Raw genomic sequence first — 57,671 nt, 5'->3', positions numbered from 1 at the left:
CTGTCATCCCATGGTTTAAGATTGATCATTGCCATGCCATAAGAAGACCCGGAAGATTCTGTAATCAGGCTGTATCCGGATAAAGTTGAAACAGATTCTACCTGTTCAAGTTTCTGCGCTACTTTCTGAACTTCATCCAGAACAGCTTCTGTTCTTTCCACCGTAGCTCCCACGGGAGTTGTAACATTGACGTTTATCACACCCTGGTCTTCGGTAGGTATAAAACCGGTCGGTAGAATGGTGTTGATGCCATAGGTGCCGACGCAAAATGCAACCAGCAAACCAACGGTAATCACTTTCCTGTTTATGATGAAAGAAAGGAGCTTACGATACTTGCCGGAAACTGCGTCGTAGCCATTGTTGAAACTTCTGAAAAACTTATTTAAAAGATTTTCTTTCACAGGCTTGCCATGCGTATTTTTTAACATCAGCGCGCACAGTGCCGGTGTCAGTGTCAACGCATTTATACCTGATATCATAATTGAAATGGCGAGTGTGATCGAAAACTGGCGATAAAAAACACCTACCGGCCCCGACATAAAAGCTACCGGAACAAATACTGCAGACATGACCAGTGTGATGGCGATAATGGCACCACTCATTTCTTTCATCGATTCAATTGTAGCTTCTCTGGCATCAAGATGTTTTTCGGCCATTTTTGCATGAACTGCCTCGACGACGACTATCGCATTATCGACCACGATTCCTATGGCCAATACCAATGCAAACAGGGTCAAGAGATTGATTGAGAATCCAAACATCTGCATGAAAGCAAACGTACCGATCAAAGCCACAGGTACTGCAAGGGCGGGAATCAGAGTGGAACGGAAATCCTGTAAGAACAGGTAAACAATGATAATTACCAGGATAAACGCTTCGATCAAAGTGCGCACTACTTCATGAATTGAAGCGTCAAGAAATCTGGAAACGTCATAGGAAACCGAATAATCCATCCCGGGAGGAAAAGTAGTACCTTTTAGTTCTTCGACTTTTGCCTTGATATTTTCAATAACTTCCTGGGCGTTGGAACCAGGTCGCTGCTTGATCATAATGGAAGCGGAAGGTTTTCCATTGGATTTCGACGCCACATCATAATCGAGCGTACCAAATTCTACGTCGGCCACATCCTTCAATTTGAGCATCGAACCGTCCGCATTAGCACGAATTACAATGTTTTCATATTGAGCAGGTTCGAACAGTTTTCCGGTATATTTCAATACATATTGTAAAGCCTGGACCTTCTGCCCCGAGCTGATACCAGTTTTACCTGGCGCTGCAACCACATTCTGGTCACGTATTGCAGTTACCACTTCGTCCGCTGATACGCGGTAACTGTTCATCCGGTCTGGTTTAAGCCACACCCTCATCGAATAATCTTTACTTCCCATGATCTGGGCTCTTCCGACACCATCAATTCTTTTCAGTTCTTTAAGGATATTGATGTCAGCAAAGTTGTAAACGAAATCTTCTGCAACCGATGTGTCAGTACTCATAATGTCAAGATACATCAGCATGCTGTTTACCTCCTTTTCGGTTGTTACACCTGCCTTGATTACTTCTTCTGGAAGTTCATCGATGACCGTTTGAACACGGTTTTGGACGTTTACCGCAGCCAAATCAGGATCTACGCCGACATTGAATGAAATGGTGATCGTCGTTACACCGTCGTTGCCTGAGATCGTGCTCATATAAGTCATCCCGGGAACCCCATTGATGGCTCGTTCCAATGGTACAGCAACTGCATTTACGCAAACCTCTGAGTTGGCACCGGTATATGTCGCGGTAACTACAACAGAAGGGGGAACAATATCAGGGAACTGGGAAACCGGCAGGTTAAAAAACGCCAGGATTCCCATTAGGGTTATAAAGAGTGATATGACCAGTGAAAGCACGGGTCGCTCTATGAAAGTTTTGAACATGGTTTGGTCTTTCTAGTGAGGAATAGGATGTTGATTTTACCTGGCACTTAGCTGTGTTTTATTTGCTGCTGGCTTGCTATTATCCATTTTGACAAGTTTGGGCGAAATGGTAGCGCCGTCCTTTAAGCCCTGTATACCCTCATACACTATTTTGTCGCCAGCCTGTAATCCCGATTTAACCACATAGTAATTACCAAACCTTGAACCTGGAGTGAAACTTCTGCTGCTGATCTTGTTATTTTTATCAACTATATAAACAAAACTTTTATCCTGAATTTCAAACGCTGCTTTTTGCGGAATTAAAACAGCATTGTCCACTGTATTGGTAAGCCGGATTGTACCTGTAGATCCATGTTTTAATAGCTTTTCTGGATTGGGGAAACGTGCCCGGAATGCAATGGAGCCTGTGCCTTCATCAAATGCCCCTTCCATGGTTTCTACAATTCCTTTGTGTTTAAAGTAAGAGCCGTCGGCGAGTTCAAGTTCAACTACTACATTTTTTTGAGAAGTTTTTCCACGGGAACGTACATATTCAAGATACTCGTTTTCCGAAACGTTGAAGTAAGCAAATACTTTTTTGGTATCAGAAAGGGTAGTCAGCAACGTTCCTTCACCTATCAGACTGCCAGCCTTATATTGTATCCTGTCAATCATTCCATCAAATGGCGCTCTTATTTGTGTTCTTGCAAGGTGAATGGCTGCATTGGATCTTTCTGATTTTGCTTCATCGATTCGTGCATTTGCCGCGTTTAACTTTGCCTGTGCTACATCCACTTCCGTTTTAGAAATCACATTTTTATCAACAAGCAGATGAACGCGCTTTAATTCAAGTTCAGCTCCTTTTGAACCAGCGATTGCACTTTGTAAGTTTGCATTGGCTTTTGCCAGATTAGACGCGTACTCTTCACTATTAATTCGGAAAAGTATCTGACCTTTTTTTACTTCTTTCCCTTCGTCCACATACACTTGTTCAAGATACCCTTTTACCCGTGCGTATATTTCTACATTTTTTACGGCTCGTATATCACCCACATATTCGCGGTGCAGTGTTGTTTCCTGTGTCCTTAATTCCATCACAGGAATCACGCGAAGGCTGTCGCCGGCGTCTGAAATCTCGTTTCCGTTTGTAGCGCATCCGCTAATAATACTAACCATAGCCATTAAGACTGGCCAGATAAAATTTTTCATAATAATTAAGATAAAGCAGGAATGATTTGAAAATAGGTGCAGCCTCAGTCAAAGGATTTGACTGAATTATTTGATTATAAGCATGTTATACAAGAATTCGTGCAGTTTCCCAACCCAATAGCTTGCGGGTCAGAAAGCTAAGTAAGAATAAAGTCTAATTACCAATTACTAAATTGGGCAAAGGCGGTGAAGGAAATTATAGTAGGCGGGAAGAGTAAGTATTCGCCTGAAATTGAGAATTGTCTGACGTGCAGATTCAGTTGCTTTTACAACTGAAAGAAAATAGAAGTTTGTAGAAAGCTCACATTCAAACGATGGGAATGTGTAGGTGGTGTGACGATGTCGAAGAAGTCTGGAAAGATCTTCTTTCCATTTCGCTTTATCGGCCCTGATAATTGTTTTAACTCTTTTTTTGTCCTTTTTTACCAATAGGAAATCAATCTTGCTTTTGGTGCGATTGATGAAGGGATAGAATCTTGAAGTACGGGCTTTTGTATGTTTTGCGATCTTGTTTTCCTTTGCATAAGACTGCGAGCCTAGCAACTGAAATATCAAGATAAAATATATAAAAGCTCTTTTTGTCATGATGCTGAATTTATCAGTTCATTAAAAAATCATACTATTAATATGTAGTCAAGGATGATTTATGTATGGATTTGAGAATGCGAAGAATACAATTTTAATCATTTTAATCGGGAATTGCAAATTTTTGACCAGTTAATGAGTGTTAACATATACCAGTATATTAGAATTTTAAGTGAGAGGGATTCATGTTTTTATACAAGTCGATACCCTGATCGAGAAGTTTTAACGCTTGTTTTTTTACTACATTCTACTCTTTGATTTACAGATAATAAATAAAGTTTTTCTGGATTGGTGGCACGAAGTTTCTTTATAAAATTAAAAAAGGATTAAAAAGTGATTAAACCTTTATGGTATCACATAGTCCTACTAGTTCATCTTTTTGAAAATAGCCATTCTCAGCATCGCTTACGCTGGCTGGCTCTAAAATAATTCCCGATCGATATGAAACTCTTTTCATTCATTGCAATCATTGCTTTTTTTACATTTTCCCACGCCAAGTCTCAGGATGAGCAATACAAAGACCTGAACATCTCGGGTCGACTTCTGGACTCTGACAAACAGCCGGTTCTTTTTGCGAGTGTTGCACTGTATTCTTCCGGAGATTCGGCTCTTATTGGCGGTGTAACATCTGACGAAAATGGAAATTTTCACGTTCCTGTCGAAAAAGGGAATTATTTTCTCAAAATCACCTATTTGGCTCTCAGTGAGAAAATTATCCCCAACCTTGCGGTTAATGAATTTAATATAAATCTTGGAGTAATATCAATGAAGGCCGATGCAAAAGTATTGCAGGAAGTCACAGTGAAGGGCGAGAAAAGCCAGATGGAGCTACAACTTGATAAGCGTGTATTCAATGTTGGAAAAGATTTGAGCAATATCGGAAGTAATGCATCAGATATTCTGAATAATATGCCTTCGGTTACGGTCGATGTTGATGGGAATGTTGCGCTGAGAGGAAGCGGAAATGTCCGGATTTTAATAGATGGTAAGCAGTCGGGTATGGTGGGAATGAACCCTGCAGAAGCGTTGCGGCAGATACCGGGAGATCTGATTGAGAGTATTGAGATCATTACAAATCCGTCATCACGTTACGACGCTGAGGGTGAGGTGGGGATTCTAAATATTGTTATGAAAAAGAATGTCAGTTATGGTTTGAACGGATCTTTTACCGCAACAGCAGGTTATCCTTCAAACTTCGGTGCTTCATTCAATATTAATTACAGAAGAAAGAAAGTTAATTTAATCGCAAGTTATGGTAATGTTTACCGTGAAGGACCCGGAAGAGGTACTTCGCGACAGGAGTACAACAGCGCGGATACAAGTTTTGTATATGAACAATACAATAAACGCAACCGTGGTGGATATTCGAATAACTTCATGGTTGGAATGGATTATTTTTTAAATAACAGGAATACGATAACCGGGACTGTCTCGTTTCGTGACTCACGGAATACCAATAATACAACCCTTGAATACCGGGATTTTGATTTTAATAACAACTTAACTAAAACTGTAATCAGGACAGAGAATGAGAAAGAGCCAAGAACAAATTTTGAAGCTGCGCTGAACTATATCAAAACATTTGAAAGGAAAGGACAAAGTCTGGCATTTACGGCAAAGTATATTTTAAGTGATGAAACCGAGGCGGCCAGATTTAACGAAAACATAGAAGGAGAACAGACGGCCATCGTGCAACGCTCTTTCAATACTGAAGACGAAAAAAACTTACTATTCCAGCTTGATTATATCCATCCTTTTGGAAAGAACGGGAAGTTTGAAACCGGGTTGAAAAGTTCAATACGGTTGCTGGATAACGATTTTTCGGTTCATCAGCAAAATCAGGCATTGAACTGGATCATCATTCCGGAATTTGACAACAGGTTAGCCTATAATGAAAAGATCCATGCAGGATATTTGATGGCCAGTAATGAATTTGGAAAGTTTTTCTTGCAGGCTGGTTTGCGTGGAGAATATTCGGATATTCTGACGGAGCTTAAAAAAACCAACATTACAAATCATAGGAAATATTTCAACTTATTCCCAAGCCTTCATCTTTCCTATAAGCTGGAAGATATGCAGACAGTGCAGCTGAGTTACAGTTACCGGCTTAGCCGTCCCGGTTTCAGGGATCTGCTTCCATTTTCTAATTTTAGTGATTCGAGGGTTTTTCGTTCGGGAAATCCATTGTTGAGGCCTGAATACACCCATTCTTTTGAAGCCGGGCAGTTGCTGAATATGGAAAAGGGGTCATTACTGTCAAGTGTTTATTACAGGCATCGTCTGGGTGTGGTTGAAAATATTACGTCGGTTGATTCCACTGGTTTTACAAGAATAACACCTGTTAACTTGTCTACAGGTGATTCTTATGGATTTGAATTCAATCTAACTTATGATCCGTTTGCGTGGTGGAAATGGACGGCAAATGCAAATGTATTCAGATCAATTAATGAAGGAACTTACCAGGATAAGATATTAAAGAGCGACACCTATTCATGGACAAGTCGTTTGTCTTCGAAAGTCACTTTGTTTAGGAATATTGACCTGCAATCTTCATTCAATTATCGTGCACCAAGAAAAACTACTCAGGGCAAGGACCTTGCCCAGTACTGGATCGATTTGGGCCTTTCACGCGATATTTTAAAAGGCAGGGGCACGATTACAGCCAGTGTTCGTGATTTGTTTAATAGCAGAAAGCAACGCAGGATTGTCGAAAACGCGGGCTACTACTCGAAATCTGAATTTCAATGGAGAGCGAGGCAATTTTTGGTGACATTTTCTTATCGGTTAAACCGTTCAAAACAAAACGAAAAGGAGGAATCCAATGACGATGGTGGTGGAGAAAGCTAATAAATGGAATGATCTAAATTTGAAAAAACGCAGAAGATCATTTGCTTTGCAGCAATATTGGTGGTTAATTAAGCCATTGCAAATTATCTGAAATAAATGCCGGAATCTCCAATAGACCAAATCCTCAAACCTGTAAGTAAATTTATTCACCAGGAATTTACTGGTGGAATCATTCTCTTTGTTTGTGTCATTATAGCGATTGTGTGGGTCAACTCACCCTGGGCTGAGTCCTATCATCATGTCTGGGATACGAAATTGTCAGTTGGTTTCTCAGACTTTAGTTTCAACCAGCCACTGCACGTCTGGATCAACGATGGGCTGATGGCCATATTCTTTTTTGTGATCGGGCTGGAATTGAAACGCGAATTTATGGCCGGGGAATTGTCTACTTTTAAAAAGGCATCCCTTCCCATGATGGCAGCACTGGGCGGTATGCTGATGCCTGCGATGATTTATTTTGTAATAAATCAAGGACTTGACTCAGAACATGGCTGGGGCATTCCCATGGCAACCGATATAGCATTCGCACTGGCATTATTGTCAATGGCAGGCAGCCATATTCCTGGGTCTGTCAAGGTATTTTTATCTGCCCTTGCTGTTGCTGACGATCTGGGAGCGGTTCTTGTAATAGCATTCTTTTACACTGCTCATATCGCATACATTCCGTTACTAATTGCAGGATTACTGCTTGTTGTTCTTATGGCTGGCAACTTGCTTGGCGTGAGAGCCACACTTTTCTATCTCATCATTGGCATTGCTGTTTGGGCAGGTTTTCTTTTTTCCGGGGTACATGCTACGATTGCGGGCGTACTTGTTGCATTTACCATGCCGGCCAGAACCAAGATCGATGAAATAGAATACGTTGGGAAAATGAGACATCACGTAGCTGATTTTGAAAATGCAATTCCGCAAAACGGATCCTTAACTACTTCTGAACAGCACCAGACTATTGAAAAGATCAAAAAGCTTAGCACCGATGCTGAGACTCCACTCCAGAAAATAGAATATGCGCTTCATCCCTGGGTTGCCTTTGTGATTATGCCGCTTTTTGCCCTGGCCAATTCGGGAATGCACATAGGAAGCGACTTCTTTTCTTCTCTTATAAATCCTGTAAGTATTGGCGTTACGGTAGGCCTTTTGGCTGGTAAACTTGTAGGCGTATTTTCATTTACCTGGTTGATGGTCCGTTTTAAATTCGCGAATCTTCCGGATAGGGCAACATGGAATCATATTTTGGGTGTGGCAATGCTTGCAGGTGTCGGTTTTACGATGTCATTGTTTGTTACAGGTTTGGCTTTTAACAATCCTCAGTTTGTGGACCAGTCAAAATACGGCATATTGGTAGCTTCCATCATTGCAGGAACAAGTGGTATATTTTATTTAAGAAATATCAAATCCTAAGGTTTAATGGGCATCAGCAATATTTTAAAAAGATTTGACATTTCATCTGAACGTGAAGATTATTCAAAAATTCATGATATTGTTGAAGGTGGAATTGAGTTTAAAGGAACCAATCTGTGGATTCTTATATTTGCAATCTTCATCGCTTCCGTTGGCCTTAATGTAAATTCAACCGCAGTTATTATTGGAGCAATGCTTGTTTCTCCGTTAATGGGCCCAATTCTTGGTATGGGTTACAGCATTGCAACCTATGATTCTGGTCTGTTTAAAAAGGCATTCATTAACTATTTATTCGCTGTAATTGCCGGACTTCTGACATCAGCCGCCTACTTTTTCGTTACGCCCATTTACCAGGCACATTCCGAACTATTAGCGCGTACACAACCCAGTATTTATGATGTTATAATTGCTCTCGTGGGCGGACTGGCCGGAATTGTGGCTATTTCCAGTAGGAACAAAGGAAATGTTATTCCCGGAGTTGCGATCGCGACGGCCCTGATGCCGCCTTTATGTACTGCTGGCTACGGCCTGGCTACCGGAAACTGGGCTTTTCTTTTTGGTGCGCTGTATCTGTTGACGATTAATACGGTTTTTATTGGCAGCGCGACATTGATCACAGTCCGGTTGCTCAATTATCCAATTCGGGAATATGCCGACGCAGAACAAATGAAAATGGCAAACCGGTGGGTTACTTTCATAGTTTTGCTTACGATCGTTCCAAGCATCTATTATGGATATTTATTAGTCCAAAAGGAGAACTTTATTCAGAATGCCAATAATTTTATTATAAACGAAAGCTATATAGAAGGAGACTTTCTTTTGAAAAATGAACTGGAACCTGCCAAAAAACAAATCAAGCTGATTTATGGAGGGAAGACAATCGATGAAACTGAGAAAAAACGTTTGGCAAAGAGAAAAGCGATTTATGGATTGCAAAACGCCACGCTTATTATTCAGCAGGGTTTCTCGATAAGCGATGTGTCCAAGGACCTGACACAGAGTGAGCGGTACCAGGCAGAGATTAACAAATTAAAAACGGAACTTAGTCTCAATATTCAAAAACAAGATAGCATCTCGGCAATAAAGCGACTGGGAAATCCTTTGTTCAATGAGATGAAACCACTATTTCCGGAGGTTAGCTACTGTTCGGCAGACCGCCAGTCATTTTTTACAGAAGGAAATAGAGCAAAATATTTTACGGTCGTTATTTTGGGGAGCCAAAATCCTAAAAAGACAACGCGTGATATTTCCAGAATAAGTAATTGGTTAAAGGTTCGTCTGAAAAGCGATTCTCTGAAACTCTACATCGAAAAATCTACTTTTTAGCCTATTAACTTAATTCTGAACCTGCCAAAAGCCGGTTTTACATTTGCCTTTTAGGGCGATTTACAGTACATTGCGTAGCCAAACTTATGTTGGTAATGCGCCTTTAAGCGTACCCTTTTGTGTCCAATTAATACAAGTACAATTTCCGCCGGGTAATCTTGCCCCTTCATTAAGATCAGCGACAAAGCTGATAATTTCAAATCTGGATTTTGTTTTCGTCATTCCGCCAGGTGGTGGTCTAAACTATTCATGTCAGATGCACTTCGTATCTGCAAAAGTCAAACCATTATGAACAACATTCTAAATACGCTCTTCCTTGGTAATACACTAATTGAATGGCTGTTTGCTGCTTTACTGCTCACTGCATTATTTATCATAATTCGCTTTTTCAAGTCAATTGTACTTAGAAGGACAAAGGCTTGGTCACTAACGACTTCTACCAATTGGGATGATTATTTGGTTGCGCTGATTGAGAAATCAGTAGTCCCCTTACTTTACATTGGAAGTATTTATCTGGCGCTTTCAACTTTAACACTTCCTGATAAAATAAATAAAATAGCCAATGTCGTCTTTCTTGTCGCATTAACGTTTTTCACGCTTCGTATTTTAAGTTCTGCTTTCCGGAAATTTGTATTTTCATTCATTCAGTCACAGGAAAATAGTGAGGCTAAGGAAAAACAAGCCAGCGGATTAATTTTGATCGTCAACATTGTTATCTGGATTTTTGGGATCATATTTATGATTGACAATCTAGGTTACGACGTCACTTCGCTGATTGCCGGTCTGGGAATAGGAGGTATTGCAATCGCTTTGGCCGCCCAAACCATCCTCGGCGATTTGTTTAGTTACTTCGTAATCTTTTTTGACAGGCCATTTGAGATAGGTGATTTTATTGTGATTGAGGATAAATCGGGGGTAGTAGAGCATATCGGCATTAAAACAACGCGTATTCGGACATTGGGAGGTGAACAGCTGGTTTGTTCTAATACAGATCTGACAAACTCCCGATTACATAATTACAAGCGGTTGCAAAAAAGAAGAATTTTGTTTAATCTGGGTGTAACTTACCAAACTTCGCATCAGCAAATTTCAGAAATACCCGCAATGCTTAAAAGTATTATAGAGTCTAAACCATACGTGAAATTTGACCGTGCACATTTTTCCGGATATGGAGATTTCAGCCTCAACTTTGAAATAGTCTATTACATTCTGGATTCGGATTACACATTTTACATGGACAAACAGCAGGCCATTTATCTTGATATATTGAAAGCATTTGAAGAAAAAGGGATTGAATTTGCCTACCCAACACAGACAGTAATGATGCAACATGAAAATGCAGTTGTAAACTAATAACTCAATTTTATTTAAATTTTATTAAGTTATCTCGCCCTAACATGGAGTTATTTGTCCTCTTTTCGATTCTGATCACGCTTGCCGCCTTCTTCTCCTATGTCAACGTCCGGGTTTTAAGACTGCCTTCCGGTATAAGTCTCATGCTCATGGGGGCAGTTGCTGCTTTAGGAGTCATTGCGTTAGGACACATCTCGGCGGGATTTACCAAAATGGTGGAAGAAAAGTTAGAGCTGATCGATTTTTCGGAATTTCTTCTTGGAATTCTCCTTAGCTTTCTTCTCTTCGCAGGCTCGCTCCATGTCGCTTTGGATGATCTGAAAAAGTCAGCAAAAAGCATTACCAGTTTTGCAGTAATTGGCACTGTGCTTTCTACTTTCATTGTCGGATACGGATTCCATTTTCTGATGCAGTTTTTCGGACAGGATGTCCCGGTTTTATATTGCCTTTTACTCGGAGCACTCATTTCGCCAACCGATCCGATTGCAGTAATGAGTATTCTCAAAAAGGCCGATTTGTCAAAGGTTGTTGAAACCAATATTGTTGGCGAGTCGCTTTTTAACGATGGAATTGGCGTGGTAATCTTCGCCACTTTACTTTAGATCGCTTCAGTAGGCATTGAAAATTTCGGACCTGTTAAAATTGGTATGCTTTTCGTTCAGGAAGCGGCTGGAGGGCTGGTTGCCGGCGGGCTGATCGGATTTGTCGGGTATAGGCTAATGAAATCCATTGACCATTTCCAAACCGAGATTTTAATCTCACTGGCTATGGTAATGGGTGGATATTCATTATGTCATTACCTGCATATTTCAGGGCCTCTTGCAATGGTTGTTGCTGGTATTATGACAGGTAACCGTGGTAAGCAATTGGCAATGAGCGATGTGACAAGAGATTATCTTGGGAAATTCTGGGAGGTAACAGATGAGATTCTCAACGCAGTCCTTTTTATGCTGATCGGACTGGAAATTGTTACTGTTGACTTTGAGCCTGGCTATATTTTATATGGTATCATTACTGCTGTCATGATTGTGTTGGCCAGGTTTATTTCACTCTATTCTACTGCTTCCACAATTCGATTTATCAAAGAACTAGGTCCTGGTACACTTAAGATCATGACCTGGGGTGGACTGCGAGGAGGAATTTCAATTGCGCTTGCACTCTCATTACCGGCGAATCCCTATAAAAATATTATTGTCTCGGTCACTTTTGTTGTGGTTTTATTTTCTATTCTCATTCAGGGTTTTACCATCGGTCCGCTTATTAAAAAATTAAGTTCGAAATCTAATCCCTGATGTCGATCATAAGCGTCCGACATTTGCAAAGAGTTCGAAGAGACGATCTTTTTTTGTTCGGGAAACGGATATTTGCTGGCCGTCATCCATGACTATAAAACCTCCATCGTTTCGGATAAATTTGCGGATATATTGAGGATTGATCAGGTGAGAATGATGAACCCGGATGAAGCCATTTTCCTGAAGTACTTTTTCAACCTCCTTTAAAGTTCGGCAAATCAGATATTTGCTATTGTCCGAGCAATATATTCTTGTGTAGTTGCTTTCACTTTCACAGCGGGTAATACTTTGAATCTCGAGGAATTCCAGACCGTCGTTGGTAGGAAGTGCAACCCTGGTTTTTAATTTATTGGTATTGGCCAGCAGGTCACGCATCAGATGCAACTGGCTAATAGAAAGGGATTTATTTTTCTTCTCAAGCCACCTGTCAATGGTTTCTCTTATGTCATCCTCATCAACGGGCTTTAACAGATAACTGATTGCACTGTAAGTAAAAGCTTTTATGGCATATTGATCATATGCAGTTACAAAAACAACGTCAAACGAAAAATCTGATAGCTTGCTGAGCAGCTCAAACCCGTTCATTTCAGGCATTTCAATGTCCAGGAAAACGATGTCAACGGAATGACTCTGCAGGAATTTTACCGCTTTGACCGGGTCGTTGAGTTTGGCCACAACATTAATTTCTGGTACGCCTGCTGCCATAATGAGTGCAAGACTTTCCGTGCAGTGAATTTCGTCGTCGATCAACACAGCTGAATATTTCATTATTTACTGTCTTTATAGGTGAAAGTAATACGTGTTCCACAGGCGCCCTGTTGTTCGTAAAGATCTTCTACCAGGACGTCGATAAAAGGCTGATAGTTAATATTAAATAACTCAATGCGCTCACGGGCGATCTGCATTCCCAGGCTTTTTTTGTCGTATAACATCGTCTGAGAGCTGGCTGCTTTTCTGCCGATACCGTTATCTTCTACGATGATACAATAGCCGTCATCGAACGGGGAAATATCTATCAGTAACTCCTTAACCGCTTTTTTACTTGGAACAAGGCCATGTTTAACCGCATTTTCTACATAGGGTTGTAGAAACATGGGGGGGACCATGATTTCAGAGAGGTCGATTTTTTCGGAAATAGTCAGATTGAACTTAAATCCCTGACTGAATCTGAGACTTTCGAGCTGAACGTAGAGCATGTTCATTTCTATTTCTTCCGAAAGGCTTATTATATTTTCCCGTGAGTTTTGCAAGATAAACCTTAGTAGCTTCGAAAAACGGGTAAGGTAGGTTGCAGCATTGTCGTAATCTTTGCTTAGAATTTGGTACCTGATCGAATTAAGGCTGTTGAAAATGAAATGCGGGTTCATCTGACTTCTGAGCGCAGTCATTTCCATTTCTGATAATTGTTTGTCGAAAGTTGACTGAATCTGAACCTGCCTTTGCTGTTCAATCACCCGGTTTTTCTCGACGATCTCCTCAGTGCGTTCGTTTACCATTTTTTCCAATCTTATCTTTTCCGACGCAGCCATCTCCTTGTTCAGCTCAAGCTGGTCAATGTAGGCTTTTGAAGCCTTGTTCTTTTCTATTTGAGCGGTCCTGATTTTATATCCGAGAGCCATGGCAAAGCATAAGCTTTCAAGAAGAATACCGGTTTTAAAAAAAATGATCGGGTTTGCATTCAGCTCTCCAAAAAACAGGTGTCTACTCTTTGGATCCACCATAACAGCTAGTAGTCCCCCGGCGATAAAGAAGAAGCTTCCGCTTATAAAAAACCATTTGACAGGATTGTTTACAGAAATTGTAATCCATATGAGGAGTATAATTGCGATCGGCAAAATGACGATTCGGGACAAAATGAAAGCCTGTTTTTGTAACTGATAGTCAAAATGATAGAAGTTGTATGCAAGAAGAAGTAAGCCACTGCCGAGCAAAGCAATGATGAAATATCTGATAACTTTATTAAGAAGGCCGTAACCATGTTCAATGTCGAGGAGAGATTTTCCAAATGCCATATAAACAGCAAAAAAGATATACTGGACCGGTTCGCCGAGTTTATAGGTAAGTGGATAATTGAGGTAGGCTATTTTAGCCAGGAATGAATATGGCAGTGTCTTTACAATTACAGCATACATAGCAGCTCCCAAAAGATAAAGTCCATATAGCAAAAAGACCGGTTCACGAACTTTAATAAATATAAAAAGAAAGAACAGCATGGCAAATGTCACTGCACCAAGGAAAAAACCATTAAACTCAATTCTGCCGACAAAGTTGCGGAAGCTCTCCACGGAATCATCGAGGCTGCGTCTGCGGGTTTGTACGAATGCCTGCTTTACTGAGAGCGTCCTTCCCTTGTCACTCCACAGTCTTATATAAAGCGTAAACGATTGGCCCGGTTGGCAAAAAATTGGTACCAGGCCAGGTTTTTCAGGGTACAGCCAGGTTCGCACACTTGTGTAGGGGCCGGTAAAGACTACAAAACTGGTATCAGAATTTTTGGCAAAAACGAGAATACTGTCAGCTGCAAGAAAATTGAAATCAAAAAATGAAGGCTTAATCAGATCGTTGCAGACCGTGGTTTTCAGCCATACGCTTCCTTCGTGCGGTGACAGCGTAAGGCTGTCTAGACGCACCCAATATTTTATGGAATTGATATCTCTGAAATTTCCCGCTTTTGAATTTGAAAGAAATACGTTCCCCGTCTGCCATAGCGGTACGCTTTCCGTGATACTGCTCATTGTAATGGTGTCCTGTGCAGCTACCGGAGCGATCAGCGTGCTAAATAAAAGTAACAAGATCAGACAAAGGCGCATATTGAAAGTGTTATCATCACAAATCTAATCTCTTTAAAATCAAAAGCATGACGAATTTAGCGGGTTATGATTTTGAGTGAGTAATCCGCACAGATTGGCTGGAATATGATTTTGGAATAGCGAATGTTAGCTGGGGCTACGGGTTACTATGTGAAAATGGTTGTCTGCTAACTGTGTGTTTCAAATCCTTGCTTATAATCTCATATTTGGCAGTGAATCAATATCTTAAATTATCATGAGAAGATACAATCTTTTTCTTTTGTTATACTGTTTCTGTGGCTTAGCGCATGCGCAGATTATTGACCCTAAAAAAACCGCAGAACGCAAAGCAACAGATCGAACAAATGGTCGTATAGACCAATCTATTGATAAGGGATTCGATAAGGTGGAGGAGGGGATAGGTTCTCTTTTCAAGAAAAAAGATAAGAAGAAAAAAGTGGAGCAACTACAAAATGAAAATTCTTCCTTAAGTTCCTCACAAGAAGGAAAAATGAGCAATGAAAAGCCAGCTGGCGAAGTAAAGAACACGCAATCTCGTTCTGCTTCTTTTTCCTCATATTCTAAATTTGATTTTGTCCCCGGCGAAAAGGTCGTGGCATTTGAGGATTTTGCCCAGGATGCTATTGGAGACTTTCCAGGCAAGTGGAATACCAACGGTTCTGGCGAAGTAGTGACAATTGGTGGAAAAGAAGGGAAATGGTTGAAATTTACAAACGAAGGCTTTTTTTATCCGGAATTTGTTGATGTTTTGGATGAGAACTGTACCATAGAATTCGAAATGGGGACAAATGAAGCCCAAAAGGTTCTGGCTCGTATGTTCTTTGTTGACAGCAAAACCTATCCCAATCCGTTGCAATACGGATCCGTAAATCTTGTTGAGGTTTATTTTAATCCGGCCGGCAGTACTGAAATTGTTTGCAGGGATAAGGACTGGGAAGTGAAATCTAGTAACAGCAAGAACAACGTAGCTTGGCTTTTGCCTACCAGTCCATTTGTGAAAATATCCGTTTGGAGGCAAAAAAACCGATTACGTATTTATATGAATGAAACGAAGGTATGGGATATTCCGCGCGCCTTTGAACCCGGCATTCCTTACAGACTTTTGTTTGGTACGGATACCAATTTTCAGGATGACAGGGCACTTTTTATAAGTAATCTTCGTGTGGCTAAAGGGCAGCCAGACACACGTAGCAAACTGATCACAGAAGGTAAATTTGTTACGAACGGAATTTTGTTTGATGTGAATTCCGACAAGATAAAAGGTGAATCTTATGGCGTATTGCAGGAAATTGCTACGGTGATGAAGGAGAATTCAACCGTGAAAATTAGAATTTCCGGGCATACCGATAGTGATGGGGACGATAAAACAAATCTGGCACTCTCACAAAAAAGAGCATTGGCGATCAAAAATACACTGGATAAGGATTTCGGTATTGAAGCAAGCAGAATGGAGACAGATGGATTTGGCGAAAGTAAGCCGATTGATAGCAACGTCACCGCTCAGGGTAAGGCGAACAACAGGCGGGCCGAGTTCACCAAACTTTAAAACCTTTTTCAGATTTTAATCTACAACCCGAAAATTCAGAACTATGAAATCGACGCTTACCACAATTCAGGTTATTCTGAGTGCGTTATTTGTGTTTTCCTGCGGGGGAAGTGCAAGTGATAAACCGAAAGACGTAGCTGTTTCCGAGATTAAAGAATCGGAAAATATGGATTCAAAAGGCGGCAATACGTGTCTGCTTGGATACAGCGATAAGCTTGACCAATTACTAACTTTAGACGCAGCCGCCGGCTTCACAGCGTTGCCCGCAAACGCTGCAAAAGTGTCCTATTCCAAGGTCATGAAGAATACTGCGAGTCACAGCATCAAGTACAGCTGGATCGGTGATCGGAAAAGGAGTATGAAAGATGCGGGTATGGACATGGTGCTTCCTGTCAAGGAACAGATCGAGTTACACGGAATCAAGGAAAAGACACTTACCGAATTCAAGGCATCGCACCGCGCTCCCACTAACGAGGAAATCAGAAAACGTGATAAGGCCGTAAACGACGCACTGGATGGGAAATCGGGAAAAAAAGAAATTAACGAGAACCTTGAAAAACTCGACAAAATGAAAGTGGATAAGTCCACACAAAAGGGAGTAGCTCAAAATATGGGAAATGTTTTTGCAAAAGTGGCAATGGCCTATGAAGATGTAGCAGGATTGGGAGATGCAGCCAGCTGGAACTCTTTTGAAAGAAGACTTTACGTTCTTGATAACGGCGTCGAGATTTCTTTGTCGGTAGATCTTAGCGCAGATGAGTCAGTCAATAAGAAAAAGGCAGTTTTGATTTTGACCCAACTTTTGTCAAAGTGCGATTAATGGATCGGAATATTTTCCGCCTGTTATTTAAAATAAAACTATTTGAAGACAAAGTGGTTATTTTGATTGGTGTATAGTTGACTTTTAAGAATTTTCGTTTTCTTTAATCAAAGAAGTCCAAATTTTCTAAATCAAACTACCCGACAGTCTTCCGGTATGGAACAAATTATTAATGCAATTAACAATGTGATCTGGAGTAATGCCCTGATTATTCTTTGTCTGGTAACAGGTATTTATTTTTCTGTGGTAACCCGTTTTCTTCAGGTTCGTTATTTAAAAGATATGGTAGCCCTTCTTTTTGGAAACAAGGCTTCCGCAAAAGGAGTATCTTCTTTTCAGGCTTTTGCAATTGCTATCTCCGGCAGAGTGGGAACGGGAAACATTGCCGGTGTAGCAACGGCCATTGCTATGGGCGGGCCCGGTGCTGTTTTCTGGATGTGGGCTATTGCTTTTCTGGGTGCTGCGTCGGCCTTCGTGGAGGCAACATTAGGGCAGATTTACAAAGAAGTTAAGGATGGGCAGTACCGCGGAGGTCCTGCCTTTTATATTGAAAAAGGTCTTGGTGTGAAGTGGTATGCTGTAATTTTCGCAGTGGCAACTATTTTGAGCACGGCAGTGTTTTTGCCCGGCGTACAAAGTAATAGCATTGCGATCAGCGCGAAAAGTGCATTCGATATTCCTGTCGAGATTACAGGTGGTGCCGTAACAATTCTCCTTGGGCTAATCATTTTCGGGGGCGTAAAGCGGATCGGTAAAGTGGCTGAATTTGTAGTCCCGTTTATGGCTGGCGCATACATTCTGATGGCTCTTGTGATCATCGCAATGAATATTTCACAGGTGCCTTCTGTTTTTGGACTTATTTTTCGGTCAGCATTTGACATGGAACCTGCTTTCGCTGGCATATTCGGAATGGCGGTTGCATGGGGTGTAAAAAGAGGTATTTACTCAAATGAGGCGGGGCAGGGGACCGCTCCGCACGCAGCAGCAGCAGCAGAAGCCAGCCATCCTGCAAAGCAAGGTCTGGTGCAGGCGTTTTCCGTTTATGTGGATACTTTATTTGTATGTACCGCTACTGCTTTAATGATCCTTTTTACAGGGAAATTTAACGTGGTGAACCCTGATGGCGGATTTCTGGTCGAAAACGTAAAAGGCATGGCCATAGGGGCAGAGTTTACCCAGCAGGCGATAAGTGCACATTTCCCTGCTATTGGGAGCGAGTTTGTCTCTATCGCGCTGCTTTTCTTTGCATTTACAACGATCATGGCATACTACTACATTGCAGAGACCAATTTGAGTTATCTAAATAAAACAGGAGACAGCAAGGTTCTGTTGTGGAGTCTTCGTGGACTGATCATGGGCGCCACTTTTTACGGATCTGTAAAAACAGCAGAATTGGCCTGGACAGTGGGTGACATTGGTGTCGGATTAATGGCCTGGCTCAATATTATTGCCATTCTACTGCTCAGAAAGCCCGCTCTTGATGCGCTCAAAGATTATCAAAAACAAAAAAGTGAAGGTAAGGACCCGGTTTACAGTGCTGCTAAAATGGGTGTAAAAAATGCTGAACAGTGGAATTGAGTCCGGGATTCGAGTGAATTCGGAACCAAATGTTGTATCAGATTTGAACTATAATGTAAAAATCAAAGACTCACATCACAAAATCGCATAGCTAATTTTCGGACATCATTGGCGGTAATTAGGAGTAGTAATTGCCTTGAAAAGGTGTTACTTTGCAGTTAAAAGAGGTAAAGTGAGGAATAGCAGCATTAAAAAATATTACAGTTTCTTAAAGTTCAGGCGTAATTTTACGCGCTATAGTATCGATAAATTCAGGAGTTACGAAATCGTTATATTCTGGCTTAAAATCATTCTGACCAGAAGCCAGTTTTTGATTCTTTCAGGTATTTTAGTGGGGTGCACAGCTGGTTTTGCCGGCGTAATATTAAAGTCACTGGTCCACTATATACATTATGTAATTACTGCTAAGGTTCACTTCGAAGATCAGATTCTTTTCTACCTGATCTTTCCATTTCTTGGAATTGTGATCACAACGATCGTCGTAAAATATATTTTCGACGGTCAGGACAAAAAAGGGATTCCGGTGATCCTGCATGAAATTGCTCAGAATGCAAGCAAGGTTTCACCTGTGAAAATGTATTCGCAGGTTGTGCAAAGTGCAATTACGGTTGGCTTAGGCGGATCTGCGGGATTGGAAAGTCCTATTGCGGTTACCGGTGCTGCTATCGGATCTAATTTTGCGCAAACTTATAAACTGAATTATAAAGAACGTACACTTCTCCTGGCAGCCGGCGCAACTGCGGGTATTGCCGCTGCTTTTAATGCTCCGATTGCAGGTGTCATGTTCGCCATGGAAATTCTGTTGACCGGAGTTGTATTTTCGGATTTTATCCCATTGGTAGTTGCCGCAGTATGTGGGAGCCTGATATCAAGAATCTTATTGCAGGAAAAGGTATTGTTTTTGTTTCGGTCCCGAGGTGCATTCGACTATCACAATCTTCCCTATTATCTTGTTTTGGGTATTTTGTGTGGCCTTTATGCAAGGTATTTTCTGGTGATTACTAGATATGTTGAAGGTTTTTTTCATTCGCTGAAAATTTCCAGGATTCAGAAAGCAATGCTCGGAGGGGCGATTTTGTCTTTACTTTGCGTATTGTACCCACCGTTGTTTGGGGAAGGTTATGATACAATCAAATCATTTACCAATGGCGATATTCAGCAGGTGATCAACAACAGCTTTTACCGGTATGTGAGTTACAGGGAATGGGTTGTTATTCTTTTTGTTGGCGTAATTTGCCTGCTTAAAGCATTTGCAACATCGATCACAATTCAGGGAGGCGGTAATGGCGGTAATTTCGCACCATCCCTTTTTGCCGGAGGTTCTTTGGGATATGTGTTTGCGTTGCTCTGTCTGCAAGCCGGAATTTCCGAAGTTCCAATGACAAATCTGATCATCGTTGGTATGGCTGGTGTGATGAGTGGGGTACTTTATGCTCCTTTAACAGCGATTTTCCTCATTGCAGAATCCAGTTCTGGCTATGACTTATTTATTCCTCTGATGATAGTCTCGGTCATTTCCTTTTTGATGGCCAAGTGGTTCTCTCCAACTTCACCTGAAATGGAGAAATTGGCTGACCAGGGTCAAATATTTACAAGGGAGCATGATAAAAATCTGCTTTCTCTGCTGCATACGCTTGACTTACTGGATCCGATCACGCAGGTTATTAAAGAAAATGCTTCTTCCGATGAATTGATGGAGGTTTTGGAGAATGGTAAAAGAAACCTGATTGCGGTTCTGGATTTAAATCAGGCACTGATTGGAATAATAAGCCTGGAAGATATAAGACCCATTTTGTTTGGTAAAAATAATATCAAACTACTTGATGTAAAGACTTTGATGAAACCTGTCGGTGTCGTTATTAATGAGACGGATTCTGTAATTGCTTTGGCTAAAAAGTTTGATGAAACAGGTGTTTGGAATCTGCCTGTGATAAGAACGAATGGAAGGTTTGCAGGATTTATTTCTAAATCAAGTGTTCTGGATAGTTATAGAAAACTCCTACAAGAACATTCCGGCTAATTACAAGCTTGTTTGCATAATAACTATGCACGATTATGATTATGTCGAAGATATTCCAGAGTTTCGTTTAAATCCTCAAACCTGATGGTCAAACCAGTTTGGGTGGATATCATTCTCGCCTTTGGGAAAAAATTTCCGTTTTCCTCAACTAGAAGTGTATTTTCAAATAAACAGACTTCGATAACAGAGGGAAATCCCAGCTGACCATCTGTGGCAACTGGCTTTTCACTTCCTATAAAAGTTGTTGCTTCTTTTATAAGTTGATCAGCTTCTTGTTTTGTCATAGGGTTTTATTAAGGGTTGAGAATCTATTTCTCAGTGATATGGGAAGTGCAATATATTCCTCTTTTTATAACCTTTCAAGTGCTGATTTCATAAGCTCTATCTCTTGACGTTGGGATTTAATAATGCTGTCAGCCAGTGCTCTTATCTGAGGATCCTTGATGTCTGCCCGGCTGCTGGTCATAATTGCCGAAGAATGATGTGGAATCATTGCTTTCATATACTGTCTGTCGCTGACAAAGACCTGGTTTCTCAGTAAAGTAAATGCTAAAACAAAAACGGTAGCACTTGTAATATAGATCATCGTGTTTGCATTTTTATTTGTGTACATTTTTGGCATGAATAAAAGCATAACAATGGCCATAGGTGAAACCATCAGAAGTGTCATGTATAAGCGGGTAATGCTCAGGTAAATATGTTCTACATCATTTACGTTCAAAAACATGACCGCGTACATGATAACAAAGGACACGAGCAGCATCCCGAAAAATTTTAAATAGCTATTGTTTTCCATGTTCCAAACTTTTAGTTGAATTAGTATTTGCCGGTATATGATAGACGGAAACTGTTATTGCCCGGATGCAGGGCTGAATAATAACCGCTTCACGGATATTTCATTTAATATCTGATCGAAGACTGTGCCTGCAGTTAATGTTTTTAGCTGTGAACAAATCAGGTAAAACTCCTTACAGATTAACCTGTCATTTTTGCCATAATCCCAGATTGGATTGATGCTTTCAGCAGCGATTCTTTCAAAGCTGATTTCTGGTAAAATAATTAGAATAGAACCCTGGTCATTTAGTACGGTATTTTCAGGAAAATGACTCGCCCTATACATAATGAGAGAAGATAGGGCCCGCAAACTGATGATGGCAGTGCCGGGGTCATTAATTCCAGGACTGAGAGCCTTTAATGCAATTTCTCTCAATTGATTAAAACCATAAAAAAAATTTCCATTGATAGTTTCTGTCAGCGGAATTATAACCAGGTCAAGAAGCTTGGTTTGCAGCTCTTCAGGCAGGTTTTTATTTGTCGCAATTACGGGCGTACCTGTTAAAATAAATGTTCCCGGGGTAACGAGTAAGGCTGCCTGAAATGCATGTTCAATGCAAAGAGATTTTAATGCAGTTTTTTCAATTCCTTCAAATATACCAGACTTGGCAGCCTTAATTGTGTAGGGCGTGGAAAGCTTCAAAGATACGGAATATGGATTTTGATTCGGGCATGCTTTCTTAAGCGAGTCTAGCGTATCATCAAATATCCGCTGAATAACCACTTCATATTTCACTGATTGTGTGATGTAATGAAGAAAATAAATAAAAAGAAATATATCGAATATTGTCAAGAATATGAGGAGGTAGGTACTCAGAGCGGGAATGTAAATCCCTGAGTCGATGTCCCTTATGGTACTAAGAAGAAAAAAAGCATATATAATTGTACCGATATAGATTCCCAGGACAATCTGCTGAAACTTATTGCCGATCAACTGGCCTAAGACCCGGTTACTCATTTGTGATGCCGCCTGGTTAAGCACAATCATTACCATAGAAAAGCTGAAAACGGTAAGTGATATTATGCCGGATGCCACCGCCGAAATGATACTTCGTGCGGTAGAAGCGTCTTTAAGTCGGAGCCAATGAAGCTGGCTTTTGATGAGTTTTCCTTGCTCAGAGTAATCAACAGTGATCATTAACCCACACAGTGCAAGAAATCCGATTGCGATAATTGCAGGGTAAAAGGCTATGCTGTCTACTGTTTTTTGGTATTTTCTTTGTAGGAAATTGTTCACATTATATTGTTCTTGGTAGGATCGTATTAGAGATTAAAGCGAAATTTATAAATATAATTTATGAAACACTCTGACCGTAATAATCCAAAAAGCTGCCATCCTCTATCGGATTTACCGGTGCCTCCGGGTTATATGTCTCACTATTTTTAATATCTTCCATACAAAGGCTGATGCTTAAATTCGATGCGGACCAGTTAATCTCATTGACTGCACTTACAGGCAACAGGATTTTTTTTGAAGACAACCAACTCCCTGTTTCTATCACCAGACTGGTAACTTCCCAGGTATCAGTTTCAATTATTAAATCTGCCAAATGCCCGAACTGTCCATCTGTTGTCTGAATATCATAGCCTATCAGTTTATCAGAACTTCTTAAATGAGGATCGTTGGAATTGCTGCGATTTTGCGCATCCTCTGCTAAGGCTGCTTTGACAGATTCAGTCAATGGAATAAAACTGCCTTTTGAACCCACGCCCGGACCCCAGTATATTCGCCATGGAAAATGATTGTATAATTTCATTTCTTCCTGGCGGGATACAGGTTTGTCCGTATCAATATCAGGGCTGCTTCTGATCTGATCAAGTGTGAGATCCGTTTCCAATACACCATTTTCCCAATCGGGTTTTAATAAAGACTGTATGGCTATGAGAACCTTATTTTTCGGTAGCCAGTCCCCTGTATCAACCACCCAATAGCGAATGACCCATGACTCATCGTCCAGATAAAGTTCTTTTACTTTGCCAATTTCTCCATCTGTTGCTCCCAGAGAGAACAATGACATGCTTTTAAGACTTCTTATCATTGATAGAATGGTTTTGTAAAACTATTTTGTTGTCAATACAACCTGTCCCTCCGGATACTGAATACTTGCTTCCTTTTCTGCGGTTATGAAAAAATTTACCGGCTCGAAGGTACTTACGGTTTCTAAGCTACTTGTCAGGGCCTTTGAGAAAAGGCCGTGACCGCTTTTTAATTGTCCCATATTACGAACCCCGTTGTCCTTTGTGTTTGCCCATACTACGTATACATTCTTAGACTCTACAAGTCTGTCGGGAGGCGAAAGGTGGCGAACATTAAGTTTAACTGCATAGTTTTCATTTTTATCCTTTTTGATCTTTACGTATCCTTCTGCTGCGGGAACAATCGAAGAAGTAGAAAAGCTTAATTTTTTTGAACAGGAGGATAGTAAAAATAGGATTGCGAGCGAAAATATAACATGGAAGATATTTGGTCGAAATATGGATTTGAGCTTCATTTGGCAAGAATTTGTATAATGTAAAAGGATTAGCATTGTTATAATCATGCCAGCAAATGATTAATTCATTTACCCGGGAAAGAGGAGATTTAATCTATTTTAGAGTGTGAATTGTTTTTTATTACTTAAAAATCCGAAGTTGGAAAACATCTCCTGTTATTTTGATTGGGTATATTAGATTATCAGATTTGTTTTCGGGGATATTACTGACCAATCCAACATTTGCCAATAAATAAGACCTATGTCATACCTATACGTCTTCAGTTGGAATGGCGAGGATAATATTGATTTTGGGTGAAGAAAGCACTATTTGCCATATCCTGTTTGTCGTTTACTTTCCTGCCGAAATTTTATTTTGATGTGATTTGACCTTCTGGCACGGTTATGGACTATTGATATTACAATTCACCGGTCAATTGCCGCTTTTTATCCGCAACTGTAAAGTGAATGGATGGCATCCTGCTAATTTAATCATCGGCTCCATTCCTTGATTTTTGGGTCCGGTTATGGGCTAAACTCTTTCACATTAAAGAAAAAATGAAATCGTTTAAGGAAATCAAATTTTCAAAGTTTTTTTGGAACCTCTTAGTGTTTATTTCCGCGAATGTGGTTTTACAATCTGCGATTCGCAGAAATACAATTTTCTTATCTCGAAGGTTGTTCCGGCGGCAGAGTGTGCCGTAGAGGTGAAACAAGATGGCAATAACAATTACGAAAATTGACTTGAATATAACCAGACTTGCCGAGCCAACAAGAAAGCTTTACATCGTGTGGATCGAAACAGAGAAAAACGGAGCTAAAAATATTGGTCAATTAAAAACTTCTAGTGGATTTTTCTCAAAGACACTAAAAAGTTCGCTCACTACGGTTACCTCATTTAAACCAACCGGCTTTTTTATTTCGGCTGAAGATGACTCCGGTATTCAGCGTCCTGGTTCGCAGGTAGTGTTAAGCACTTCGCGTTGAAGTAAAAGCTGATCTCGTAAATATTTATTTAATTTTTTCAACTATAAACAAACTAATCTTTATGGGAAGTATTAAAAATGAAATCAAAAATTGCAAGTGGGTGAAAAGTGTATCAGGAATATTCATCGTATTGCTGTTAGCGGCATCAGTAAGCTGCAATAACAAGGAAAAGGAAGAAAAGTCGGAAGAAACAGGTATGGCAGATGCTGGGGATGTAAAAGAGAACAATAGCACGGTAGAGGAATATGTGACATTTGTGAGCAATGATAAAGATAAAATGGCGCTGGACCATGCTTACACAAACGAAGCACTTTTGAAGCTGACTTCGGCAGTTGATGCAATGGCTGGTGAAGTTGATTACGATATTAAAGCAGATCTGGAGAAAGCCAAAGCCAGTGCCAACAAAATAACTGAAAATCCATTCGAAACTTCCCATGCGGACGAAATAAGAAACTCTGCTGAAATTCTTTCCGGCGCACTACAAAATATTCAAAAGGCAAAATATCCTGGCTTATCAAACCAGGCGGCAGAAGTTAAAAGGGCAGCAATGGCTATTGATCCAAAAATCCTGACTCTTGACCAGAAGGATGCTGTGAAAAACTTTTTTGCCAAGAGTTCAAATCTTCTTGAAAGTATGAATTAATAACCATCTCTTAGGCACATGAGGACGTTGGGTAGGTTGGAATTCCCATAATAATGTATCTAGTAATGCAAAAAATGTCGAACATAAAACAATATACCGGGCTCATTTATTTGTTTCTTTTTGTAACACAACAGAGTTTCTCTAGTGGTTTGGAAAGTATGGATATTGATGTAAGCCATAGTAATTTGATTTGGCAAAATTTCTCAGCTCATACTGATACTTTGAGAATAAATCAGCCAGCGGGAGCGGTAAGTTTTGTTTCCGCTGCAAAAGCTGCAATGCCGGCGGTAGTCCATATAAAAATCCGCTTTAATTCCTCCGCGGATTATGGTGCATCCGGTTCGGGTGTAATTATAAGCGAAGATGGATACATTGCAACCAATAATCATGTAGTTGAGAAGGCTGCCCAAATTGACGTTACCCTGCCGGATAAACGCACGTACAAAGCAAAACTTGTTGGCCGTGATCCAAATACCGATCTTGCTTTGATCAAAGTTGAAGGGCACAATCTGCCGACAATTAAATTTGGAGATTCCGATGCCCTGCAGGTAGGAGAGTGGGTATTGGCCGTTGGCTTCCCTCTTTCACTGAATACTACGGTTACGGCAGGAATTGTTAGTGCCAAAGCTAGGAGTATTGGAATAATTAGCCGATCGGCGAGGGATAATTCTGCAGATAACGAACAGCCCATCGGCAGTAGCGCAATCGAATCTTTTATACAGACAGATGCAGCCATTAATCCAGGGAACAGTGGTGGTGCACTTGTAAATACAAACGGCGAACTTATTGGTATTAACTCCGCTATTGCATCTCAGACGGGAAGTTATGCAGGTTATGCTTTTGCCATACCGGTTAATCTGGCCAGGAAAATCCTGGACGATTTAAGAACATATGGCACAGTGAAGCGGGGCGTACTTGGTGTATCGTTTCCTGCGCCGTCTACTGAGGACCAATATATGATTCAGAAGGGGCTCAATCCAGCAAATATAAAAGGAGTTTACATTACCGGCGTGCAACCTGCAAGTGCTGCCGCAGTCGCAGGTTTGCGGGAAGGTGATATTATTCAGCGAATTGATGGTATTGAACTGAATTCATCAACTGAATTTTCCGAACGCATAGCAAGGCACAAACCTGGTGATAATATAAAGCTCAATTATCTTCGAAATAATGAAACAGGAAGTTTATCCGTTACTTTAAAAGGGGAAGGGGTCTCCAATCCTGTTGCCAAAGCCAATCAACCTTTGCAGGAAATACATAGTAAGCTGGGTGCCACTTTTGCCCCACTTTCCAATGAAGTTAAACAACGTTTCAGCCTGAAAGGCGGTGTGGAGGTGACTAATGTCCGTAAGGGAGGTTTTTTTGACAAGATCGGAATCCCGGCGGGAACCGTAATCGCGTTCATAAACGGGCAGTCTATTATCAGTCCCAAAGATATTGACTCAGCACTATTGTCCGCGCAAAGCGGAATGATCAGGATTTTTGCAATAGCTCCGGATGGTTCCAAAGTAGTATTTGATTTTTCCATGGGTACGTAGCATGTAGTTTCGTTAAGTATTAACAGTGCTGATATTGATGTAGCTTTGGCAAATGAATATGGAATGCACGAATCGGTACATTGTCAGCAGTGCCCAAGTGCTTGTAAATATTGTGCAGAAGAATGCCGTAAGATCGCTGCTTAACCGCGCTGCTATTTCAGCGCTTTCAAGGTGTAACGGTTTTTTGTTTACAGTCTTTTTATCGTGTGAAACTTTCGCAATTGATGCGCTTCTAGATATTTGTTTAGACAACTGGGTTTAATGGTTTAGTATATAATTGTTTTGGCCACAATAATAATGATTAGATAAATTTTCGGTTTCGCTATATGGAGCTTAATAACAACGGCAGTTCGACCTATAAACCAAATGAACATCTCGCAAACGAGAGGACATATCTTGCATGGGTGCGGACCGGAATCGGGATTATGGCATTTGGGTTTGTAGTCGTCAATTTCTCATTGTTCGTTAAGCAAATCGGTCTGGCATTCGGTACAAATATCAAAACCCCTTCGCATGGTTATTCTGCAATAATCGGGATTTTACTGGTCGCGTTCGGCGTTTTGGCTATAATGCTATCTTACTGGCAGTATCGAAAAACAGAAGAGCAGCTTAAAAACAACACATACAGGCCATCCACAGTTTTGACCAGTATTTAACAGGCGCAATTTTATTAATTATTGTTGTATTGATTGTTTACCTTATTCAGAGTATTTAGCTTGGACATTGCTTGATCAGGTGATTTTAGAACAGAAGACTCTTGGTGTAACATTCAAGAATACTCGTTGTAATTTCTGCAAAATGGCAATAACTTAAACCCACGTCCGGGTGACAATTACGGCATATTAAAATCATATTCAATTTCAATGTTAATTTAACCGAATTACTCGTTCAGAAATAATATACTTACTTTGCATTCCGGCAACAATGCCATTAATAGGTGTATTAATCTCCTGAAACAGGTAAATTGAAAAAATCAAGAATTATTTACCTGGCAGAACAACGAGGACGATCGTTTATTTATCCGTAAAGCCATTGAAGTTATAAATGTGAATATCCAGGTAGTTGAAGCCTCTGACGGGAGTGACCTGTTGGATCTGGTAGAAGTAGAAGCTGGACACTTTTTCGAAGTTGTAGTCATACTTGATATGAATGTACCAAAGGTAACCGGTCTGGAGGCACTGGCTGCAATCAGAAGCAGTGATCGAATTAAACACATTCCTGCGGTGATGTTATCAACATCTGCCGATCCGCAGCTCATAAAGACGGACATTGTGGGAACAATTGGGATTCGGTTAACCTGTTCGATATCTCTGTCCACCTCTTTTTCCGTATAATAAATCTTACAGGCAATTTCCCGACTCTATTATTTCCGAGCCAAAATTTGTCATCAGGTCCCACAACTATGATAGAGGTCGGTCAGAAAATTGTCTTTCAAAGCACAATAAATTCTATTGGACTGCCAGAGTGATGTAAAATAGATGTATCCATCCGATAAAACCCGCGTTGTTAAATTCGTGAATGTAACTGAGATTTTCGTTACAAAATGGGCTAGAACCTCGTGGCGGGAGGAGTAAGTTTAGGCTCAGCCATGTGATGATTATATCACATAACAGTTACGTACTGCAAGTTCAAAGCCTTAATGAGGGCACACTACCAAGTGCAATTTACCAGTCAGAATCTTCTAATTGAAACACTTCGTCAGCGGTTCTGTGCAATACATTTGCAATTTTAAACGCAAGCAAAGCGGATGGAATAAATCTACCAGTTTCAATAGAGTTTATTGTTTGCCGTGACACCTTTACCTTATCTGCAAGCTCTGCCTGGGTAATGTTATTGCGAGCCCGCTCCACTTTAATCAGGTTTTTCATTAACCGTTAATTTTTATATTTTAGGTAATGAAACAATCCTAACGCGAGTAGCAAGATAATAACAAGCGAATGATAAGCAGGAATGGATTCAATAAGTTTCTCAGAATCAGGTTCAGGCTTACTAAGCAGGAAGTAATTAATCAGATGAGTAATTGATAATCCTGCCGGTACTGCCCAAGTCAGCGCCTGAAACTTCACCTGATGAATGCGTTCATCGTCGGTTTTTTCCTTAGAGAAAAAAATGAAAACAAGTCCCCAGCAGAAAAGGCCAGTAAGTAAATTAAGGTCAACTAAATGAAACTGCCAATATTTGGAGGAGAAAGAGTATATTCCCCACAATATTAACAAGATACCTACAATCTTCATTTTGTGGGAGTAGGCAAATACGTTAAATGTATCTTTCATTTTTTGTAAAGTTTAGAAGCCCAAATGTAAAGCTAATTTTACAAATTAAGAAATAATTTGTTCCCGCTCAAATCCATACCCACACACAATTCAAAATCGGACCTTGGGCAATGGTTCATGGCCTTCGAGAATACTAAAAATATAGTTCCTTATCGCCGTTTTTCGCTCATTTGTAAGAAAAATCTCTAACCGGGCTTTAATTTGCAGAATTTATGAACTGTGCCCAGTTATTGGGAAGCAGTTGGTAAAGATCTTTGTGTTTATGGTATTGTATTCTTTCAAAAACATCTGTTAACCACTGCTGCTCATCAACCCCGTTTTTCTTGCATGTAGCCATAAAAGAATACATAGCTGCTGTCATCTCGGCTGCCTGGTGTGAGCCTGCGAACAAAAATGCCTTTCTTCCGATTGCTAATGGCTAAACGCGATACGTTAGAAAATATACTCATGATAACTATTTGGGAGAATTTGGAGCAATCGGAATTCTCCAGCTATGATTCGAAGAATAGTATAAAAGACCAGTTTCAAACTAGAGCTTATTAAGTGAACTGCTAGGCTAGCTGGCCGGCAATGGAAACGATAAGCTCAGGTAATAGTAATACTGGTGATTTCATAACATTCAGATCGAGGTATTTGACAAAAATAAAGTTTTCAACTGCTTGAATAATAGTGTATTATTGTCTGTTTTGTTTTAAAAAGCAGAATAAAGTGCGTATTTTCTTTATACAGCCAGCCGCTCAGCTTTTGTAACTCGACGTAATGCTAACCATAGCTTCATCCAACTGATTATGGCTAAATTAAATCAGATACTGACTGCAATTTGTCTATCATGCTTATTTCTTAATATTTCAGTAGCTCAGCAATAAGATAGAGCCAGATATTTGGGTATTGCATTTGAAGCTACACCAGGAGAAAATAATGCTATACAGGTGTCCCGGGAATAGAAGTGGGCTACAAACATTGATCAGTGGCAGTGGAAACTAATACCCGGAAATGGCCTGTACGAACTGGTGTTACAGTGATTCTGCCGAAAGGAAAAACAGATAAGAGCTATTCGGCAGCCTGGTTTTCCTTGATTGGCGATGGAGAATTGACGGGTCTTCCGTATGTGGAAGATTATGGCAGCGGGTATGGTTCAATGGGTATACCAATACTAATAGTGTCGGTGCCTGACTTATACTACATGAGGCTTTATCCCACAATTGAATCTTTACTTTCCAAATAAGTCAAGGTCCTTCATTAAAAAAATGATTCAAGGTTTCCGTTTGCCCGTATGCTTTGGAAACAATATAAGAAATCGCTATTTTTATGCCGATAAGGATCTCCTTTGAAGAAAAAGAGTAATCAGGTTCATTTTGAAATGAAATGGTTTAAAGTGGAAAATTTACTTGGCTCGAAAGCAATTGTAGTGCATTGTTCATTTAAATCGTAATGCACTAAAATTTGTCAATTAGCTTTGAGTCCTGTGTCAAATTTTTCACTAATTAAACCCAGTGAGTTATTCGTGTAGTCATACTTATTTGCCAGTGTAATAGTCTGGAAATTAGTTATTTATAGGGTAGGTACGAATCCCTGCATCTCCACTTAATGAAAGATCAAAAATAGCTAAAGCCCGTAAATCAACGATTTACGGGCTTTAGCTTTTCCTCCCTTTGCTCAAAATATTCAGTTTTCATCAGCTTTCACGGGACCTATTCGAAGCACCTAATTATTGAAATTCTCGGTGCAGCGAATTGATTCATAACAAATTGTAATTTGGTAAGATGTATACTACACGACTGCAATGAACTTATTGGTTATGTGCAAATCACCGCCTATAAGGTCATCCATATTATGTCTCCCAATCCCGAAGGAGGACAGAATATAAAAACTTCCATGCCCATGATCGTCGCGGAGAAACTGGATGTTGCCTGGAAGGATGTCGTCGTATAGCAGGTGTCTTTGAATACGGACCGTTATACCAGACAATTTATCGGAGGCAGTCAGGCAATTCATCAGAGCTGGAAAGGATTCGCACCGCCGGAGCGACCGCACGACACATGCTTCGCGAAGCTGCTGCTGCTAAATAATTTAATTGGTTTTCATGTGAAGCCTGAGGTATTCCTGAGTCGCCTCTTTTTGCAAACCGTTTTCCGGCAGGGGCTGTTGACAATTACCTGGCAGAGGACTGGACAATTGCGTCCAATATTACCAATGGCTCATTCAGAGCACCGAGGTCGAATTTTATGGCTTCGGCTGAGCAATCATTTTTAGACGAAGTAGCTGAGGCTTCCGGCAAAGATCCCATTACGTTCAGGCTGGATTTGCTTAAACGTGCCAAGGAAAAGCCGGTAGGAAAAGACAATGAGTACGATGCGGATCGGTACGCAGGTGTATTGGAACTGGTACGTGAAAAGTCAGGCTGGGAGCAGGGCAGGAAGACCAGAAACCTGGGTGTTTCCGCTTATTTGTGCCACGATTCCTACGCTGCTCATGTGCTTGATCTTGAAATGAAGGAGGGCGCGCCGGTAGTCAAAAAGGTGACTTGTGTGATTGATTGCGGTATCGTGATCAATCCGGATGCGGCAATCAATATGACAGAGGGGGCCATTGTTGACGGAATCGGAACGGCGATGTATGGACAAATGACTTTCACAAAAGGTGTACCGGATAAAAATAATTTCAGCACATATAGAATGATTCGCATGAACGAAGCACCAAAAGAGATCGACGTTCACTTCGTGCAAAATAACATTGACCCGACCGGCATGGGCGAACCTGCCTATCCTCCGATTTTTGCCGCATTGGCAAATGCATTGTATAAAGCAACCGGCAAACGTCTGTACAACCAGGCGTTCATTACTGAATTAGCAGAATCTAAAGCTAGCTCGTAGGTGATTGTTGTCCTTTTTAGGTCACCATTGAAAGAGAATAGTATTTTATGGGCAGCATGAACAGCAAGATTAGGTGTTTCTGTTGTTATTTTTAAATAATCTAAATAGAAGCTTTGTAACATACAGCTTCACGCGATATCTTCACATTCTGATCTGTTCGGACAGCCGTTATCGCCGGTACTGTGTCGATATTTCAAGTATTTATTAGGAATTTATCAGGCGGTTTCATCAAACGTACGTCCACGTAATGTCAAATTGCAAATCGTATAGAAATATGCGGTATCTGATAATGAGACTCTAAAAGCATTAAAATGAATCTTTGCTACTTCACTTCTGCCTATTATCCTTTCTTTTTCTCGTCGTTGGGAAGCCGGTAATTTAAATTTAAAACCCGGACTGCCATCATTCACCTGTCCCCAAACAGGACTGGTGCTGCTACTGCTTTGGCCACTTTTCACTGTTATTCGCAGCAGCATGTTTAAGTTAACTATTTAATTATTTATGAAAACTCATTCCATTCTAATTTTTCTATTTCTGTATTCTCTGAGGTTAACTGCTCAGGAAATAAAAACAAACGAAAGCATACAAACTGTAATGCAAGGAATTGTGACAGACGAAAATGCTAATCCGCTTGCTGATGTTACAGTCGTTGCAGGCAATAACCAATCTGGCGCAATTTCAGATAGAGAAGGCAAATTCATTATCCAGCTCCCTGCTGGTAAACGCGTGGTTAGTTTCAGCTACGTTGGCTTTAAAACACTTAAAGAAGTTGTTGATACAGAAAAGGTTAGTGGCATGTTTAAGATTGTTTTGGTATCGGACAATACCAATCTCCAGACGGTAGAAATTATCGGACGTCGCGAAAATAGTTATAAGTCGTCCATGACTTTTGCTGGCGCAAGAACGGAAACGCATCTCATGGACATTCCGCAATCCATTGGTTACGTGACCAAAGAGACCATGGAAGATCAGCAGGCCTTTCGTCAGATTGATGTGATCAAAAATATCAGTGGTGTAAATGCTTTTTCAACATATAGCAATGACATCGTATTGAGGGGTTTCCGGGCTTCAACTTATCTGATCAATGGTTTGAAAAGTGTTAGTTCAGGATGGAGTTCTGCGGTTTTGCCTTATGTCGAAAAAATGGAGGTCATTAAAGGACCTGCGTCTGCCTTGTTTGGCAATTCGGATCCTGGTGGAACGGTCAACGTAATCACTAAAAAACCATTACGGGAAAACCGTAAATCTATTAATTTTTCTACGGGTAGTTTTAACACTTACAGGCTTGCTGGTGATTTTACAGGATCAATGGATACGTCGGGGAAATTTCTGTACCGTTTAAATCTGGCTTACCAGAATGCAGGCTCGTTCCGAGATTTACAGGGTGGGGAAGACATTGTGATCGCTCCTACTTTCTCATTTATACCAACAGAAAATACAAGGGTAAACTTCGAGCTGGTTTACACAAGAACAAATACCCGCCTGGATCGCGGACAGCCTATTTTTGGTGCAACGGCTACCAGTAACAGCAGTCTTTTATACAGTACGCCTGTTTCTTTTGCTATCGGCAAAGACAACGATTTTCTGCATGATACGAATCTGTTTTCAACCATTTCCATACAGCAAAAAATCAGTGACAAATTTTCATTGAATGCTTTTTACATGAAATCCCTGTACAAAGAAAACTTGCTGGAACACCGGACTTCCAACCGTTATGCGGTAGACGCCGCGGGCACTACAATCCCTACCTTAATGGAAATGCGGACGATCAGGCGGGATGCGAACAATCACACCGATAATTTTAGTGTTTATGGAGTTTACGCCCTGGAAACCGGACAGTTGACTCAGAAGATTTTGCTTGGATACGATTACATGCAGAATTTAACTCCTAAATCAGGAAACTCTGCATTTAATGCAGGTGGCTATCGGAATGCAGCGAATAACGGTTCCATTTCCCGCTACACGGCTGCCAACAAAGACAGATATTTAATTGTTGACAATATGCCGGTGCCAAACGTTCCGCATTTTGATCTGGCTAATCCTGATTATTCCATGTCTGAAATCAGTGAGTATTTCAGTGTTTCCGAGACCAACGAAAATACGCCATCCAAATACTATGTGAACGGATTTTACATTCAGGATCAGATTAAATGGAAGCAGTTTCAGTTGCTTTTAGGTCTTCGTAAGGAATATTATACAGACGTAGTTTCGATGGGACAGGCTGATGAGCAGAAAGTGGAGCAATCGGCGCTCATTCCAAGAGCAGGTTTTGTATATGCGCTGCGCGATGATGTAAGCATCTACGGTACTTTCGCAAAAGGCTATCAGCCTCAGGGATCAGCCATTATCGGAAACAGCAGTGTATATGGAGGTCCGTTTGATCCTCTTACAAGTAAGATTTTTGAGTTTGGTGTGAAAACCGAATTGTTTCGTCAACGGCTGATGCTGACTATGGCGGCTTATCAAATCGAGCAAAACAATATCCTGATGAACGCTGGTAATCCAGACAATCCTGACATGCTTCGCCAGATCGGCCAACAGCAATCCAAAGGTATTGAAATGGATGCGGCCGGATCAATCACCTCTTCGCTGAGTATTATCGCAAACTTTTCTTTGAGTGAAGCCACCATTACTGAAAGTGAAAACGAGGCAGAAATAGGAACGTTGATGCCCAATGCGCCGCAGTCTCAGGGTAATATCTGGATAAAATATAAAGTAGCAGAAGGGAAATTGAAAGGCATTGGACTGGCATTGGGAGGTAATTACGTGGGTAAAAGAAATACCCAGAATGCGACCCTGCAGTTACCGTCTTATGTTCTTGCAACAGCTGCTGTTTCTTATACCGTTGACAAATTCAGGATCGCGGCCAACTTTAACAATATTTTCAATAAAACTCACTGGGTTGGCGGATATGATTACGTCCGTTTGTTCCCGGGTGCGCCACGTAATACCATGGTAAGCATAGGTTATACTTTTTAGTAATAATTCTGACTAATTAATTTTGATCAATGAAAAAGGCAGCTGGATTGGTGCATTTATGGCTAGGTTTAATATCAGGACTTATCGTCTTTATTGTATCTGTTTCCGGCTGCATTTTTGTTTTCGAAGAGGAGATATTTAACCAGACCCACAGTGAACTGGTATATGTTTCAGATGTTTCCGGTGAAATAAAGCCATTGCCGGGTTTGCTTGCCAGCGCACAGAACGCGGTCGGAGAAAAGAAAAAAATAAAGGAAGTTATCATCTTCGGTGATCTGAAGAAAGCTTTCAGTTTTATTGCTTCTAAAACAGACAAAAAAGCCAAAAATGTCTGGACTTATTTTGAGCAGGTAAAATACAATGAAGAGGTTTTTGTCGATCCTTATACAGGTACTGTACTTGGTGTGGTCGACCGCAAGTACGAATTCTTTAATGTTGTCAGGCGGATTCACCAAAACCTTCTGCTGCCGTATGAAATTGGAAGTCTGATCGTCGGAAGCGCCTGTCTGATGTTTTTGGTATTATTGATCACAGGTTTTGTATTATGGCTACCTAAAACAAAAAACGGTTGGAAACAAAGATTCACTATCAAATGGAATGCGAAATGGCGCCGTGTAAACTATGACTCGCACAATGTCGGCGGTTTTTATGTTTTACCCATTGCCATGATTATCGTTGTAACCGGACTTGTCTGGTCATTTGACTGGTGGGAATCCGGGATTTACAAAATACTTGGGTCGGAATCTTCTGAGGAATTTACCATTGAGCAGCCTGAATCAAACCAAAAGTTGACGCCTTCAAAAGAACTTTTAACTAAGATTTTGAAGGAAAGCACTGATAAAAACCCCGAATTTCAGACGCTCACCATTTCACTTTCTGATGATCAGGAAAAACCGTACCGGGTTGAAATTAAAACCAGCCGGGAGGTGGGATGGTCCGCCTCAGATGATTATTATTATCATAGCGTTTCGGGTAAGCAATTCGGGCAATTTTTACAGGAAGAAAAATCTCTGGGACAGAAATGGAGGGATTCAAACTATGAAATACATACGGGCGGCGTTTATGGAATAGCTACTAAAATTCTTGCGTTTCTTGCCAGCTTCTTGTGTGCTTCTTTACCAGTCACGGGATTATTAATCTGGTGGGGAAAAAGGAACAAACCAAAGAAAGTTAATTCCAAACCTGTTTCTTTAAATGCTGGTAAAAGCAGAAAAACTCCGGATTTCAAAAAAAGAACAATTTCTGATGCCCGGATGAAATAACGATTTTCCAGATTTAATATCGTGACAATACATTTAGTTTATTCCATAACCCACACTCACATAATACGTTCCACCAATCGAGGGTCCACCTAGAAACGAGTTGTAATACTGGTTTAGAAGGTTGGTTGCACCTACTTTAATAAGCGATTTGATCACCGGAATATGATAGCTCACCTGCGCGTCGAGACTCGAGTAGGATGGAACCTGCCCACTGACCAGAAAAGTTTGGGATAAGTATTTTGACTGCCATCTGTAAGCCAGGGTCGCATCGGTGTTTTTAAGCAGATTCTTTTTGGAAACGGAGATATTGTAAATCCATTTTGGTGTGTTGAAACCATCTTCCAGACCATCCTGATTTTCGGTGTTGCGAAGTTTTGAAAAAGTAGTGTTGGCCGATACGATCAGGTCCTTTTTGAATTTATAATTCAGCCCCGCGCTAAATCCGAAATTGTCAATAACGGATTGTGAATTGGTATACATCCGGTATGGCGATTGCGTGGTCCGGTTATATAAATCAGCTGGAATGGTCGCTTCATTGGTTGAATTAGGCACATTCATGTTAGCCTGGGCAATGAAATTGCTGAACCGGCTCAGATAAACGTCTGCATTAGCATAAAGATTACTATTGAAAAAAAGTCCTTTGTAGCCAGCTTCCCAGGTCTTTGCGTGTTCGGGTTTGAGATAGGTGTATGGGTTTTTTCTGAGCAATCCTTTGTTCTTCTCAATGGCGGCAGCCTGTGTCAAACCTGTCTGGTTGATATCGGCGAGCACTGCTGTTTGAAATGCGGTGATGGAAGTGGCCAGCCAGGCATTTTCAAAGATTCCACTGGACATCACCGGAAGTCCGCCAACCCTTTTCACACCGCCACTATTGACATTACTGTAAGCTTCAAAAATGCTCGGGAAACGGTATCCGCTTTGGAACGATGCACGAATATTGTGATTGTGAACCAAACTGTAAACCGCCGAAAAACGTGGATTAAATGTCGTTTTGAAATAATCGTTTTTATCGGCCCGTAGAATGGCACCCAGTTTCAATTTGCTTTGAAATAATCCTTTTCCAATTGAAATAAAACCGCCGGTCTTGCTATAATTTATATTTTTTCCTTCCTGAGCCGGCTCTGGATTTACAAAATAATTTCCATCGGGAACGATGATGTAAGTCCGGTGATCAGCGCCTATGAGCAAGTCCAGATCGTATTTGGTTTTTAATGATTGAAGATAATTTTCAGTCAGGTTAACTTGTAGCTCACCATGCACGAGACTCGCTTTTACGCGCAATGCAGCACCCACGTCCCAGTTGTTAATACCCTGTAATTTTGCCAATTGCCCGTTGAATGCAGGAGTTCCCGGCTGGTAGCGACCAGCATCTGCAACCGTCCTGGCCTGCCTTAATGCGTCAGCTACCGTCGCTCCGGCAGATACGGACTGATTAAACCCGTCGGTAAAATCGGTATACCAGGTGTTGTCCGGCTTATAACTTCTGTCCATGTTTTCAGCCATTGAACGCAGGTTGTAGGATTTGCCGGTATTTTCAGAATTTATATAAAGCTTTGCCTGAATGGACTTTGACTGGTACTGGATTGCATGTTGCTGCAAACGGTAATTTTGCAAACGGAAACGGTTAGCGCGCTGATACACATTGTCAAGTTCGCTGAAATGGTAGGAATAAGTCAGCATTGCATCCTGAGCTACTTTATAGTAAATCCCTGCATCGGCTTTTACATTTTGAAGATTATAATTAACAACATCCATTTCCTGATAACCCGTCCGCGCAACCACATAATTTCGGCCTCCCAGTGATATTGTTCTGCGGTTCGAACTTTCATTTCCATAACCGTTCACAGGATCCTGCGCCGGATTATCAGCGCCGAACAGATTGGTACTCCCGTTGGCATTCCCGTTCAATTCTGTCTGATCTGAGACAATCCAGTCGTAACCTTTTGTGTGCGCGCCATTTACTTTTAGCGCCCATTTTGTTGAAATTACTTTGGCAAAACGAAGTGTTGTTTCCGAAAAAGGCTTCACTTTACTGTACCGGTCGTTGACATGGTTAATAGCCATTTTGTGCTGGATCGAAATTCCTTCGGAAGTAAAAGGATTTTTGGTGAAAAAATTGGCAAGCCCATTTACCGTATTCATGCCGTACAATGCGGAAGCCGTTCCTGGTAAAATCTCAACGTTGTCAATATCCAGATCAGTTGGCCCAAGTGCATTGCCAATCGCGCCACCGATATGTGGTGACTGTACGTCCATTCCATCTACCAATTGTGCAAACCGTACATTAGTTGTATTGGAAAATCCTCTGGCATTCAAAACTTTAAAGCCCAGCGAAGGCGTGATCATATGAATACCCTGAGCATTTTCAAGTCCATCAAAAAACGAGAGGGCAGGCGAAAGCGCAATGGTTGTTTTATTTACTTTTTGAACGCTTACGGGAGAAACCAGGATACTCTCGATGAGCCGGGAAGCGGTCACCACAACCTCCTGTAATGAATTTGTTTTGAGCGTATCCGTTTGTGTTTGGGCTTTTGCCAAAAATGCAGATGCAATCAAAATACAGGTAAAATATTTTCTCATTCGTTTTTTAAGTCGATATAGCTTTCAGGATACAACGATAGGGAAAAATTGAATGGGAATTTAACTTCCTTCATAGTAATTCGCCAATCGGCTAAATATTTCTACCAACGACATAAACAACCGCATGAAAACATTCATGTCACCAAATTTGGCTTTGACACAGCTGGCGGAGTAAGAGGCGGTAAAAACAGCAAACCTGGCCACATCAGACAAGTGGTTGAAGAATCGCTTAAAAGTTTAAGGGTTGGATACCATTGACCTATATTATCTGCACCGCGTGGATCCACAGGTGCCGGTTGAAGATGTGGCCGGAGTTTTAAGGATTTGATCCAGGCAGGAAAAGTAAAACATGTCGGCCTTTCAGAAGCAGCACCGGACACCATCCGACGGGCACATGCCGTGCAGCCTGTTACAGCATTGCAATCTGAGTATTCCCTGGTAGAACTTGCCGTTGAAAATCGTATATTGTCTGCTTGTGAGGAACTGGGAATTGGTTTTGTGCCCTGGGGACCACTGCACCGCGGTTTTCTGACCGGAAGATTTGAGAAAAACTCTAAATTTGGTTCGAGCAACCGGTTCGGAGCTGTTGCAACATTAAGGATGATGCGTTTCAGTCAAACCTGGCTTTGGTGGATGTGGTTAAAGATTGGGCAAAGTGCAAAAATATAACGCCGGGGCAGTATTCCCTGGCATTCTCATGGGGCAAAAACCCTTTATTGTACCGATTCCGGGAACGACAAATGCACAACACGTGCTTGAAAACATTGGTGCTGTTTCTGTAAAACTAAGCTCTGATGAACTGAAAGAAATCCGATCGTCCAATTCAAAAATCCAGCTGGTGGGAGTGCGAACACTAGAGTTTGCCCTGAAGGATCAGTAATCCAGGATTGAGAATTTAACTTGCTTATGAATTGAACCAAGCCCGATAATCCTTGCCATATACAAAGATAAAAGTCTTTTATAAAACAGTTACTCACATCGATTATGCTTTAACAGGTAAGATTCGCAACTCAGGATGTAATTACTGCAGAGCGTATGATGATACAGTTTCCAAACAAATGATGCCTGTAATCAGGAACAGGAAATAGCTCATCAAAGCTCATTTTACTGTCGATTATTGTAATATTTAACCACTTCAAACCAGATTGTAGATCCTATTCCTACAAGAACGCTAAAAACGAGTTGGTTAAGATCCGGCGTTTCAAGCCGAAAAAAATATGCGGCCTGTGGAATTAAAAATATCAGTGCGGATAACAGGACAGTAATTGAAATGATGAGTAAAACAAGATTATTTTTATATGCCAAGGTTGCAATCAACAAATCATGAAATGACCGGTTAATGAGCGTAAGGGACACATTTGCGGATAACAGGCCAATGAAAACCATGGCTCTGATAAGCGGTTCATCATAGGAATGTATAATGCCGTATTGATAGATAAACAACATTCCTGCCGTAATTGCCAGACCTTGTAGAATACTAATAGATAGCTCGTTGATGCTAAAAAAAGAAGAAGTGAAAGGCCTGGGTTTTTGAAGCAGCAGACTGCTCTGTACCGGTTCGTTTTCATAAATAATAGAGCACGTCGGACCCATAATCAATTCGAAAAATATAATGTGGACAGGCGTGAAAATATTAGGATATTTCCAGCCCAATACCAACGGAATAAAAACGGTGAGAATAATCGGAATGTGGATGGAGAGAATGTACCTGATCGCGTTTTTGAGGTTGGTGTAAATTTTTCTGCCCATTGCAACTGCATCGATCATTAGCGCCAGGTCATCGTCTGCCAAAATAAGTGAAGATGCCTGCTTGGCTATTTCTGTTCCTTTCTTACCCATGGCTACTCCGATATGTGCCGCTTTCAATGCCGGACCATCGTTCACGCCGTCTCCGATCATGGCTACGATTTCGCCATTTGCTTTGAGAGCTTTTATGACGCGGAGTTTCGCTTCGGGGAACATTCTTGCAAAAATCTGGACTTGGCTTACTTTTTCCTGTAAAGTTTTTTGGTCCAGCTTCACAAGATCTTCACCGTTCAAAACTTGATCTGAGCCCTTGAAGCCTACCTGCTTTGCTATGTTTTGAGTAGTTGAAGCGTTATCGCCGGTAATGATTTTAACGTTGATCCCAGCCCGGTAAAACGATTCCAGTACTGATTTGATATTTGATTTAGGAGGATCGTAAAATGCGGCTAGTCCCAGAAAATTAAACGGAAGTTGCTGCTGCTTATCCGGAAAAGTCTCGTTTGAAAACATACTTTCGGCCACGCCCAATACCCGGTAGCCGTCTTTGGTAAAGGCGTCGACGGCTTTTTGAACAAGATTTTTTTCCGACTCAGTTATCGTCGATACTGACATTATAGCTTCCGGAGCTCCTTTGGCTGCAATAATTCTTTCGGTTTTAGACGCAAAAACATGTGTCATCATCGGTGGTTTTCCTTCCAGCGGATACTCATGAATAAGTTCGAATTCTGTACGTTCATCAAGAGTTGAAAATTTGGCATAGGCCTGGTGTAAAGCTTTCTCCATAGGATCAAATGGAACTGGCTCACTGGACCACATGGCGAACGACAAAAGTTTTTTTGCTTCATCCGATATGTTTGTGTCCGGCTCCACAATCTTATCGTTTACGGCAACGTACAAAGAGGCAAGTGACATGTTGTTTTGTGTGATCGTGCCGGTTTTATCTGAACAAATAACCGTCGCACTCCCAAGTGTTTCTATGGTTTGAGTCCGCTTCACGATGATTCCCATTTTCATCAGCCGCCACGCGCCAAGTGCCATGAATGTGGTAAAAGCCACAGGAATCTCTTCGGGCAAAATACTCATTGCCAACGTAAGCGCCTTTAAAAGACTATCTACGAAATTTCCCGAATGATAAAAATTTATACCCAAAACGATAAGAAACACCCCTGCGCCCACAATGGCCATATTCTTAACAAAACTGGAAATCTGAATTTGTAGCGGGCTTTTTTCCAGATCAATGGAGTCAAGACTTTCTCCGATTTCGGCTAGTCTGGTTTTAGAGCCCGTTTGTGTTACTTCGCAAACTGCCCTTCCCGAAGCCACAAGTGTTCCCTGATATATGTTATTGTCTTCGTCGTTTTCACTTTTTGGCAGTGAAAGGGATTCTCCCGTCAGGATGGATTCGTTGACTGAAAAATCGTGCGATTCGAGAATGATTCCGTCCGCTGGGATTTTGTCTCCTTCTTCCAGAACCAGCACGTCGCCGACAACGAGGTCATCAAGCAAAATTTCCACCAGAACGCTATTTCTTATTACCTGGCATTTCGGCTGCGTCAGTGTTTTCAGTTCGGCGAGCGCGTTGCGGCTTTTGTTTTCCTGAAATATGGAAATGGCGGAGATCAGCACAATGGCGCCAAGCATGAAAATGCCTTCACCCTGGGAACCTGTTATAAAATAAATACCCGCTGCGACAACGAGCAAGATAAGCATGGGTTCTTTTATCAAGTCGATAATGGTGCCAAAAATACCATCTCTTTTTTTACCTTCAACCTGATTTTTTCCAAAGCGGTTTCTGGCCTCTGTTACTTGTTGATCTGACAGGCCATTCTGAATCTTTGTTTGATAAGTCTGCATAAGGGATCAGCAATTTTATGTAGCTCCAAGCCGGGCAATTGTGATGATCACGATTATAACAACCAGACTTGTGTATATGGTTTTAGTATTTTTTGCCAGCCAGATCGGAAGGTAAATGTCGAAATTGTCTTTGTCTGAAGTTGAATATTTTTTAGCCAGCAGTGTCAGCGGACAATACCACTTAAAAATTATTAAAGTTAAACCTTCCAGCGATACAAGTCCAAATCCAACCCATAGCCAGATGTCAAACTTTCCAGAAACGACTGCATAAAGCATATAAAAAATAACGACATTAAAGAACAGCCATATCACCGTGTGAATGGTTTTTATTGCTTTAAGTGTTGTTTCCGTATTCATGGTTTGGTGTGAAATAAAATACCTCAAATTTGGTATTTGTTGAAAAGCTAAAATTTACTATTTTTAGTAATACTAAAATTTTCAATCTGTTATGACGTCAGAGCGAAACCGGTTTCAGCACTATCTTGAATCTCTTCCACTTGACCGAAGGAAGCCTGTAACCGAATTGCGGAATGTTTTGCTTCATCATTTGCCGCCCGGATTCAGTGAGGTTATAAACGACAGCAGTTTGGCTTATGTCGTTCCGCATACCGCTTATCCTGACGGGTATCATTGTAATCCTGCGTCGCCATTGCCATTTATAAGCGTAATTTCTCAGAAAAATTTTATCGCTATGTATCATATGGGCTTGTATGCTGATATCAGACTCCTGGATTGGTTTACAAGTGAGTATCCCGTTTATTCCAAAACAAAACTGGATATGGGTAAAAGTTGTATTCGTTTTAAAAAAGTTGACCAGATTCCTTTTAATCTCATTGAAAGACTCGCATCGAAAATGACACCTTATGAGTGGATTAATCTCTATGAAAGTGTGGTAAAAAACAGGTCATAAAAGTAATTTTTTTGTTGTTGAATGTTCGGGTAACCACTTACCAAAAGTATACATGTGACTGGTTCTAAAACTTGACCTACATTTTTCAAATTACTGACTTATATCAGTATCTTCACCTGTATTCTTGTACTTTACCTTCTGGTACAACTGCTCATTTGGAAGATAAGGTTAAATCATTTTAGAATTATTACATCAAATGGTGAAGTAACTTGCAGTCTGTTACAATTTCTGGATTCTGATTTTCAGACTGATAATTGACAGTTAAAAATGCATTTTTTTAATCGCCGCCAGCATGCTTGTTACAGAGTTATCCGATATGTGTTTAAAAGAAATGTTAGCAGACGGAGATACGGGTTTCAGAGTGCTGTTTAATTTTGCAACGATAAGTATTGTGGTTGTGGATTCGGATGGCAAAATAAAATTGGCCAATCCCTGTGCCGAAGTTTTGTTATACATCTGAAGAATTACTGGTTCGCTAATTGAAGTTTTAATGCCCGATGGATTTCGTGTTGAGCACCGACTCCACCGTAATTCTTACTTTGAAAATCCGAGAGAACGGCACATGGGACTTGGATTAGAATTGTCTGCGCGTAAAAGAACGGCGATATTTTCCCTGTAGAAATAAGTCTGGGACATTTTCAACTAGATGGGAAACGTCTCGCAGTGGTATTACTAACAGATGTAACCATTTTAACAAATGCCAAAAGATTAATTTCTGAGCGGCAAGCTTGGCTACGGAATATGGTTGATAATTTGCTGGTTATAGGCTGGTTTGCAATGCCTTAAAAAATATGTACAAGGTAGCCTGACTACCATCTTAAATGATTTTCTCTCACTTGACCGACTCGGTGAAGGAAAAGTTATCAATGAGAAAGAAAGGTTTGATCTTGATTTATTTTTGCAACATGTGATCGAAGATGTGCAGTCACATCGAAAGGCAGGACAAGAAATCGTATGCATTCATGATGGAATTCAAAAAATAACACTGGACAAAAAGAAGCTCGGCTACATTTTTATTATCCTGATATCCAATACGTGTAAGTATTCTCCGGAAAATAGCCGGATCTTTATCCGAAGTTTTGCCACAGACGAGCAATGTCTGTTTGAATTTCCGATCAGGGCATCGGCATTCCGGAAAATGAACAGAAGTTTTTATTTGAAAAGTTTTTCCGGGCGAACAACACGGGTACGGTACAGGGAACCGGATTAGGGTTGGCCATCGTGCGGTGTGACGTAGATTTGATGGGAGGGAAAATAACATTTAAAAGTAGTATTGATAAAGGAACAACTTTTAATGTAGCATTACCTTATTTAGAAAGCGATGAAGACAATACTGGTCATTGAAGATAGTGCTGATATCAGGGAAAATGCTGCTGAAATACTGGAACTGGAAGGTTACAACGTAATTACTGCGCAAAACGGGAAGGAAGGGGTAGAACTGGCGAAGGCTGAACTTCCTTCCGTCATTCTATGTGATATCATGATGCCTGAAATGAACGGATATGAAGTGCTCGTATTACTAAAAGGTAATCCGGAAACTGAATACATTCCGTTTTTATATCTCAGTGCAAGCGCAGAAAAAAAAGAAATTGAACACGCTATAAAAATGGGTGCAGATGGCTATATCTGCAAACCATTTGAATTGCATGAACTGCTTGTTAAAGTCAATGCACTGGCAAACAAAGACTAATTGTGCGATTCCTGAAATTTCCCATGAAAGCCCGGTCGCAGGTTTTGTGAAATCATTATTGCCTTTTAACCCAGCCTGGATATCCTTGCAGCTAATTTACCGAAATCTCTTTTTTCGGCGCAGGCAGGCTTACCTCTTTTTTGGGAAGGGTTAGTTTAAGAATGCCATCCTGATAATGCGCATCAATTTTATCAGTTTGCGAATTCTGCGGCAACTGAAACGAACGGGAAAAGCTTTTATAAGAAAATTCTCTTCTGCGATAATTACCTTTTTCTTCATTTGTTTCCTGTTCTTTATGGGAGCTGATCGTCAGCATGTCGTTTTCTACTTCAATTTTGAAATCCTTTTTCTCCAAACCCGGAGCCGCCAGCTGGATTGAATATTCCTCATTGCTTTCAGTGATGTTTACCGACGGTACTTTGGTTGCGAAACCTAGCCTTTGAAATGTGTCATCCAGATCAAACATCGATGGGATAGTCAGTGCATTGTTGTCGAAAAAGTCATTTAGAAGGAGTCTTGGAAACAAGCTTCCGTTTCTTTTTATAAGTGACATAGCTTTGTTCTTTAGGTGAACGATTAATTTTTAACATTGTAAAAATAGCCAGTTAATGACTCTCCACGAATGATGCCACGCATAAGCCTGAATGATTCTGATCAGATTTAAGCAGACGGAATAGTACTAATGATTTTGGACAACATTTTATGACGGTCGGCATCTTTCAAAAAACGAATGTTGGGTATTCGTGTGGTCTTGACTGGCGTAATGCCACAAAATTGCAACGTCGCGCGCTTGATGGTATTGATATCGCTGTTGCGGTATTGCAGCCAAATCCACCACCAGGGCGAATCCGACGTTACGATTAGCTCGGCTGATCTGCCTTTTAGCAGCTTGTCCCAAAACGGATCATTGTCGTGGTATTTAAAAGCAAACCCTGAACTGAGCGTACGATCAAGAAAGCCCTTAAAAAGGGCTGGAACAGAACCCCACCATATTGGATATACGATCACCCATTTCTGACACCAGCGTATATTTTCCTGTGCAAGCACCAGATCCGGTTCTAGATCTTGCTGAACCTTGTAGCCCTTCCAAAGTATGGGATCGAATTGCATATCTCCCAGTCTTTGAATCCTTACTTCATGCCCCTTTTTGAGCGCTTGTTGTAAATAATTGTCTGCAATTGCTCCGTTAAAACTTTCTTTATCCGGGTGTGCAAGAAGGATGTATATTTTCATTTTCTTAATATTTTACAACAGTTTCCAGCTGCTTATCCTGAATAATCCTGCCGTCCTCCATTTCAATATTCCGGTGCGTTTTTCTTGCAAAATTCACGTCGTGCGTTACAATTAGCATGGTTTGGTTGAACTCTTCGGCAAGTCGCTTGAATGTATCGAACACGATTTCACTATTCTTTTTATCCAGATTTCCAGTCGGTTCGTCGCCCATGATAATCATTGGGTCGTTGATTAACGCCCTCGCAATGGCGACACGCTGCTTTTCCCCGCCCGATATCTGATTGGCATTTTTAAACGCAAGATGGCCGATACCAAGCATTTTTAACTTGTCCATCGCATGATGTTCTATTTGACTTTCAGAAAATTTATTAAGCTTCAAACCCGGAAGCATCACATTTTGCAGCACCGTAAATTCTTTTAACAAATAATGAAACTGGAAAACGAATCCAATTTTTTCATTCCGTATCCTGGCGAGCTGTTCCTCTTTTTTGTTTGTCATGGATTCACCGTCAATAAAAAGTTCTCCTTCGTAATCTGTATCCATTGTTGAAAGAATATAGAGCAAAGTCGATTTGCCGCAACCCGATTTTCCGGTAACTGAAACGAACTCACCTTTTGTGATCGAAAAGCTGATATCTGAAAGGATTTGTACGCGTATCGGATCGTTGAAATCCTTATTAATATGTCGAGCCTCGAGAATGATCTTTCCCATTATTTTCCTCTGATAATAACGACCGGATCTACTTTACTGGCTTTCCTTGAGGGGAACCAGCCGGCCATAAAAGTCGTGACCAATGAAAAAGCAATCCCGATACCGTAGAACCATAAATCATAGTTGACCGGATAAGTGGTGATGGTGGGTAGGGAAGGGGTTACAAAAGGAATCTGATCGATAATCAGTGAAAGTCCGAAACCTACCAGTAAGCCCACAATTCCGCCGAAAAATCCGATAACGAGTGCAATGAGCAGGAATATTTTTTGAACATCCTTTCCTGAGAAACCAGTCGCTTTGAGTATCGCGATGGTGTCCATTTTTTCATAGATCATCATGTTGAGTATATTGTAAATGCCGAATCCTGCGACAATTAGGACTGTGATGCCAACCGCGTAGGAAATTAAAGTACGGATAAAGCTGCCCGTTTCAAATTGCGCATTGGCAGTCTGGATGTCTTCTGCATCTGTATTGAAAATTCTTGCAAAACTTTTGGCCGTAGCCGGGGCGTCACCGATGTTTGTCAGTTTGATCTGTATATCTGTAACATAGCTACCCGTTTTTCCCAACAGTTTCTGCACCAAACTGATTGAAGCGTAACTTTGGACTTTATCATATTCCTGAATTCCGGATTGAAACAGACCAACCACTTTTAACTGGAAAATTTCACCCTTCGTCGTCGTTATCTGGATCACTTCACCGACATCGGCAAGTAAAAGGTCTGCCAGCGTTTTGCCCAAAATGATGCTGTTTGGAATTTTGGCAAGATCCGATCCGCTACCTGCGATAATGTAGTCATCAAAGTGAAAAAGTCTGTTTTCTTGCTCGGGATCAATGCCTTGCACCATTCCGTTCAGATCAATATTTCCATCATTGAAAAAGACCTGTGTTGTAATTCTTGGTGTAACACCAATAACGCTGTTGTTACTCTTAAGGTAGTCAATAATGGCAGTGCTGTTGCGGATTTCCTGCCGACCGTTTACTGCTTTCACCGAGCTGACAAAATGATAGGCATTTTTGAAGGCGTCGTCACGCATAACGGGTTGCTGTGGATTGGGCCTGATGGCATTGTACAGCCGGATATGAGGCACTCTGTTCAGGATAAGTCCGTCAAGCAGTACATTAAGCCCTGTCATAAAGCCCAGCAAAGAGATGAACATGGCAATGCTGAATGTAACTCCCACCGCTGCAACGAGCGTTTGTTTCCATCTTGCGATTAGCAGAGCTTTTGAAATGTCAAATACCAGTTTGGTTTTCATTGGGGTTTTATCAAATTTTCGTTCCCTAGTAGACCGCTTAGAATTTCAACTCGTTTATAGTCCATTAATCCGGTCGATACCTTTTGTTTTTTATCCCTCTCCAAAAGCACATATCCGCCATCCAGCAGGTAATCTCTGGGAATGGTGAGCGCCTTGTCCTTTTGGCTTATAACAATATTTGCTTCACAAGTCAGATTTGGATAAAGGGTTGGAGGTGCTTTCACAAACATGGCCTCGATAGTAAAGGATTTTGAACGCTCGTTCATATACGGTATAATCCTGGTGACTTTCGCTTCAAATATTTTTCCTCGGTAACTATCCATATTAACCACCATTTTTTGTCCGGTTTTGACCTTGGCGATATCGAACTCATCTATTTGCAGTTCTATCAGAAATCTGTCAGCATCGCCTATGATGGCAACTGCTGTCTGTGGCGTCACCATTTCTCCCGCTTTTTTCAGAATGTCATAGACTTGCCCGTCTCTCTCACTTTTGATAATATAGTCATTGGCAGAGGTCTGAACGATCTGGAGATTCTTTCGGGACTGCTGTTCCTGAAAGCGTAATTGCTTCAGCGTCTCCGCGTACCGAAGCTTTGCAGATTCATATGCGTTTAATGAATTGCTGTATCCGAGCTCACGTTGTTCGTAATCAAATCGCGTTCCTATTTTTTGAGTCCATAGATTCTTTTGTCTTTCCAGAAGCGACGCGTCGTTTTCCATTTTTAATCTGGCTAATGAAATGTTGTTTTCCAGCTCATGTAGGCGTTCTTTATTCGAGGAAACGGACGAATATGCGGCAAGCAACCCTGCATTTTCGGCGTTCATGATGGCGATCCGTCGGACAAGCTGAATAACAGGAGTTCCCTTTTTTACCAAATCTCCCTCGGAGACCAGAATTTTTTCCACGAGTCCGTTAACGGTCGAATAAACCTGGTATTGGTTCTTGCCTTTTATGACGCCGGACGCGTACACGGACTCGGTGATGGTTCCTGTTAACGGGCGGGTTTTTTCCTCAGATTTGCGACACGAAACGCAAAGACAGGTAAGAATTGTATATGCAATGAATCTGCTCAACATCAGAACATCTCGAATTTATTGTACTCAATAATTGTAATTTGAAACTTGGCATAAGGGAAATAACCGTCCTTCAACTGCCATCCTGCTTCAATGTAGGTCGGGACCAGGATCCCGTCCCTAAGCTGATAGCTAGACAGTTTGTTAACCCACTTTTCCTTATTCTTATCGGCCATATAACGCTGCGTTTCCATTCGTTCTATTTCGTTTTTGCTGTTGAAAAGAATATTGTAAGAAAGCGAAATGCCTTTGTAATAGTAAATTAGCTGTGCAGATTCGTCATCTATCGGGAACCAAACAAGATTATCGCCGGGAAGCAAATTGGTCGGATAACATACACTTTCACCCAGCCAGCGAAGCAGTTCTCCTTCATCATATTTTGGGCCTTCACCTTTTTGCAACCTATAAAAACTGAAAAGATCCACAACAAGTTTTCCCTTACCTTTCAGATACATATCCCTGGCTGAAAACATATAGGTTTTTCCCTTCCAGACGAATCCTGGTTTTTGGGTTGTTACATATTGTTCTCCTTCAATATCGATCCAGTCCTTTTTTATATCTGTTTTAAACTGTCCTTTTTGGAGCATCCTAACCGATTGAATCGCTGGCCGCCCTTCCGGCAAAACATGTTTAAAGTATTTTTGTACAGGTACCGGTAACCCATCCAGCTGCTGGTAGGAAAATGGCTTTTCAGATACTTTTTCACGGTTTAGGTACAGTCGGCGAACATCGTCTTTAAATTGAGCGGAAAGAAAAAATTCTCCGGCCAAAGGAGCGGTTACTGCTATAATAATGATCAACAGCAAAATGGAAGCGATGATCGAAGAGTGTTGCTGTGACTTTGCAAGGAGTTCGTTTTTTGGTGCCAGTGGCTCATGGATGGTTTTCATAATCTTTCAGGTGTCGTAAGGGGTTACAGCCTCGAACTGAAATATGCCGACGAATCAACATAGCTTAATTACTTCCGGGTTTATTTCTTTGTAAATTTAGTGGCTTGGTTTTCAGTAATATATGATTGTTGTAATCAAAAGAATATGAGAAATATCATGATGTTACCACAAGCGTCTCTTCCTCGAGGTTAACACGAACCGTAAGCTCTTTTTTAATTAAAAGTTACGCGAAAAGTACTCCCCAGGTCTACTTCACTTTCAACGACAATGCCCCCACCCAAGGAGTCTATTTGATATTTAGTGATGTACAGTCCAATACCATGTGCATCAGCGTTTCCATGAAATGTCTGATTCATACCAAAAAGTGACTTTCCATGTTTATTTAAATCAATCCCTAAGCCATTGTCCCGGATGTCAAGCACAATACTTGTGTTGGTTTTCCAGGCCTGAATCGTAATGTCCGGCCGTCGTTGGGGATGTCGATATTTTAAAGCGTTTGTAATCAGGTTAAGCAAAATGCTTTCCAGGTACGCCGGATTCGTCATGAGATTTAGCCTGGATTCTACTTTAATCTGAATAACCGCGTTGCAACTGTCAATTTGAAGTTTAAGTATGGTAATTGTTTCGTTAACGTACTGGAGCAAATTACAACTTACATGAGGCCTTTCCTGTTGATTTTGATAATTCACAATTTCCGTAAGATGATCTACTGTAGCGGAAAAACTTTTCGACAGATCGCGCAGATAATTGAGGATAACTGCTTTCTCGTCCTCGGTATCAACTATATCCAGCAGCTGAAGTAGTGAACCGAGGTTTCCGGAATAAGACCGGAGATTGTGCGAAACGATATTAGCAAAATTTTTGAGCTGTTTGTTTTGCTCGGTAACTACCTCATTTGATTTGATTAGCTCTTTTTCAAGAAGTTTCATTTCGTGCACATCGGCTACATGCACAAAGAAGCCAATGACTTTTCCGTCTTCAATGTCGGGGAAATAGCTGGCCAGCGAATACCTGGGTTCACCTGTGGGTAAGGGAATTTCCCGCTCAAAAATTTGTGCATCGCCACGTAATGCACCCTCGATGTATGGAAGGTTTTTTTCGTATAATGGCCCTAATAGCTCACTCAGAGTGATTTTGTCGACCATGTCTTCACTTCTTTTCCCAAACCATTTCAGATAGGAAGCGTTTGCGAACCGGCAAATCAGGTCTTTATCCCAATAGGCGATCATAGCTGTAATATGATCTGTCACCAAAGTGGCAAGGAATTCTATTCTTTTGCTGTTTGGGTAAGGGGACATACATTTTTTTTTGGTAAATGTTGTGAATTTTGCAAGAGTCTTTTAGCATACCTACCATTAAAAAGCTTGTCATGATTATTTGGAGGGGTTGTGAAATGTTATTATAAGCTCTGCCAAGTTAGAAAGTTTTAGAATTTCTAAATCTGATTAAAGTCCTCTAAAAAACTGATCCCGCTCATCCAATATCAGCGTATTCTGCAATTAATCTCAAATAACTTTTGACTTTTCCCAAATAAAATTCGCGATCGGTTTCATTATCCGCCTGTTCGCAATTGATTGCGTGAACTTTCGCCCTGATATTGGCGCGAAGACATTTGTAATAATTGAAAAGCTCATAGTCTTCCGGTCCAGTAAAACAGTCAAATGCTTTTTTGTATGTTGTGATAAATGTTTGTTCAAGATCTCTCCGGTTTATATACTTCCAAATCCATACACAAAAATGCGATCCCACTGATGACGTCAGTTTGCCGGTTCGAATCGTTAAATTCGATACAATCAAAAACAATCGGCTGCTTATATGCGAAGATATTTCCGGCATTGGATCGCCATGTACATCTCTTTTGATACCAAGGCAGACTCTGTCGTCTATTCTGGTTTTAAGGTTTAATATGCTTTCTCCGCTCCATGCAATACTTTTTTCAATGACACGCACATATCTTTCTCCTAAATTATCCCGGACAAATTTTCTGACGCTAGTACGTCCTTAAAAGTTGAGATGGCCTCATTACAATCAACGGAGATTTGACTAACCCTGGCGCTTAGATGAAAACGCGCGACATTGTTGTCCAGCGCAGAAACAGTAGATGCAGGTAAACGGTTTTTTAGGAAAAGCTTGTCCATCCTTTGGGCGGGAAACCAGCCGTTTCATCTTCGCGGCTTAGTCAACTATTTTTTTCTTCACCTTCTCCAAATGTCCAGCGATTATCTACACAACGGATGGGCATGACAGATAAATAAATGGACGAGAATCGTTTGTTCAGGAGCAATTCTTTTTCCCGGAATTTTTTTTGGGGAGCGTATAAAAATCCGGGAAGGACAAAAAGGGATCACTCACTGACTGTTTGGAAGCATCGCTGAGGATGTGGTGAGTCCTGCAAAAGCACAGACTTATGCGATCTGACATGAGAATTAATCTGGTCTCTTTGAATTGCGTCATTGATTATGCAGTAGTACAAGCGATATTGATTGCCAGATACGGACAAGGAAAAGTAAGGTAGTTTACCACATTCCTCACGCCAAAAATATTTGTTATATCTTCGTATACGAGGTTCCGTTCTTTTTCTGAACCAACGGTACCCTCCAGATATACAGTACGACCAAGAACCCGTACGCTGATTTTTTCAATGTTAAGCAGGCAGTCACCTTGCAGTACCTGATACACTTTTTTTCTTAGTTCAGAATCGGTCTTCGTAGCGTCGCTCAAAGACTTAGCGCTATCCGTATCGCTTTCCTGATATACTTCAACATTTTCCATATTTGCTAGTCCATTTGCGGTTGATGGTTGGGTTTGATTAGGAACGCTAGGTCGATGAAATCTTACGGAACTTTTACTCAGCTACTTCAAATTTATTGTATTCACTTCTGCTGCTAAATGATTATCCACCTATTTAGATATGATATTAGTCAAGGTAAGACCATTTGGGATCGATTGCTTTTCTCAATTTTTCGTTGTTTGACTACCTGAGTTTTTAGGTTTTTTGCTAAGATTTTGAAAACTAGTATCCTATCAATCACTTTTTAAGCAGATGGATGGGGCGTTTTCCTATGAAACTTACTATGGCGGTTATGACAATTGCTCACGTTAAGTCTGGCTAATGTACCAAGCCAGGTTAGCATTTCGACTGATCAGACATTTTACGAATATCAAAACTGACAACAGCGGAGGCGGAGAAACTACACTTCTGACAAGACGTTTAAGTCTCTGAAAAAAGGACACTGGGTTAAATCGCTAAACCAGCTTATCAATCTTTGCAAAAGCTTCAACCTCCTTTATCAAATCTGAAATATTTTCTTGTTTGACTTCGTCAATACCGTTTAGAAGCACGTTTTTTCTCAGAGTGTTTTTTTCGAATCTACCTGCAAACTTCACCAGTAAATTGTCGCTCCAGTTTAATGTTTTCAAATCCAACCGGCCAGGCAAAAAGTAAATGGAACAGTTAGCTAAAATCGCTTTCGGAATATTTTTACTGATAATTCTGTCTTGTGTTACTTTGTCTGTTGACGCAGTAGCACCTACGACAAACAAAAACAGCTTTCGGTCTTTGAAAAGATCACCATTTTTTTTGAGCCAGTCTGCAAGAACAAACTTTCCCATGTACACCGAACTGCCAACGACCAGGTAATCATATTCCTGTAAAAGAAGGCTTGATAACGCGGGTGCTTCAACGACCGGCGCATCAAGTTTTTCTCCAATCCAATTGGCATACTGGGCAGTAGCCCCATATTTTCCTTTAAACAGAACAATCCCTCGCATGGTCATTCTATTTATGGGCTATGAAAAGCGGAGATTTTAATTCATGCATCAGCAGGTCAGCCATACTGCTGCGAAACCACCTGGAAACAATATTTCTGCGATAAGCACCCAATACGATAAGGGCATCCTGATGTTTGTTCTTAAGATGTTCGACAATTTCCAATTCGGGCGCTCCGTGTAATACGGTGTAAGTTGCTTTGGGATAATGTCGTTTCATAAACTCTTTCATTAACCTGTTATCAGGAAGGTGCAGGTTCTCTTCGGAAGATTTGACGGACAAAACTTCCACGGGTTTGTGAAGGTACTGAAATACACTACTAAACATTTTGATCGCAAAAACAGACGAAGGTTCCCCATCATACAGCATTATAACCCTTTCAAATTCTTCAAAATGCCTTGGAACAACCATGATCGGACATTCAACGTTTATCAAAAGCTCCCTCATAAAATCTGAGGGAACTTCCTCTTCATTGTTCGACATCGTTTCCGTCTTATCAATTACCAGCAGGTCTGCATAGATGCTTTCATGCAACAAATGTTTACGCGCGAAATTCTCTTCTCTATGAACGCTGTATTCAATCTTGGCTAGCCGGCATATTTCCTGAAAATCAGTAACTGCCTGGGCTCTTGCTTTCTTATCTTCTGCTTCACTTTTACTAATCATATCGTCGTATAGGCCCTGATCAGGAATCAGGCTATACATGGAAAAGCTGTGATATGTAAAGTCTTCAAGAAAAACGCCGACCAGATGACCGTTGGCTTTCCTCGTAACCAGTGCTGCATATTCAGCCGCACTTCTTGAAAATTTTAATCCGTCAATCGCAACAATGATCTTTTTCATAATATAGGAAGTTAGTAATGCGCTATAAAAACTGGGATAGAAAGCGATTTAATCAGCCTGTCGGCAGCACTTGGAAAGAAATTTCTGGATATTTTAGAACGACTGTATGCACCGATTACGACAAGTGCATTCTTTCGCTGAAACAAAAATTTGAAAAGTTCCTGATTAGGATTTCCGTTCAATTGGTGGAAGCTCACATTGGTATAATGCATACAGAGATATTGTTTCAAATTATGCTCATCACCTGACCCATCTTGCTTGTTGACCTGCACAACACTTATTTTTTCTTCGTCAAGCTCTGGAAATATGTTTGCAAATTGTCTGATGGCGAAGGCCTCAGCCGCGCCACCGTCATAGGTGAAAACGATTTCATCGATGCCTTCGAACTTCACAGGAGCAACCAGTACCGGGCATTCCGAGTTAGCTAATACATCGGTTGTGAAATTTGAGTAGTCATCATCCGATGCATCATCAAAATTGATGGCCGGATTAATGATCAAAAGGTCACCAAAGCGACTTTCAGAGATTATTTCGTGCATGGGAGTTGCTTTATCGAGGTGAACCGAGTGCTGAACTCCGCATCTGGTGCATATCTCGTTAAAGATCCGGACGTTTTCGTCAAAAACAGTCAGTTTCTCGTGGTAGTCAGGGAGGTCGCTGGCAACGATAGCCTCCACATATGGTATTCCCACAACCGTTTTTAAAGTTGGTGTTTCACTGAAAAGTTGGTTTTCAAGAAACACCCCCGTTAGTCTCGATCCACTCATTTTAGCGAGGTAGCAGCCGAAGTCAATGTCTGAAATAATTAACTTTTCGGCGTTGATAGCAAGCAGAATATTTTTCATATGACCTTGGAAATCTGGTTAATATGTAAGTATAAGGTGGAGAACTTTCCAGGCGGGGTTTCCTCTGGAATGGTCAAAGGCGTTGGGTCGTTTTCGGGCGTTATTTCAGGAAATCGGGGATTTTCGGGTACCGCTGGAATAGGAACAAATTCCGGTGGTTCGGGTATGGGTGGCACTTCGGGGATAATCAGAGATGTAGTCATGATTTTGTTTGATTAATCGATCGTAAAGCATTTAATCATAAGTAATTATGGAACTAAAATTAGAAGCATGTTGCGCCGTTCCATATGATGACAGTCACATTTTAAGCTAATTGTAAACATGTGTCTGGAAATCCATGCGGTCTCGCCGCGTTGTTTTTACTGTTTCGATAAAAGTCATAACTGAGCATGAGATTCGTCAGAGCTGCATCCGGATTGTTTTCCTTTTTTTACATCAAAAAAACCGAAGAATTCATCATTTAACTTGGAACGATGCAAAGTTTGGTACCATCGCCAATGTGATTATTGTAACTGTCGCAATTATCACAGCAGCCGGCAAGGAAATGAAATACATTTTCGGAGACCGAGAAAGTTTTGAAAATCAGAATTGGTTCGGGCAAGTCTTTATTTAAATCAAACAAACACAAATCACAAAACGTAAAATGGAAACAAAAACAAAATCCGAAATTCTGCTTGAACTATGGAAGGAAGCACGAACCCGCTTTTCCAATCAGCTATCGATCCTCACTCCTCAGGATCTGTCCAAAAAGTTGCCACTTACCCAAAACAGTGTCGGCTTTCTGATACAGCATGTGGGTGATGTGGAGCTTCTGTTTGCTAAAAACGTGTTTGGGAGTGATGTAAAAGTTAGCGCTAAAACATTTATCGCCCAGCGTGATACGGGTGAATGGACGAATTTGGACGAATTAATAAAATACGTCTCTTATTCGGCGACAACGCTTGAAGCCATTATCAGTAAGCAAAGTGCCGAGGATTGGGAAACAGAAGTGATTACCAAAGAATTTGGAAAGAAAACCAAGGCGGAATCTCTTGGCAGGATCATTTCCCACACCGCGCATCATGGAGGCCAACTGGCCATTATACTTAAGTATGCACATCAGGAGCATTACGCAGGGATTGCTATTTAATTACCTTCGTTTGACAACAATTTAAACTCAGTATCAAAGTTCGCAGGGGTGACAACAAGCTTATTTGGTACTGCGTTTATAGCTGTACGTTCTGTTGAATTTTTCACAGATGGTAAACTCCACGGTTACGGAAATCCGCGAACGTAAGAATTATTGAAATGTGGGTTACTACTGCATTAATTCAATTCCAGTGAATTTTATTTTGCCTTGTTTTAGCAGTAAGTATACCAATATTAAAAGGGTCATTTATGATCTCAATCAGTTTTTACAGCTATTTGTGTCAGTTGTTCTGGTTGTCTATTTCGGAGATATGGGGGCAGGCATTTCGGAGCATATAGGGCCAAGCGTTTCGGGAATCATTGGGCCACTTTCCAAGTGCAATAATAGTAGTTTAAATTTAAGTACTCAACTGTTTTTTCTTTCTTAGGGAATCTCCTTCGAGCTCAATGCGGTGGGAAGAAAAAACAATTCGATCTAAAATCGCGTCGGCAATGGTATTTTCTCCAATCAGACCATGCCATTTTGAGACTGGTATCTGGGTTGCAATGATTGTTGACGATTTATCATACCGTTCTTCAATCACGTCGAGCAGT

Annotated in this window: 55 protein-coding genes and 3 pseudogenes (1 of these 58 running past the window's edge); 28 read left to right on the top strand and 30 right to left on the bottom strand. The window is 40.9% G+C overall.

The genetic code is table 11. The annotated features are described in order from the left end of the window. From E0F88_RS00275 to E0F88_RS00265, 3 genes are all read right to left on the bottom strand, one after another. A protein-coding gene (locus E0F88_RS00275; RefSeq protein ID WP_131955542.1) for an efflux RND transporter permease subunit crosses the window boundary here: on the bottom strand, positions 1 to 1,919 show its 5' portion. The gene continues 1,237 nt to the left of window position 1, outside the view; only the first 1,919 of its 3,156 coding nucleotides appear in the window; the start codon lies at positions 1,917 to 1,919; the stop codon falls past the left edge of the window. 36 nt (positions 1,920 to 1,955) lie between these two features. Further along, positions 1,956 to 3,107, bottom strand: coding sequence for an efflux RND transporter periplasmic adaptor subunit (locus tag E0F88_RS00270; protein ID WP_131955540.1), 1,152 nt, complete (start codon positions 3,105 to 3,107; stop codon positions 1,956 to 1,958). A gap of 168 nt (positions 3,108 to 3,275) precedes the next feature. Further along, on the bottom strand, positions 3,276 to 3,692 hold the full coding sequence (locus tag E0F88_RS00265) for a hypothetical protein (protein WP_131955538.1): 417 nt from the start codon (positions 3,690 to 3,692) through the stop codon (positions 3,276 to 3,278). A gap of 441 nt (positions 3,693 to 4,133) precedes the next feature. On the opposite strand from E0F88_RS00265, the gene E0F88_RS00260 reads away from it, so the two are divergent. The 5 genes and pseudogenes from E0F88_RS00260 to E0F88_RS34170 all read left to right on the top strand — a co-directional run bounded on the left by E0F88_RS00260 (position 4,134) and on the right by E0F88_RS34170 (position 11,911). Beyond that, positions 4,134 to 6,539 (top strand): TonB-dependent receptor, encoded by a 2,406-nt coding sequence (locus tag E0F88_RS00260; protein WP_131955536.1) that lies wholly within the window; start codon positions 4,134 to 4,136, stop codon positions 6,537 to 6,539. A 96-nt stretch (positions 6,540 to 6,635) separates the two neighbouring features. Then, positions 6,636 to 7,940 (top strand): Na+/H+ antiporter NhaA, encoded by a 1,305-nt coding sequence (gene nhaA, locus E0F88_RS00255; protein WP_131955534.1) that lies wholly within the window; start codon positions 6,636 to 6,638, stop codon positions 7,938 to 7,940. Positions 7,941 to 7,946: 6 nt separating this feature from the next. After that, the gene (locus tag E0F88_RS00250) at positions 7,947 to 9,266 is read left to right on the top strand and encodes a DUF389 domain-containing protein (RefSeq protein ID WP_131955532.1); all 1,320 of its coding nucleotides are present in this window, start codon (positions 7,947 to 7,949) and stop codon (positions 9,264 to 9,266) included. Positions 9,267 to 9,554: 288 nt separating this feature from the next. Beyond that, positions 9,555 to 10,619, top strand: a complete 1,065-nt coding sequence (locus E0F88_RS00245; protein WP_131955530.1) for a mechanosensitive ion channel family protein — start codon at positions 9,555 to 9,557, stop codon at positions 10,617 to 10,619. Between the two features lie 44 nt (positions 10,620 to 10,663). Next, positions 10,664 to 11,911 (top strand): annotated as a pseudogene (locus tag E0F88_RS34170) (cation:proton antiporter). A 6-nt stretch (positions 11,912 to 11,917) separates the two neighbouring features. Here the strand turns inward: E0F88_RS34170 and E0F88_RS00235 are convergent. After that, positions 11,918 to 12,679, bottom strand: coding sequence for a LytR/AlgR family response regulator transcription factor (locus E0F88_RS00235; protein ID WP_131955528.1), 762 nt, complete (start codon positions 12,677 to 12,679; stop codon positions 11,918 to 11,920). Continuing rightward, the gene (locus E0F88_RS00230) at positions 12,679 to 14,721 is read right to left on the bottom strand and encodes a sensor histidine kinase (RefSeq protein ID WP_131955526.1); all 2,043 of its coding nucleotides are present in this window, start codon (positions 14,719 to 14,721) and stop codon (positions 12,679 to 12,681) included. Before E0F88_RS00230 ends, E0F88_RS00235 begins: the two co-directional genes overlap by 1 nt. Before the next feature lie 235 nt (positions 14,722 to 14,956). On the opposite strand from E0F88_RS00230, the gene E0F88_RS00225 reads away from it, so the two are divergent. The 4 genes from E0F88_RS00225 to E0F88_RS00210 all read left to right on the top strand — a co-directional run bounded on the left by E0F88_RS00225 (position 14,957) and on the right by E0F88_RS00210 (position 20,685). After that, entirely contained in the window at positions 14,957 to 16,267 is a 1,311-nt protein-coding gene (locus tag E0F88_RS00225; RefSeq protein ID WP_131955524.1) for an OmpA family protein, read from the top strand. Between the two features lie 43 nt (positions 16,268 to 16,310). Further along, the gene (locus E0F88_RS00220) at positions 16,311 to 17,087 is read left to right on the top strand and encodes a hypothetical protein (RefSeq protein WP_131955522.1); all 777 of its coding nucleotides are present in this window, start codon (positions 16,311 to 16,313) and stop codon (positions 17,085 to 17,087) included. 156 nt (positions 17,088 to 17,243) lie between these two features. Continuing rightward, positions 17,244 to 18,665, top strand: a complete 1,422-nt coding sequence (locus tag E0F88_RS00215) for an alanine/glycine:cation symporter family protein (RefSeq protein ID WP_131955520.1) — start codon at positions 17,244 to 17,246, stop codon at positions 18,663 to 18,665. 172 nt (positions 18,666 to 18,837) lie between these two features. Further along, complete coding sequence (locus tag E0F88_RS00210; protein ID WP_131955518.1) at positions 18,838 to 20,685, top strand: chloride channel protein; 1,848 nt, start codon at positions 18,838 to 18,840, stop codon at positions 20,683 to 20,685. 23 nt (positions 20,686 to 20,708) lie between these two features. Here E0F88_RS00210 and E0F88_RS00205 read toward each other — a convergent pair whose 3' ends face one another. From E0F88_RS00205 to E0F88_RS00185, 5 genes are all read right to left on the bottom strand, one after another. Further along, entirely contained in the window at positions 20,709 to 20,969 is a 261-nt protein-coding gene (locus E0F88_RS00205) for a hypothetical protein (protein WP_131955516.1), read from the bottom strand. A gap of 65 nt (positions 20,970 to 21,034) precedes the next feature. Next, a complete protein-coding gene (locus E0F88_RS00200; RefSeq protein ID WP_131955514.1) occupies positions 21,035 to 21,481 on the bottom strand; it encodes a DUF305 domain-containing protein in 447 nt (148 codons plus the stop codon). 54 nt (positions 21,482 to 21,535) lie between these two features. Next, complete coding sequence (locus E0F88_RS00195; protein ID WP_131955512.1) at positions 21,536 to 22,756, bottom strand: DUF2254 domain-containing protein; 1,221 nt, start codon at positions 22,754 to 22,756, stop codon at positions 21,536 to 21,538. A gap of 58 nt (positions 22,757 to 22,814) precedes the next feature. After that, entirely contained in the window at positions 22,815 to 23,558 is a 744-nt protein-coding gene (locus E0F88_RS00190) for a PRC-barrel domain-containing protein (protein ID WP_131955510.1), read from the bottom strand. A gap of 21 nt (positions 23,559 to 23,579) precedes the next feature. Then, the gene (locus E0F88_RS00185; protein WP_220466182.1) at positions 23,580 to 24,011 is read right to left on the bottom strand and encodes a hypothetical protein; all 432 of its coding nucleotides are present in this window, start codon (positions 24,009 to 24,011) and stop codon (positions 23,580 to 23,582) included. A gap of 696 nt (positions 24,012 to 24,707) precedes the next feature. Between E0F88_RS00185 and E0F88_RS00180 the strand changes: the two genes are divergently transcribed. The 6 genes and pseudogenes from E0F88_RS00180 to E0F88_RS00160 all read left to right on the top strand — a co-directional run. Then, entirely contained in the window at positions 24,708 to 24,977 is a 270-nt protein-coding gene (locus E0F88_RS00180) for a hypothetical protein (RefSeq protein ID WP_131955508.1), read from the top strand. 61 nt (positions 24,978 to 25,038) lie between these two features. Further along, positions 25,039 to 25,620, top strand: coding sequence for a hypothetical protein (locus E0F88_RS00175; protein ID WP_131955506.1), 582 nt, complete (start codon positions 25,039 to 25,041; stop codon positions 25,618 to 25,620). 74 nt (positions 25,621 to 25,694) lie between these two features. Next, complete coding sequence (locus tag E0F88_RS00170) at positions 25,695 to 27,155, top strand: trypsin-like peptidase domain-containing protein (protein WP_229213628.1); 1,461 nt, start codon at positions 25,695 to 25,697, stop codon at positions 27,153 to 27,155. Positions 27,156 to 27,200: 45 nt separating this feature from the next. Continuing rightward, positions 27,201 to 27,299: a four-helix bundle copper-binding protein gene (locus E0F88_RS35015; RefSeq protein ID WP_510185868.1), complete on the top strand. Its 99-nt coding sequence runs from the start codon at positions 27,201 to 27,203 to the stop codon at positions 27,297 to 27,299. Positions 27,300 to 27,481: 182 nt separating this feature from the next. Next, positions 27,482 to 27,811 carry a YidH family protein gene (locus E0F88_RS00165; protein WP_229213627.1) on the top strand — a complete coding sequence of 110 codons (330 nt, stop codon included), beginning with the start codon at positions 27,482 to 27,484 and terminating at the stop codon, positions 27,809 to 27,811. 360 nt (positions 27,812 to 28,171) lie between these two features. Further along, positions 28,172 to 28,489: pseudogene (locus E0F88_RS00160) on the top strand (response regulator); the annotation flags it as partial. A 330-nt stretch (positions 28,490 to 28,819) separates the two neighbouring features. Here E0F88_RS00160 and E0F88_RS00155 read toward each other — a convergent pair. The 3 genes from E0F88_RS00155 to E0F88_RS34695 all read right to left on the bottom strand — a co-directional run bounded on the left by E0F88_RS00155 (position 28,820) and on the right by E0F88_RS34695 (position 29,765). Then, complete coding sequence (locus tag E0F88_RS00155; RefSeq protein WP_131955502.1) at positions 28,820 to 29,023, bottom strand: helix-turn-helix transcriptional regulator; 204 nt, start codon at positions 29,021 to 29,023, stop codon at positions 28,820 to 28,822. A 6-nt stretch (positions 29,024 to 29,029) separates the two neighbouring features. Beyond that, complete coding sequence (locus E0F88_RS00150; protein WP_131955500.1) at positions 29,030 to 29,428, bottom strand: hypothetical protein; 399 nt, start codon at positions 29,426 to 29,428, stop codon at positions 29,030 to 29,032. A gap of 196 nt (positions 29,429 to 29,624) precedes the next feature. After that, positions 29,625 to 29,765 (bottom strand): transposase domain-containing protein, encoded by a 141-nt coding sequence (locus tag E0F88_RS34695; protein ID WP_374756306.1) that lies wholly within the window; start codon positions 29,763 to 29,765, stop codon positions 29,625 to 29,627. Between the two features lie 636 nt (positions 29,766 to 30,401). On the opposite strand from E0F88_RS34695, the gene E0F88_RS00140 reads away from it, so the two are divergent. The 5 genes and pseudogenes from E0F88_RS00140 to E0F88_RS00125 all read left to right on the top strand — a co-directional run bounded on the left by E0F88_RS00140 (position 30,402) and on the right by E0F88_RS00125 (position 36,542). Next, the gene (locus tag E0F88_RS00140) at positions 30,402 to 30,653 is read left to right on the top strand and encodes a P1 family peptidase (RefSeq protein ID WP_165939965.1); all 252 of its coding nucleotides are present in this window, start codon (positions 30,402 to 30,404) and stop codon (positions 30,651 to 30,653) included. Positions 30,654 to 31,183: 530 nt separating this feature from the next. Continuing rightward, positions 31,184 to 31,360, top strand: a complete 177-nt coding sequence (locus E0F88_RS33535) for a hypothetical protein (RefSeq protein ID WP_165939964.1) — start codon at positions 31,184 to 31,186, stop codon at positions 31,358 to 31,360. 132 nt (positions 31,361 to 31,492) lie between these two features. Beyond that, positions 31,493 to 32,301 (top strand): annotated as a pseudogene (locus E0F88_RS00135) (molybdopterin cofactor-binding domain-containing protein); the annotation flags it as partial. A 501-nt stretch (positions 32,302 to 32,802) separates the two neighbouring features. Further along, a complete protein-coding gene (locus tag E0F88_RS00130; RefSeq protein ID WP_131955496.1) occupies positions 32,803 to 35,280 on the top strand; it encodes a TonB-dependent siderophore receptor in 2,478 nt (825 codons plus the stop codon). Between the two features lie 29 nt (positions 35,281 to 35,309). Beyond that, on the top strand, positions 35,310 to 36,542 hold the full coding sequence (locus tag E0F88_RS00125; protein ID WP_131955494.1) for a PepSY-associated TM helix domain-containing protein: 1,233 nt from the start codon (positions 35,310 to 35,312) through the stop codon (positions 36,540 to 36,542). A 33-nt stretch (positions 36,543 to 36,575) separates the two neighbouring features. Here E0F88_RS00125 and E0F88_RS00120 read toward each other — a convergent pair whose 3' ends face one another. Beyond that, positions 36,576 to 39,122 (bottom strand): TonB-dependent receptor, encoded by a 2,547-nt coding sequence (locus E0F88_RS00120; RefSeq protein ID WP_131955492.1) that lies wholly within the window; start codon positions 39,120 to 39,122, stop codon positions 36,576 to 36,578. Positions 39,123 to 39,446: 324 nt separating this feature from the next. Here E0F88_RS00120 and E0F88_RS34165 point away from each other — a divergent pair, with 324 nt between their 5' ends. Further along, complete coding sequence (locus E0F88_RS34165; RefSeq protein WP_229213625.1) at positions 39,447 to 39,791, top strand: aldo/keto reductase; 345 nt, start codon at positions 39,447 to 39,449, stop codon at positions 39,789 to 39,791. Further along, positions 39,778 to 40,002, top strand: a complete 225-nt coding sequence (locus tag E0F88_RS00110; protein WP_131955490.1) for a hypothetical protein — start codon at positions 39,778 to 39,780, stop codon at positions 40,000 to 40,002. The genes E0F88_RS34165 and E0F88_RS00110 overlap by 14 nt, the downstream gene beginning before the upstream one ends. 224 nt (positions 40,003 to 40,226) lie before the next feature. On the opposite strand, the gene E0F88_RS00105 is transcribed toward E0F88_RS00110, so the two are convergent. Then, positions 40,227 to 42,722, bottom strand: a complete 2,496-nt coding sequence (locus tag E0F88_RS00105; RefSeq protein ID WP_131955488.1) for a cation-translocating P-type ATPase — start codon at positions 42,720 to 42,722, stop codon at positions 40,227 to 40,229. Between the two features lie 15 nt (positions 42,723 to 42,737). Then, positions 42,738 to 43,079, bottom strand: a complete 342-nt coding sequence (locus E0F88_RS00100; protein WP_131955486.1) for a hypothetical protein — start codon at positions 43,077 to 43,079, stop codon at positions 42,738 to 42,740. A 91-nt stretch (positions 43,080 to 43,170) separates the two neighbouring features. On the opposite strand from E0F88_RS00100, the gene E0F88_RS00095 reads away from it, so the two are divergent. The 5 genes from E0F88_RS00095 to E0F88_RS00080 all read left to right on the top strand — a co-directional run bounded on the left by E0F88_RS00095 (position 43,171) and on the right by E0F88_RS00080 (position 45,322). Continuing rightward, on the top strand, positions 43,171 to 43,632 hold the full coding sequence (locus tag E0F88_RS00095) for a DUF1801 domain-containing protein (protein ID WP_131955484.1): 462 nt from the start codon (positions 43,171 to 43,173) through the stop codon (positions 43,630 to 43,632). Positions 43,633 to 43,924: 292 nt separating this feature from the next. Continuing rightward, positions 43,925 to 44,092, top strand: a complete 168-nt coding sequence (locus tag E0F88_RS33530) for a hypothetical protein (protein ID WP_165939963.1) — start codon at positions 43,925 to 43,927, stop codon at positions 44,090 to 44,092. Positions 44,093 to 44,404: 312 nt separating this feature from the next. Continuing rightward, positions 44,405 to 44,842 (top strand): sensor histidine kinase, encoded by a 438-nt coding sequence (locus E0F88_RS00090; RefSeq protein WP_131955482.1) that lies wholly within the window; start codon positions 44,405 to 44,407, stop codon positions 44,840 to 44,842. Further along, complete coding sequence (locus E0F88_RS34690; RefSeq protein ID WP_131956769.1) at positions 44,740 to 44,976, top strand: sensor histidine kinase; 237 nt, start codon at positions 44,740 to 44,742, stop codon at positions 44,974 to 44,976. Before E0F88_RS00090 ends, E0F88_RS34690 begins: the two co-directional genes overlap by 103 nt. After that, positions 44,954 to 45,322 (top strand): response regulator, encoded by a 369-nt coding sequence (locus tag E0F88_RS00080; RefSeq protein WP_131955480.1) that lies wholly within the window; start codon positions 44,954 to 44,956, stop codon positions 45,320 to 45,322. The genes E0F88_RS34690 and E0F88_RS00080 overlap by 23 nt, the downstream gene beginning before the upstream one ends. A gap of 91 nt (positions 45,323 to 45,413) precedes the next feature. On the opposite strand, the gene E0F88_RS00075 is transcribed toward E0F88_RS00080, so the two are convergent. The 13 genes from E0F88_RS00075 to E0F88_RS00015 all read right to left on the bottom strand — a co-directional run bounded on the left by E0F88_RS00075 (position 45,414) and on the right by E0F88_RS00015 (position 56,152). Further along, on the bottom strand, positions 45,414 to 45,875 hold the full coding sequence (locus E0F88_RS00075; protein ID WP_131955478.1) for an Hsp20/alpha crystallin family protein: 462 nt from the start codon (positions 45,873 to 45,875) through the stop codon (positions 45,414 to 45,416). Between the two features lie 107 nt (positions 45,876 to 45,982). Continuing rightward, positions 45,983 to 46,555 (bottom strand): NAD(P)H-dependent oxidoreductase, encoded by a 573-nt coding sequence (locus E0F88_RS00070; RefSeq protein ID WP_131955476.1) that lies wholly within the window; start codon positions 46,553 to 46,555, stop codon positions 45,983 to 45,985. Positions 46,556 to 46,559: 4 nt separating this feature from the next. After that, on the bottom strand, positions 46,560 to 47,267 hold the full coding sequence (locus E0F88_RS00065) for an ABC transporter ATP-binding protein (protein WP_131955474.1): 708 nt from the start codon (positions 47,265 to 47,267) through the stop codon (positions 46,560 to 46,562). Beyond that, a complete protein-coding gene (locus E0F88_RS00060) occupies positions 47,267 to 48,526 on the bottom strand; it encodes an ABC transporter permease (RefSeq protein WP_131955472.1) in 1,260 nt (419 codons plus the stop codon). Before E0F88_RS00060 ends, E0F88_RS00065 begins: the two co-directional genes overlap by 1 nt. Continuing rightward, on the bottom strand, positions 48,523 to 49,605 hold the full coding sequence (locus E0F88_RS00055; RefSeq protein ID WP_131955466.1) for an efflux RND transporter periplasmic adaptor subunit: 1,083 nt from the start codon (positions 49,603 to 49,605) through the stop codon (positions 48,523 to 48,525). The genes E0F88_RS00060 and E0F88_RS00055 overlap by 4 nt, the downstream gene beginning before the upstream one ends. Then, a complete protein-coding gene (locus tag E0F88_RS00050) occupies positions 49,605 to 50,492 on the bottom strand; it encodes a DUF6920 family protein (RefSeq protein ID WP_131955464.1) in 888 nt (295 codons plus the stop codon). The genes E0F88_RS00055 and E0F88_RS00050 overlap by 1 nt, the downstream gene beginning before the upstream one ends. Before the next feature lie 212 nt (positions 50,493 to 50,704). Further along, the gene (locus tag E0F88_RS00045) at positions 50,705 to 51,790 is read right to left on the bottom strand and encodes a sensor histidine kinase (RefSeq protein ID WP_131955462.1); all 1,086 of its coding nucleotides are present in this window, start codon (positions 51,788 to 51,790) and stop codon (positions 50,705 to 50,707) included. A gap of 175 nt (positions 51,791 to 51,965) precedes the next feature. Further along, positions 51,966 to 52,442: a hypothetical protein gene (locus E0F88_RS00040; RefSeq protein WP_131955460.1), complete on the bottom strand. Its 477-nt coding sequence runs from the start codon at positions 52,440 to 52,442 to the stop codon at positions 51,966 to 51,968. Between the two features lie 507 nt (positions 52,443 to 52,949). Beyond that, entirely contained in the window at positions 52,950 to 53,264 is a 315-nt protein-coding gene (locus E0F88_RS00035) for a BON domain-containing protein (protein ID WP_131955458.1), read from the bottom strand. Between the two features lie 474 nt (positions 53,265 to 53,738). Beyond that, complete coding sequence (locus E0F88_RS00030; RefSeq protein ID WP_165939962.1) at positions 53,739 to 54,263, bottom strand: flavodoxin domain-containing protein; 525 nt, start codon at positions 54,261 to 54,263, stop codon at positions 53,739 to 53,741. A gap of 7 nt (positions 54,264 to 54,270) precedes the next feature. After that, positions 54,271 to 55,104: a putative universal stress family protein gene (locus E0F88_RS00025; RefSeq protein WP_131955454.1), complete on the bottom strand. Its 834-nt coding sequence runs from the start codon at positions 55,102 to 55,104 to the stop codon at positions 54,271 to 54,273. Positions 55,105 to 55,115: 11 nt separating this feature from the next. Beyond that, positions 55,116 to 55,949 carry a universal stress protein gene (locus E0F88_RS00020; RefSeq protein WP_131955452.1) on the bottom strand — a complete coding sequence of 278 codons (834 nt, stop codon included), beginning with the start codon at positions 55,947 to 55,949 and terminating at the stop codon, positions 55,116 to 55,118. After that, on the bottom strand, positions 55,946 to 56,152 hold the full coding sequence (locus E0F88_RS00015; protein ID WP_131955450.1) for a hypothetical protein: 207 nt from the start codon (positions 56,150 to 56,152) through the stop codon (positions 55,946 to 55,948). The genes E0F88_RS00020 and E0F88_RS00015 overlap by 4 nt, the downstream gene beginning before the upstream one ends. Positions 56,153 to 56,592: 440 nt before the next feature. On the opposite strand from E0F88_RS00015, the gene E0F88_RS00010 reads away from it, so the two are divergent. Continuing rightward, the gene (locus E0F88_RS00010; protein ID WP_131955448.1) at positions 56,593 to 57,078 is read left to right on the top strand and encodes a DinB family protein; all 486 of its coding nucleotides are present in this window, start codon (positions 56,593 to 56,595) and stop codon (positions 57,076 to 57,078) included. 397 nt (positions 57,079 to 57,475) lie between these two features. Here the strand turns inward: E0F88_RS00010 and E0F88_RS00005 are convergent. Then, positions 57,476 to 57,671: ATP-binding protein (locus tag E0F88_RS00005; protein ID WP_165939961.1), on the bottom strand; the 196-nt coding region annotated here is incomplete at its 5' end.

The organism is Dyadobacter psychrotolerans (assembly GCF_004349265.1).
Taxonomy (GTDB): domain Bacteria; phylum Bacteroidota; class Bacteroidia; order Cytophagales; family Spirosomataceae; genus Dyadobacter; species Dyadobacter psychrotolerans.
Note: the sequence above shows the minus strand (reverse complement) of the source record. Positions and strands in the feature narration are given on the sequence as shown.

Bases quoted from the DNA above. Each gene is read 5' to 3' on its own strand.
- nhaA (WP_131955534.1), top strand. From the start codon at position 6,636: ATGCCGGAATCTCCAATAGACCAAATCCTCAAACCTGTAAGTAAATTT.
- E0F88_RS00025 (WP_131955454.1), bottom strand. From the start codon at position 55,104: ATGAAAAAGATCATTGTTGCGATTGACGGATTAAAATTTTCAAGAAGT.
- E0F88_RS00215 (WP_131955520.1), top strand. From the start codon at position 17,244: ATGGAACAAATTATTAATGCAATTAACAATGTGATCTGGAGTAATGCC.
- E0F88_RS00065 (WP_131955474.1), bottom strand. From the start codon at position 47,267: ATGGGAAAGATCATTCTCGAGGCTCGACATATTAATAAGGATTTCAAC.
- E0F88_RS00080 (WP_131955480.1), top strand. From the start codon at position 44,954: ATGAAGACAATACTGGTCATTGAAGATAGTGCTGATATCAGGGAAAAT.
- E0F88_RS00185 (WP_220466182.1), bottom strand. From the start codon at position 24,011: ATGAAGCTCAAATCCATATTTCGACCAAATATCTTCCATGTTATATTT.
- E0F88_RS00270 (WP_131955540.1), bottom strand. From the start codon at position 3,107: ATGAAAAATTTTATCTGGCCAGTCTTAATGGCTATGGTTAGTATTATT.
- E0F88_RS00250 (WP_131955532.1), top strand. From the start codon at position 7,947: ATGGGCATCAGCAATATTTTAAAAAGATTTGACATTTCATCTGAACGT.
- E0F88_RS00010 (WP_131955448.1), top strand. From the start codon at position 56,593: ATGGAAACAAAAACAAAATCCGAAATTCTGCTTGAACTATGGAAGGAA.
- E0F88_RS00170 (WP_229213628.1), top strand. From the start codon at position 25,695: ATGTCGAACATAAAACAATATACCGGGCTCATTTATTTGTTTCTTTTT.
- E0F88_RS00120 (WP_131955492.1), bottom strand. From the start codon at position 39,122: ATGAGAAAATATTTTACCTGTATTTTGATTGCATCTGCATTTTTGGCA.
- E0F88_RS00175 (WP_131955506.1), top strand. From the start codon at position 25,039: ATGGGAAGTATTAAAAATGAAATCAAAAATTGCAAGTGGGTGAAAAGT.
- E0F88_RS00130 (WP_131955496.1), top strand. From the start codon at position 32,803: ATGAAAACTCATTCCATTCTAATTTTTCTATTTCTGTATTCTCTGAGG.
- E0F88_RS00045 (WP_131955462.1), bottom strand. From the start codon at position 51,790: ATGTCCCCTTACCCAAACAGCAAAAGAATAGAATTCCTTGCCACTTTG.
- E0F88_RS00200 (WP_131955514.1), bottom strand. From the start codon at position 21,481: ATGGAAAACAATAGCTATTTAAAATTTTTCGGGATGCTGCTCGTGTCC.
- E0F88_RS00020 (WP_131955452.1), bottom strand. From the start codon at position 55,949: ATGAAAAATATTCTGCTTGCTATCAACGCCGAAAAGTTAATTATTTCA.
- E0F88_RS00265 (WP_131955538.1), bottom strand. From the start codon at position 3,692: ATGACAAAAAGAGCTTTTATATATTTTATCTTGATATTTCAGTTGCTA.
- E0F88_RS00155 (WP_131955502.1), bottom strand. From the start codon at position 29,023: ATGAAAAACCTGATTAAAGTGGAGCGGGCTCGCAATAACATTACCCAG.
- E0F88_RS00235 (WP_131955528.1), bottom strand. From the start codon at position 12,679: ATGAAATATTCAGCTGTGTTGATCGACGACGAAATTCACTGCACGGAA.
- E0F88_RS00150 (WP_131955500.1), bottom strand. From the start codon at position 29,428: ATGAAAGATACATTTAACGTATTTGCCTACTCCCACAAAATGAAGATT.
- E0F88_RS00165 (WP_229213627.1), top strand. From the start codon at position 27,482: ATGGAGCTTAATAACAACGGCAGTTCGACCTATAAACCAAATGAACAT.
- E0F88_RS00190 (WP_131955510.1), bottom strand. From the start codon at position 23,558: ATGATAAGAAGTCTTAAAAGCATGTCATTGTTCTCTCTGGGAGCAACA.
- E0F88_RS00035 (WP_131955458.1), bottom strand. From the start codon at position 53,264: ATGGAAAATGTTGAAGTATATCAGGAAAGCGATACGGATAGCGCTAAG.
- E0F88_RS00230 (WP_131955526.1), bottom strand. From the start codon at position 14,721: ATGCGCCTTTGTCTGATCTTGTTACTTTTATTTAGCACGCTGATCGCT.
- E0F88_RS33530 (WP_165939963.1), top strand. From the start codon at position 43,925: ATGCTTGTTACAGAGTTATCCGATATGTGTTTAAAAGAAATGTTAGCA.
- E0F88_RS34695 (WP_374756306.1), bottom strand. From the start codon at position 29,765: ATGGCTACATGCAAGAAAAACGGGGTTGATGAGCAGCAGTGGTTAACA.
- E0F88_RS00095 (WP_131955484.1), top strand. From the start codon at position 43,171: ATGACGTCAGAGCGAAACCGGTTTCAGCACTATCTTGAATCTCTTCCA.
- E0F88_RS00050 (WP_131955464.1), bottom strand. From the start codon at position 50,492: ATGAAAACCATCCATGAGCCACTGGCACCAAAAAACGAACTCCTTGCA.
- E0F88_RS00055 (WP_131955466.1), bottom strand. From the start codon at position 49,605: ATGTTGAGCAGATTCATTGCATATACAATTCTTACCTGTCTTTGCGTT.
- E0F88_RS00060 (WP_131955472.1), bottom strand. From the start codon at position 48,526: ATGAAAACCAAACTGGTATTTGACATTTCAAAAGCTCTGCTAATCGCA.
- E0F88_RS00225 (WP_131955524.1), top strand. From the start codon at position 14,957: ATGAGAAGATACAATCTTTTTCTTTTGTTATACTGTTTCTGTGGCTTA.
- E0F88_RS00125 (WP_131955494.1), top strand. From the start codon at position 35,310: ATGAAAAAGGCAGCTGGATTGGTGCATTTATGGCTAGGTTTAATATCA.
- E0F88_RS00100 (WP_131955486.1), bottom strand. From the start codon at position 43,079: ATGAATACGGAAACAACACTTAAAGCAATAAAAACCATTCACACGGTG.
- E0F88_RS00075 (WP_131955478.1), bottom strand. From the start codon at position 45,875: ATGTCACTTATAAAAAGAAACGGAAGCTTGTTTCCAAGACTCCTTCTA.
- E0F88_RS00105 (WP_131955488.1), bottom strand. From the start codon at position 42,722: ATGCAGACTTATCAAACAAAGATTCAGAATGGCCTGTCAGATCAACAA.
- E0F88_RS00205 (WP_131955516.1), bottom strand. From the start codon at position 20,969: ATGACAAAACAAGAAGCTGATCAACTTATAAAAGAAGCAACAACTTTT.
- E0F88_RS00180 (WP_131955508.1), top strand. From the start codon at position 24,708: ATGGCAATAACAATTACGAAAATTGACTTGAATATAACCAGACTTGCC.
- E0F88_RS00245 (WP_131955530.1), top strand. From the start codon at position 9,555: ATGAACAACATTCTAAATACGCTCTTCCTTGGTAATACACTAATTGAA.
- E0F88_RS00030 (WP_165939962.1), bottom strand. From the start codon at position 54,263: ATGCGAGGGATTGTTCTGTTTAAAGGAAAATATGGGGCTACTGCCCAG.
- E0F88_RS00260 (WP_131955536.1), top strand. From the start codon at position 4,134: ATGAAACTCTTTTCATTCATTGCAATCATTGCTTTTTTTACATTTTCC.
- E0F88_RS00070 (WP_131955476.1), bottom strand. From the start codon at position 46,555: ATGAAAATATACATCCTTCTTGCACACCCGGATAAAGAAAGTTTTAAC.
- E0F88_RS00220 (WP_131955522.1), top strand. From the start codon at position 16,311: ATGAAATCGACGCTTACCACAATTCAGGTTATTCTGAGTGCGTTATTT.
- E0F88_RS00015 (WP_131955450.1), bottom strand. From the start codon at position 56,152: ATGACTACATCTCTGATTATCCCCGAAGTGCCACCCATACCCGAACCA.